Source organism: Lysinibacillus sp. FSL K6-0057, from assembly GCF_038630885.1.
Taxonomy (GTDB): domain Bacteria; phylum Bacillota; class Bacilli; order Bacillales_A; family Planococcaceae; genus Lysinibacillus; species Lysinibacillus fusiformis_F.
Genome location: NZ_CP152047.1, coordinates 2,415,275 through 2,472,945, shown reverse-complemented (window position 1 = coordinate 2,472,945; position 57,671 = coordinate 2,415,275). Strand labels below are relative to the sequence as shown.

General features: G+C 39.8%; 51 protein-coding genes, 1 riboswitch and 1 other annotated feature (2 of these 53 running past the window's edge). Of the genes, 13 read left to right on the top strand and 38 right to left on the bottom strand.

Going from position 1 to position 57,671, the window contains the following annotated elements; translation table 11 throughout:
* The 4 genes in view from MHB40_RS12105 to MHB40_RS12090 are tightly spaced (at most 47 nt apart) and all read right to left on the bottom strand, a layout consistent with a single transcriptional unit that may run on beyond the window.
* Positions 1 to 143 carry the 5' end (the start) of a serine hydrolase gene (locus tag MHB40_RS12105; protein ID WP_342534705.1) on the bottom strand. 1,045 nt of this gene lie to the left of the window's left edge, so only the first 143 of its 1,188 coding nucleotides appear in the window; its start codon is at positions 141 to 143; the stop codon falls past the left edge of the window.
* Positions 144 to 159: 16 nt separating this feature from the next.
* Entirely contained in the window at positions 160 to 1,395 is a 1,236-nt protein-coding gene (locus tag MHB40_RS12100; protein ID WP_342534704.1) for an MFS transporter, read from the bottom strand.
* Positions 1,396 to 1,434: 39 nt separating this feature from the next.
* A complete protein-coding gene (locus MHB40_RS12095; RefSeq protein ID WP_342534703.1) occupies positions 1,435 to 3,012 on the bottom strand; it encodes an AMP-binding protein in 1,578 nt (525 codons plus the stop codon).
* 47 nt (positions 3,013 to 3,059) lie between these two features.
* Positions 3,060 to 4,238, bottom strand: coding sequence for an acyl-CoA dehydrogenase family protein (locus MHB40_RS12090; protein WP_342534702.1), 1,179 nt, complete (start codon positions 4,236 to 4,238; stop codon positions 3,060 to 3,062).
* Positions 4,239 to 4,410: 172 nt separating this feature from the next.
* Between MHB40_RS12090 and MHB40_RS12085 the strand changes: the two genes are divergently transcribed.
* Complete coding sequence (locus tag MHB40_RS12085) at positions 4,411 to 5,319, top strand: LysR family transcriptional regulator (RefSeq protein WP_342534701.1); 909 nt, start codon at positions 4,411 to 4,413, stop codon at positions 5,317 to 5,319.
* 70 nt (positions 5,320 to 5,389) lie between these two features.
* Here the strand turns inward: MHB40_RS12085 and recQ are convergent, their stop codons facing one another.
* The 4 genes from recQ to argS form a co-directional block, all read right to left on the bottom strand.
* On the bottom strand, positions 5,390 to 7,168 hold the full coding sequence (gene recQ / locus MHB40_RS12080) for a DNA helicase RecQ (protein ID WP_342534700.1): 1,779 nt from the start codon (positions 7,166 to 7,168) through the stop codon (positions 5,390 to 5,392).
* Between the two features lie 7 nt (positions 7,169 to 7,175).
* Positions 7,176 to 8,279, bottom strand: a complete 1,104-nt coding sequence (locus MHB40_RS12075; RefSeq protein WP_342534699.1) for a hypothetical protein — start codon at positions 8,277 to 8,279, stop codon at positions 7,176 to 7,178.
* 235 nt (positions 8,280 to 8,514) lie between these two features.
* A complete protein-coding gene (locus tag MHB40_RS12070; protein ID WP_342534698.1) occupies positions 8,515 to 9,708 on the bottom strand; it encodes an MFS transporter in 1,194 nt (397 codons plus the stop codon).
* Between the two features lie 130 nt (positions 9,709 to 9,838).
* Entirely contained in the window at positions 9,839 to 11,512 is a 1,674-nt protein-coding gene (argS, locus tag MHB40_RS12065; protein ID WP_342534697.1) for an arginine--tRNA ligase, read from the bottom strand.
* 44 nt (positions 11,513 to 11,556) lie between these two features.
* Positions 11,557 to 11,776 (bottom strand) — a binding site (T-box leader).
* Between the two features lie 113 nt (positions 11,777 to 11,889).
* Here argS and MHB40_RS12060 point away from each other — a divergent pair.
* Positions 11,890 to 12,189, top strand: a complete 300-nt coding sequence (locus MHB40_RS12060; protein ID WP_131520404.1) for a metalloregulator ArsR/SmtB family transcription factor — start codon at positions 11,890 to 11,892, stop codon at positions 12,187 to 12,189.
* Between the two features lie 124 nt (positions 12,190 to 12,313).
* Positions 12,314 to 13,501: an MFS transporter gene (locus tag MHB40_RS12055; protein ID WP_342534771.1), complete on the top strand. Its 1,188-nt coding sequence runs from the start codon at positions 12,314 to 12,316 to the stop codon at positions 13,499 to 13,501.
* A gap of 18 nt (positions 13,502 to 13,519) precedes the next feature.
* On the opposite strand, the gene MHB40_RS12050 is transcribed toward MHB40_RS12055, so the two are convergent.
* Positions 13,520 to 15,406, bottom strand: a complete 1,887-nt coding sequence (locus MHB40_RS12050; RefSeq protein WP_342534696.1) for an FAD-dependent oxidoreductase — start codon at positions 15,404 to 15,406, stop codon at positions 13,520 to 13,522.
* A gap of 596 nt (positions 15,407 to 16,002) precedes the next feature.
* On the opposite strand from MHB40_RS12050, the gene MHB40_RS12045 reads away from it, so the two are divergent.
* The gene (locus tag MHB40_RS12045) at positions 16,003 to 17,607 is read left to right on the top strand and encodes an ATP-binding cassette domain-containing protein (RefSeq protein ID WP_205443472.1); all 1,605 of its coding nucleotides are present in this window, start codon (positions 16,003 to 16,005) and stop codon (positions 17,605 to 17,607) included.
* A 146-nt stretch (positions 17,608 to 17,753) separates the two neighbouring features.
* Complete coding sequence (locus tag MHB40_RS12040; protein WP_342534695.1) at positions 17,754 to 18,473, top strand: metallophosphoesterase family protein; 720 nt, start codon at positions 17,754 to 17,756, stop codon at positions 18,471 to 18,473.
* A gap of 58 nt (positions 18,474 to 18,531) precedes the next feature.
* Here MHB40_RS12040 and MHB40_RS12035 read toward each other — a convergent pair whose 3' ends face one another.
* From MHB40_RS12035 to MHB40_RS12020, 4 genes are all read right to left on the bottom strand, one after another.
* A complete protein-coding gene (locus MHB40_RS12035) occupies positions 18,532 to 19,278 on the bottom strand; it encodes an amidohydrolase family protein (protein ID WP_342534770.1) in 747 nt (248 codons plus the stop codon).
* A 190-nt stretch (positions 19,279 to 19,468) separates the two neighbouring features.
* On the bottom strand, positions 19,469 to 20,704 hold the full coding sequence (gene fabF / locus MHB40_RS12030; RefSeq protein ID WP_342534694.1) for a beta-ketoacyl-ACP synthase II: 1,236 nt from the start codon (positions 20,702 to 20,704) through the stop codon (positions 19,469 to 19,471).
* A gap of 28 nt (positions 20,705 to 20,732) precedes the next feature.
* Entirely contained in the window at positions 20,733 to 21,290 is a 558-nt protein-coding gene (locus MHB40_RS12025) for a TetR/AcrR family transcriptional regulator (RefSeq protein ID WP_053994831.1), read from the bottom strand.
* A gap of 80 nt (positions 21,291 to 21,370) precedes the next feature.
* Positions 21,371 to 21,841: a DinB family protein gene (locus tag MHB40_RS12020; protein WP_342534693.1), complete on the bottom strand. Its 471-nt coding sequence runs from the start codon at positions 21,839 to 21,841 to the stop codon at positions 21,371 to 21,373.
* A gap of 170 nt (positions 21,842 to 22,011) precedes the next feature.
* Here MHB40_RS12020 and MHB40_RS12015 point away from each other — a divergent pair, with 170 nt between their 5' ends.
* Both MHB40_RS12015 and MHB40_RS12010 read left to right on the top strand, forming a co-directional pair.
* On the top strand, positions 22,012 to 22,650 hold the full coding sequence (locus MHB40_RS12015; RefSeq protein ID WP_053994829.1) for a hypothetical protein: 639 nt from the start codon (positions 22,012 to 22,014) through the stop codon (positions 22,648 to 22,650).
* Between the two features lie 58 nt (positions 22,651 to 22,708).
* Entirely contained in the window at positions 22,709 to 23,521 is an 813-nt protein-coding gene (locus tag MHB40_RS12010; protein ID WP_205443460.1) for a serine protease, read from the top strand.
* Positions 23,522 to 23,575: 54 nt separating this feature from the next.
* Here the strand turns inward: MHB40_RS12010 and MHB40_RS12005 are convergent, their stop codons facing one another.
* The 3 genes from MHB40_RS12005 to MHB40_RS11995 form a co-directional block, all read right to left on the bottom strand.
* Entirely contained in the window at positions 23,576 to 24,067 is a 492-nt protein-coding gene (locus MHB40_RS12005; protein ID WP_342534692.1) for a DUF1232 domain-containing protein, read from the bottom strand.
* Positions 24,068 to 24,669: 602 nt separating this feature from the next.
* Positions 24,670 to 24,870, bottom strand: coding sequence for a cold-shock protein (locus MHB40_RS12000; protein WP_004230088.1), 201 nt, complete (start codon positions 24,868 to 24,870; stop codon positions 24,670 to 24,672).
* 223 nt (positions 24,871 to 25,093) lie between these two features.
* Positions 25,094 to 25,414, bottom strand: a complete 321-nt coding sequence (locus MHB40_RS11995; RefSeq protein ID WP_233732723.1) for a DUF1033 family protein — start codon at positions 25,412 to 25,414, stop codon at positions 25,094 to 25,096.
* A gap of 87 nt (positions 25,415 to 25,501) precedes the next feature.
* Here MHB40_RS11995 and MHB40_RS11990 point away from each other — a divergent pair, with 87 nt between their 5' ends.
* Positions 25,502 to 27,229, top strand: coding sequence for a globin-coupled sensor protein (locus MHB40_RS11990; RefSeq protein ID WP_205443456.1), 1,728 nt, complete (start codon positions 25,502 to 25,504; stop codon positions 27,227 to 27,229).
* A gap of 45 nt (positions 27,230 to 27,274) precedes the next feature.
* Positions 27,275 to 27,556 (top strand): acylphosphatase, encoded by a 282-nt coding sequence (locus tag MHB40_RS11985; RefSeq protein WP_342534691.1) that lies wholly within the window; start codon positions 27,275 to 27,277, stop codon positions 27,554 to 27,556.
* Positions 27,557 to 27,628: 72 nt separating this feature from the next.
* On the opposite strand, the gene MHB40_RS11980 is transcribed toward MHB40_RS11985, so the two are convergent.
* Positions 27,629 to 27,838 carry a hypothetical protein gene (locus MHB40_RS11980; protein WP_205443453.1) on the bottom strand — a complete coding sequence of 70 codons (210 nt, stop codon included), beginning with the start codon at positions 27,836 to 27,838 and terminating at the stop codon, positions 27,629 to 27,631.
* 425 nt (positions 27,839 to 28,263) lie between these two features.
* Here MHB40_RS11980 and MHB40_RS11975 point away from each other — a divergent pair, with 425 nt between their 5' ends.
* Together MHB40_RS11975 and MHB40_RS11970 are read left to right on the top strand one after the other, a co-directional pair.
* The gene (locus MHB40_RS11975; protein WP_004230101.1) at positions 28,264 to 28,914 is read left to right on the top strand and encodes a 5-bromo-4-chloroindolyl phosphate hydrolysis family protein; all 651 of its coding nucleotides are present in this window, start codon (positions 28,264 to 28,266) and stop codon (positions 28,912 to 28,914) included.
* Positions 28,911 to 29,978, top strand: coding sequence for a toxic anion resistance protein (locus MHB40_RS11970; protein WP_205443451.1), 1,068 nt, complete (start codon positions 28,911 to 28,913; stop codon positions 29,976 to 29,978). Before MHB40_RS11975 ends, MHB40_RS11970 begins: the two co-directional genes overlap by 4 nt.
* A gap of 48 nt (positions 29,979 to 30,026) precedes the next feature.
* Here MHB40_RS11970 and MHB40_RS11965 read toward each other — a convergent pair whose 3' ends face one another.
* From MHB40_RS11965 to MHB40_RS11925, 9 genes are all read right to left on the bottom strand, one after another.
* Entirely contained in the window at positions 30,027 to 30,224 is a 198-nt protein-coding gene (locus MHB40_RS11965; protein ID WP_016994029.1) for a DUF6501 family protein, read from the bottom strand.
* A 264-nt stretch (positions 30,225 to 30,488) separates the two neighbouring features.
* On the bottom strand, positions 30,489 to 31,220 hold the full coding sequence (locus tag MHB40_RS11960; protein ID WP_205443450.1) for an amino acid ABC transporter ATP-binding protein: 732 nt from the start codon (positions 31,218 to 31,220) through the stop codon (positions 30,489 to 30,491).
* A 12-nt stretch (positions 31,221 to 31,232) separates the two neighbouring features.
* Complete coding sequence (locus tag MHB40_RS11955) at positions 31,233 to 31,958, bottom strand: amino acid ABC transporter permease (protein WP_205443448.1); 726 nt, start codon at positions 31,956 to 31,958, stop codon at positions 31,233 to 31,235.
* Positions 31,959 to 32,128: 170 nt separating this feature from the next.
* The gene (locus tag MHB40_RS11950) at positions 32,129 to 32,986 is read right to left on the bottom strand and encodes a transporter substrate-binding domain-containing protein (RefSeq protein ID WP_342443633.1); all 858 of its coding nucleotides are present in this window, start codon (positions 32,984 to 32,986) and stop codon (positions 32,129 to 32,131) included.
* A gap of 119 nt (positions 32,987 to 33,105) precedes the next feature.
* Positions 33,106 to 33,292: riboswitch (Lysine riboswitch) on the bottom strand.
* Between the two features lie 341 nt (positions 33,293 to 33,633).
* Positions 33,634 to 34,881 carry a 2-oxoglutarate dehydrogenase complex dihydrolipoyllysine-residue succinyltransferase gene (odhB, locus tag MHB40_RS11945; protein ID WP_342534690.1) on the bottom strand — a complete coding sequence of 416 codons (1,248 nt, stop codon included), beginning with the start codon at positions 34,879 to 34,881 and terminating at the stop codon, positions 33,634 to 33,636.
* Positions 34,882 to 34,972: 91 nt separating this feature from the next.
* Positions 34,973 to 37,798 carry a 2-oxoglutarate dehydrogenase E1 component gene (locus tag MHB40_RS11940; RefSeq protein ID WP_342534689.1) on the bottom strand — a complete coding sequence of 942 codons (2,826 nt, stop codon included), beginning with the start codon at positions 37,796 to 37,798 and terminating at the stop codon, positions 34,973 to 34,975.
* 232 nt (positions 37,799 to 38,030) lie between these two features.
* A complete protein-coding gene (locus MHB40_RS11935) occupies positions 38,031 to 39,416 on the bottom strand; it encodes a HAMP domain-containing histidine kinase (protein ID WP_342534688.1) in 1,386 nt (461 codons plus the stop codon).
* Entirely contained in the window at positions 39,413 to 40,087 is a 675-nt protein-coding gene (locus MHB40_RS11930) for a response regulator transcription factor (protein WP_342534687.1), read from the bottom strand. The genes MHB40_RS11935 and MHB40_RS11930 overlap by 4 nt, the downstream gene beginning before the upstream one ends.
* A gap of 113 nt (positions 40,088 to 40,200) precedes the next feature.
* The gene (locus MHB40_RS11925; protein ID WP_342534686.1) at positions 40,201 to 42,228 is read right to left on the bottom strand and encodes a diguanylate cyclase; all 2,028 of its coding nucleotides are present in this window, start codon (positions 42,226 to 42,228) and stop codon (positions 40,201 to 40,203) included.
* A gap of 542 nt (positions 42,229 to 42,770) precedes the next feature.
* Here MHB40_RS11925 and MHB40_RS11920 point away from each other — a divergent pair.
* Positions 42,771 to 43,319 carry a GNAT family protein gene (locus MHB40_RS11920; RefSeq protein WP_205443437.1) on the top strand — a complete coding sequence of 183 codons (549 nt, stop codon included), beginning with the start codon at positions 42,771 to 42,773 and terminating at the stop codon, positions 43,317 to 43,319.
* Positions 43,320 to 43,400: 81 nt separating this feature from the next.
* Here MHB40_RS11920 and MHB40_RS11915 read toward each other — a convergent pair whose 3' ends face one another.
* Positions 43,401 to 44,477 carry an undecaprenyldiphospho-muramoylpentapeptide beta-N-acetylglucosaminyltransferase gene (locus tag MHB40_RS11915; RefSeq protein ID WP_205443436.1) on the bottom strand — a complete coding sequence of 359 codons (1,077 nt, stop codon included), beginning with the start codon at positions 44,475 to 44,477 and terminating at the stop codon, positions 43,401 to 43,403.
* A gap of 170 nt (positions 44,478 to 44,647) precedes the next feature.
* Between MHB40_RS11915 and MHB40_RS11910 the strand changes: the two genes are divergently transcribed.
* Positions 44,648 to 45,994 (top strand): MATE family efflux transporter, encoded by a 1,347-nt coding sequence (locus MHB40_RS11910; protein WP_342534685.1) that lies wholly within the window; start codon positions 44,648 to 44,650, stop codon positions 45,992 to 45,994.
* A gap of 41 nt (positions 45,995 to 46,035) precedes the next feature.
* Here the strand turns inward: MHB40_RS11910 and MHB40_RS11905 are convergent, their stop codons facing one another.
* The 11 genes from MHB40_RS11905 to MHB40_RS11855 all read right to left on the bottom strand — a co-directional run.
* A complete protein-coding gene (locus MHB40_RS11905; RefSeq protein ID WP_342534684.1) occupies positions 46,036 to 47,112 on the bottom strand; it encodes a Ger(x)C family spore germination protein in 1,077 nt (358 codons plus the stop codon).
* Positions 47,102 to 47,968: a GerAB/ArcD/ProY family transporter gene (locus tag MHB40_RS11900; RefSeq protein ID WP_342534683.1), complete on the bottom strand. Its 867-nt coding sequence runs from the start codon at positions 47,966 to 47,968 to the stop codon at positions 47,102 to 47,104. The genes MHB40_RS11905 and MHB40_RS11900 overlap by 11 nt, the downstream gene beginning before the upstream one ends.
* Positions 47,969 to 47,997: 29 nt before the next feature.
* Positions 47,998 to 48,129: a hypothetical protein gene (locus MHB40_RS11895; protein WP_342534682.1), complete on the bottom strand. Its 132-nt coding sequence runs from the start codon at positions 48,127 to 48,129 to the stop codon at positions 47,998 to 48,000.
* A complete protein-coding gene (locus MHB40_RS11890; protein ID WP_342534681.1) occupies positions 48,126 to 49,559 on the bottom strand; it encodes a spore germination protein in 1,434 nt (477 codons plus the stop codon). Before MHB40_RS11890 ends, MHB40_RS11895 begins: the two co-directional genes overlap by 4 nt.
* 120 nt (positions 49,560 to 49,679) lie before the next feature.
* Positions 49,680 to 52,634, bottom strand: coding sequence for an EAL domain-containing protein (locus MHB40_RS11885; RefSeq protein WP_342534680.1), 2,955 nt, complete (start codon positions 52,632 to 52,634; stop codon positions 49,680 to 49,682).
* 612 nt (positions 52,635 to 53,246) lie between these two features.
* The gene (locus MHB40_RS11880; protein WP_342443625.1) at positions 53,247 to 53,522 is read right to left on the bottom strand and encodes a hypothetical protein; all 276 of its coding nucleotides are present in this window, start codon (positions 53,520 to 53,522) and stop codon (positions 53,247 to 53,249) included.
* Between the two features lie 216 nt (positions 53,523 to 53,738).
* On the bottom strand, positions 53,739 to 54,068 hold the full coding sequence (locus tag MHB40_RS11875) for a hypothetical protein (protein WP_342534679.1): 330 nt from the start codon (positions 54,066 to 54,068) through the stop codon (positions 53,739 to 53,741).
* A gap of 206 nt (positions 54,069 to 54,274) precedes the next feature.
* Entirely contained in the window at positions 54,275 to 54,586 is a 312-nt protein-coding gene (locus tag MHB40_RS11870; protein WP_342534678.1) for a helix-turn-helix domain-containing protein, read from the bottom strand.
* 102 nt (positions 54,587 to 54,688) lie between these two features.
* Complete coding sequence (locus MHB40_RS11865) at positions 54,689 to 55,378, bottom strand: CAP domain-containing protein (protein WP_342534677.1); 690 nt, start codon at positions 55,376 to 55,378, stop codon at positions 54,689 to 54,691.
* Positions 55,379 to 55,809: 431 nt separating this feature from the next.
* The gene (locus MHB40_RS11860; RefSeq protein ID WP_342534676.1) at positions 55,810 to 56,712 is read right to left on the bottom strand and encodes a CobW family GTP-binding protein; all 903 of its coding nucleotides are present in this window, start codon (positions 56,710 to 56,712) and stop codon (positions 55,810 to 55,812) included.
* Positions 56,713 to 56,780: 68 nt separating this feature from the next.
* A protein-coding gene (locus tag MHB40_RS11855) for a S41 family peptidase (protein WP_342534675.1) crosses the window boundary here: on the bottom strand, positions 56,781 to 57,671 show its 3' portion. It continues 624 nt past the right edge of the window; 891 of the gene's 1,515 nt are visible here — the last part of the coding sequence; its start codon lies off the right edge, out of view; the stop codon is at positions 56,781 to 56,783.

Sequence of the window (57,671 nt, the reverse complement as noted above, 5' to 3'; positions counted from 1 at the left end):
CAGATCATTCGGCATGGGCTCAATTCACCTGAATGACAATAGCCCTGCAAATGCTTCTTTGAAGTAAACCAATTATCTTTCGTGATGATATCCTCCTGATTTGGCGGAAAAGCTTGTTTAATCGTTGCGGTTCCATTTTGCATAGACAACGCTCCTTCTTTAAAAAGAATGCCCGATAAGCATATCTTTTTTTGCTTCTTTTACTTTATTTGTAATCGCTAGTGCTGCTACTGCTCCAGCTAATGCAGAAACAATTAAAAACCAACAGACAGCAGTATACGAACCATTAAAAATTGTCAGAATGAACCCGATAACCAGTGGTGAAATCCCTCCTGCAATCTGACCACCGAAGGAAACAAATCCTGTTACAGAACCAGATAACTCCTGATCTGAATACTTAATAATCATTGTATACAAGGCTGTTCCAATAAAAGAGATTGCAATCGCGTTAAACGTCAAATAAACAATCCCAAGCGTGACAGACGATGCGTGAAACATTAAATATAAAAAAACACTCGAAGCTAGTAATCCGCCCATTGCTAGATATTTTTCTCTTCCTACCATATATTTATCTAAGATCAAACCGCTTACATTAAACATGATAAAGGAAGAAATATACGGAATAGCCATTAAGGCACTTGCCGATAACAAATCCAATCCTTGACTAACCAAATAAGAGGGCATCCATGTAATCATTCCCCAATTCACGATATTAGAAAAGAATTTCGTAAAGAGAAATTTCCAAAAATTATTCGTTTTAAACACCATTTTATAATGGATTTTCTTGCTAGCTTGTGCCTCAGCTGCTTTTTGCTTATCATCTGAAGACTTTAAATAAGCCCAAATGGCCCAAGCTATAAAAACGCCTGCAATCCCAATGCTAACAAACATCCATCTCCATCCGAATGAAACCAACAAAAAACCGATCGCTATAGAGCCTATTACACCACCTGCAGTTTGCGCAGATAGAAAGAATGAGCTTGCTCGACCTCGTTCATTTTCTCCAAAGTTATCAGCAATCGAGCGCATGCTAGCTGGAAAAACACTGCCTTCCGCTAACCCAAATAGGAGACGAATGAAGAGGAGTGAAATAAATGACCAGGCAAGGCTTGTCAGAGCTGTAAAAAATGAAAATCCAATGACGGAAACAAACAAGACATTTCGTGCACCATACTTATCGGTAAGCCATCCACCGATCGGATGCATCAGAGCGTAGCTAAAAAAGAAAATACTCAACACTAAACCAGCCTCAAATGAGTTCAGGTCTAAGGCTTTCTGAATAGGAATAATGGCGACGTTCATGGATGTTTTATCAATATGACTTAATAACATCCCTAAAAATAAGAGTATAATAATGATCGATTTACGCTTTTTATCAGCCGCATACACTTGCATTTCACACACTCCTTTTCATTGAATGGGTAAGTCCTCTTTCTAATTCACTAAACGTGCCGCTCCTTCCCAGAAAGGTTTTCTTAGCGCTTTCTTATCAATCTTTCCTACCATTGTTAGTGGTAAAGATGTCTCGAAAATAATCTCCTTTGGCACCATATAGGAAGCGGTACGTTGCTTACAAAACTCGATTAATTCTTCTTTCGTACACGTTTCACCTTCACGTAGCACTGCGACTAAACAAACCGCCTCCCCCCAATCATTGTGCGGGATGCCGATGCAAGCACACATAGCGACCTTCGAATGCTGGTTCACAATTCTTTCTACTTCAGCAGGATACACATTGAAGCCACCCGAAATAATCATATCCTTTTTCCGTTCGACAATATGAAGATAGCCTTGTTCATCGAATTGTCCAATATCACCTGTAAAGAACCAGCCATCCTGAAATGCCTTTGCTGTTAGATCAGGTCTATTGTAATAACCAATGGATACAGAAGGTGTTTTGACTGCAATTTCACCTGGCTGCAATGGTTGAACATCTTGGCCCTTATCGTCGACTAAGCGAATTTGGGTAAGCATACACGGTTTTCCACAGCTCTTTAACACCTCCAAATTGTGCTCATAGGCAAAAAGGTGATCGCTTTTTGTCAATCTGGCAATGACGATACTGCATTCCGTCATGCCATACTGCTGTCTAAAAATAGGACCAAAAATTTCAAACGCTTCTTTCAAACGTTCAGAGGAAATAGGTGATGACCCATAATTGATATTGCGTAATGAGCTGACATCATAGTTTTTTTGCTTGGCCTCATCAATTAGCCGATAAATAATCGTTGGCACAACAAAGGTGCTTGTAATCCGCTCCGTTTGTACAATTTGCATAAATTGTTGTGGATGAAATGCCTTCATGATATAGACATGACATCCAGATGCAAGTGACCTTTGTAGCAACACGCCTGCCGCATGGATAATGGGCGTACAAAACAACACCTTGTCTTGGTCATCATATGGATACTCCATGCAAGAAGCCATCAGGGAGGCCCCAAAACCTCGCTGAGAGTGCATGACTCCTTTTGGCGTTCCAGTTGTGCCACCTGTGTAGGATAGGATGGCTACGTCATCTAATGAGGCATCAGGAAAAACGTGACAGCCTTTTTTATGCTCTATCTCCATACGATAAAATTCTTCCGGGTAGTCAATGCCCAACCCAGGCACACCAACAACAGTAACGGCCTGTTTGCCGATTTCTTGTTGATAGCTTAGAACAGATGCTATATGCTTCTGCGTGGCCATAATGATGACTTGAGGCTCCGCATCTCTTAAAATAAACTCAATTTCCTTCATGCCTAGCTTATCATTTAACGGAACGACCGTAGCTCCACACCGACTGACAGCAAGATTGTAGACAACATTTTCAATACTATTTGGAATGAGAACTGCAACACGCTTTCCGACTTGTACGCCAAGACAACCTAACTGGCTTGCTGCCGCATCAACTTGTTCTCGTAATGTCTTATAAGTAATCGTTTCATTTGTCTCTACACAAGTAAGCGCTGGCTGTCTATCAAATTTATTTAAACTAGTAAATAGAAAAGCTTGAAACGTTATAGCATCCATGTAAACTTCCTCCTTTAGGTAAATAATCGTTTCGAAAGACGATGTATTTATGATTGACTCAGCAATTCTTTAGCTATTATGTTTTTCTGAATTTCAGATGTACCCGTCAAAATTCTAAACATCCGTACATCTCGATACATTTTCTCTACAGGATGTCCTTTCATTAACCCTTGACCACCCAAGATTTGAACTGCCTTGTCTGCCACTCGATTGGCAACCTCAGAGGTATACAGTTTCACCATAGATGCTTGCCCTCTCACGTTTTCACCATGGTCCATACGTTCGATCACATCGTAGAGCATACAACGTGCTGCATAGAGTTCAGTGGCCATTTCCGCTAACATATGTTGAATAGCTTGAAATTCCGCAATTGGTTTACCAAACTGTCTACGCTCTTTGGCATGATCAACTGCTTCATCTAATAGCCGTTGTGCTACCCCAAGGTAGGTAGCTCCCCAAGACGCTCTGTTTTCATTGATTCTGTTAAGCCCCAGCATCAATCCCTTGCCTCGTTGACCGAGAATATTCGTAGCAGGCACTCGGCATTGGTTAAAAATCAGCTCAGCTGTACTATGTTCTCCCGATATAGGCACTTGAATCTTGCCAAGTTCAAAACCTGGTCGTTCCTCTGTCTGTTTCTCTACAATAAAGGCAGTAACGCTTACATTAGTTGGCTCTACCATTTCCTTTGCCAAAACAATTGCCCAGTCAGCATAGGGTGCAGCGCTAATAAAATGCTTTTTCCCATGTAATATGTAGCTATCACCATCCCGTATAGCTGTTGTTTGAATGGCACGGGCATCAGATCCTGCACCAGGCTCTGATAATGCAAAACAACAACCTTCTTGAGCATTAATCACTGGCATGACGTACTTTGTTAATTGGTCTGGCGTAAAAACGTTTATCATCTGACCAATACGTAAAGGTCCACCGATTTCACCCAAAACATGCCCCCATAAAACCGCGCCTGATTTTGCAAGCTCTTCCTTTAAAACGCATAGTCCCTTTAAGCTAAGCGACTGTCCTCCCAACTCCTTTGGTAGATTGATACCATAAAATCCAAGCTCCTTTGATCGCTTTCGAACCCATGTAATTTGCTCCATCGAAATCTTTTGCTCTGCATCCATTTCATGCTCCCGTTCAAACGGTAATAGTTCATTGTCAATAAACGCTCGTAACTTCTGCTTTAACTGATCAAGATAATCAATTGTCCCTGTTGCTTGCATACTGTACTCCTTTCCAACACTCGTTCAATCTCAGAACGAAAACGTTTCCACTTTAAATTTTTAGAATAATAAAAATATTCTTGCTCATTATTTTATATATGGCTGTGAATAAAGTAAAATGGTAAAATATCATAGATACTTGAATATAATTCATATAAAAAGAGGGATGATTGTGCATATAGAGCAATTAAAATACATTGTTGAGGTAGCTAAAACACGATCGATTTCCATCGCAGCACAGAATCTTCATGTTTCACAATCAACGATCAGTAAATCCATTACGAACTTAGAGCAAGAATTACGTATTTCCTTGTTTACACGTTCACGGCTAGGCGCCATACCAACAGCCGAAGGGAAAAATATCATAAAAAAAGCCTATGAAATTGTGATGAAGTTGGAAGAAATACAGGAAGAAGCACAAGAGCAAACCTCCCTCATAAACGGGGAATTGAATATAACGGCTAGCCCTAGCTTCTTTCTGCCCATTTTACTTAAAGCGTTAACAAGCTTTAAAAAAGATTACCCTTCCTTTCGTATCCATATGACCGAAAAAAAGTCACCAACGATTATTGAAGAAGTAATTCAAGGGAAGATCGATATTGGCTTAGCAATGCTTGATGATATAGATTGGAATGCACATGAAGAATTGGTTTTCGAAGCCTTAATAGAGGGCAAAATCATGGTATGTGTCAGCAAGCATTCTCCACTTGCATTTAGTGACTATATCACACCTGAGGAGCTAATCCATGAAACAATCGTCATGTATGATGGGGTAATATGGAAGGATTCTATTACAAAATTTATGCATAAGTATGGCCCTCTTAATATTTTATTTACCACTAACAATACCGAAGTCATCAAAAAAGCTGTTGCAGAGGGCTTAGCCATCACCTTTTTGATGGATATAGCTTTACAGGATGATCATTATGTCACGAATGGAGAGATTGTCCCCATACCCTTAATAAATTTTGAATCCAATAAACGTTCCTTTGGATGGGTACGGTCTAAGAAAAAGCATTTCTCTTTGGCAGCAAAAGAGTTTTTAAAATACCTGAAAGCGAATATCGCCAAATCAGAATAAGAGCGTCTTTAAGATGCTTGCCCAATAAAAAAAGTGCCTAATTCTTTTGAATTAAGCACTTCAATGGAATTTAACTATTCGATGTTGTTTCCAAATAAGATTGGAGCGCATTAAAGAAACGAATGCCGTATTTTTCGAATTTTACTTCACCAATCCCACTAATATGTCGTAGCCCTTCAAGCTCGGATGGTTTTTTATCACAAATTTCACGTAACGTTTTATCCGAAAATACAACAAAGGGCGGTACCTTTTCCTCGTCAGCAATCTCTTTCCGCAGCACACGTAAATGTTCGAATAATGGATCGTTGTCCACCAGCTTCTTCACCGTGACAGCTTCCTTGCGCATGACGTGTCGATTGCCAAGCAGTACTTCCTTGCCTTCTGCTGATACATAAATTGTGGGGAATGTACCGTGCTTCACGGCCAATAAACCCTCTGCAATTAAAAATTCAATAAAGTTGGATACATCCTTTGAGGCATATTTCCCCTTTAAGATGCCGTAGGTCGATAATCGTGCAAAGCCAAACTCAGCTATTTTTTGATTTTTAGAGCCAATTAACACCTGTGCTACCATGGTCTTACCGAATTTTTGGCCCATGCGTACAACACAGGCTAGCACCTTTTGCGCATCCTCCGTCACATCTGTTACTGCTCGTCCATCATTGCAGTTATTACAACGCCCACAAGGCTCCTCCTCCTCTTCCCCAAAATACGATAAAATCGCATTTTGGAGGCAGCCCTCTGTATGGCAGTAATCCACCATTGTTTGAAGTTTGGCTAGCTCCTGGGTAATACGCGCTTCGTCCTGTTTTTGTTCAATAAGAAAACGCTGTGTTTGGACGTCGCCTGAAGCATACAATAAAATACACGCACTTGGCAGACCATCTCGCCCAGCACGACCCGCTTCTTGGTAATAGCTCTCCATATTACGAGGCATCTGATAATGCAACACAAAGCGCACATTACTTTTATCAATACCCATACCAAAAGCATTCGTTGCCACCATGATACGTGCCTCATCTTTTAAAAATCGCTCCTGCTCAGCCATTCGCAAATCCTCTGATAGACCCGCATGATATTTTGCAACGGCTTCACCAGAGCGACTCAGCATATCATAAATCGCATCTACCGCTTTTCGAGTGGCAGCGTAAATGATGCCGACTTCCTGTTGATTTTTTTGTACATAATTTTTTATATAGCGTTCTTTATTTTCGCCAATTAACACGGAAAGCGCCAAATTCTCACGCGAAAAGCCTGTCATGACCGTTGCTCGCTCATCAATCGCTAACAATTGACGAATATCATCACAAACCGCTGGCGTCGCAGTGGCTGTCAGCGCTAAAACAGTGGGCTTTTGTGGCCATAGCGTAAAAAGCTTGTGAATGGAACGATAGCTTGGTCTAAAATCATGCCCCCATTGCGATATACAATGAGCCTCATCAATCGCTAGTAATGGCACAGATAAATACGACAATGCTTGAAGAAACGTAGTACTTTCTAGTCGCTCTGGTGCAATATAGAGGAGCTTTAAATAACCGGCACTAGCAAGTTGCATCGTTTCATCCACTTCCTGTGCCGTTAGCGTACTATTGATATAGGCTGCTGGAATGTTAGCCGTTCGTAAAGCCTCTACCTGATCTTGCATCAGTGAAATCAGAGGTGAAATGACGATGGTTAACCCCTCAAGCATTAACGCTGGAATTTGATAGCAAATGGACTTCCCTCCACCTGTTGGCATGACACAAAGGCTTGATTGCCCTTGTAATGTTTGTTCAATAATTTGTTCTTGTCCTTGGCGAAAGGTTTCATAGCCAAAATGATGCTGTAGCATTTGTCTTGCTTGCTCCATGCAAAATTCACTCCTCATTTGTGAGACCAAGTAGCTTGTACTCGCCCTGTTCATTTTTTTCTAGCTCATACAGCATGTTGGAGTAGGCAAGTGCCTCCTGTCCAGCAGCATTCGTCAGCATATATTCCGTTTTGGCTTGCACGATGAGACACTGTCCTTCTACGCGAATATCCTGAATGTCCGTGTCAGCGAAATGAATTTTGGCTTGTTTGGAAGCATAGTAGGCAACCATACTAGCCAAGGTTTCCTGTATCGCCTCTGTCCCGACAATGGGTTTCATGACACTTGCATCCTGAATTGTCACTGCACCCTTTAAATGCTTGTGAAACGTATCTAAAAATAGCTTAATTTCATCGGTATTATACGCAAATACATTTTCTCCATATTGTTCGATTGCTTGCTGTACAGCTTCTTTATCCCCTTGTTCGATATAGGGATATAAATTTTTCGATTGGGATAGTCGTACACTGGCTGTCATGCCCTCGTCAATCCATTCATCAATGGATGATTGAAATTCCTTTATAGGCAATATGTATGGCTGGGACTCTCCCTGCTGTTGTCGATTAACATAAAGACCGACAATGGCTCCATTTTCAGCCTCCATGACAGGGCTTCCTAGAGGTATGGATTGTTCTGCTTTTATAAAATAGGCCGCTACCTTATCTTGGTATTTTTGAATCGTATAAGGTAAACCATTCACATAAACAGCTAGCTGATTGAGCTCACCTTCATAGAGATTAGGCACTTGCACATCCGCTTGATAGGATACTCGTAACATGGCCATATTATAGGCTGTTGACATGACATGAATAGTTGCTGCTACCAGCTTGTCCTCACCAAATTGAACAAGGGCAGTTGGTTTGGATGCCACCAGTGCGCCATTCGTTAAAATATACAGTTGATCATCCTGTTGCTTGATAATAATACCTGCACCAACACCATGCTCTCCAATCACTTTGACCTCTGGTACAATTTTTTCCTGTTGCTTCGTCACCGCTCCCTCTGTTTGCACGTCTGCCTTTTTATTTTGAAACCAACCTGTACCTATTTGACTGTCACAGCCTGCTACAAGTAAAGCTGTCGCTCCTAAAACGAGCATCTTTTTATACATACCTTCACCAAAACTTTCTATTCAACATTCTCTCTTCTCTATCATAATCAAGGCGTGAGGATGTTTCAAGTTTACATAATATTATTATGAAATTATCAATATTAGAAAAATGCAGCTACTATGCTCAATTCATTTCTTTCTACCTATTAATATTGAGGGAAGACGAAATTTGCTGTGAGAATGGAAGGATATCATACCCTCAAAATAATTTTCACCAAAAAAGACATGTGCAACGTCACACATGTCTCTTACGATGTTTTTTTCTTAGCAGTCCAGTCGTTGCCAAAATGCCAAGCATTAATAGGACAAAGATCAGATACGTCCATGTATGATTACCTGTTAAATCATAGCAAACGCCTATTAGGATGGGGATAATCGCACTTACCATAAAGCCACCTGCTAGCACCATGGATGACCAGCTCGTGGCCTCCTGATCATTTTTGGCTTCATCAAGAGGCAACAATAGACCGATTGGAAATAGTCCACTTAACATAAAGCCAATTAATAAAATAGCCAGCCATAGGTAAATACCCGATGTGAGCCACAGTAGCATAAATCCAATCACGCCAACAAAGCTTAACACTAGCAGCCAGGCCATTCGACTTGGCCATTTTTCCATGAGAATTGGCACCGCCATATTCCCTATCATTTGTACAACGGACATTATGGTCAGCATGGCACTTGCTGCCTCTAATGACAGGCCTTTATCCTGTAGTAGCGGTGTGAGCCATGACATGATCGAGAAAAAGAGCGACGTTTGTAAACCAAAGTACAAGAGGATCACCCAAGCACGTCTAGATGTCCACGGATTACGGGCATGTTCTGTCGCAGTTACTTGTTGCAGCTGCTCGTTGTGCCCGGATGGAATCGCCCATAGCCAGATAACGAGCGCGACTACGGCGAGTATTGACCACATGCCGAGGGCGACTGTCCAGCTATTACCGAACCCCTGATAAAAAGTCACGGTTAAGGCCGCGCTTAAAGTAGCCCCTACGCCAATACCGAATGAATAAATACCGACAACTGTCGTGAAGCGTTCGGGAAACTTTTTCTTAATATAAGCATTTAAAATAGGACCAATCATCGCAATCGCTAAGCCTGCTGCGAAGCTTGTCACGATGAGCAAGAAATAGCTTGCTTGGAAAAAGCGTAGCCCATTGGCGACAACAAGGAGGGTCACTAAAAGGGTGATAGCTGATTTCGTGCCCATTTTTCGCTGTAGCGGGACAGCCAAAGGTGCAAACAAGCCCATACAAAAAACGGGGATGGATGTAAGAAAACTGATGCTTGTAGTCGAGACATGTAACGATGTCATCAGCACATTAAAAAGCGGTCCTATTCCCGTGACGGCTGGTCTCATGTTGAGTGCTACAAAAAATATACTAATGACCACTAGGGTGAGTGAAACGGTCCATTGTTTTTTAGCCATTTATTCGATCCTCTCTACTATTACGCAACATTCATTTATGAAAAACTTGCATCGATTCCTCTATCCTTTTACCATGTTTTCGATGGATGGTCAATGATTGGATCATTTGCTTTTAAATGGCTAATGTTTATTACATATTTTCAGGGGATTCAATACCCAATAAGGCTAAAGACTCTTTTAAGACAATGGCCACACTATGACAAAGTGCGAGACGTGATGCTTGTTGTTCATCATCTGCTAATATTTTGTGCTGTGCATAATATTTATTCAATAAACGTGCCAGTAGTAAGGCATATTTCGCTATTTGGGACGGATCAGCCTGCTCAAAAGCCATAGATACCGCTTTTGGAAACTGCTCCAGTAATAAGATAATCGGCCAAGCCTGCTCACCTAATGGTGTGAATATCATGTCTTGAGAAGGTGCATTTGCTTTGTCTAAAATGGAGCAAATACGCGCATACGTATACTGCACATATGGTCCTGTTTCCCCTTCAAAATTCATCATTTGTTCGATTGAAAATTCAATATCGTTTAGGCGATGGTATTTTAAATCATTAAAAATTACTGCTCCAACGCCCACTTGCTGTGCTACTCGCTCTTTATTTGGAAGATGAGGGTTTTTCTCCTCAATATTACGCTTCGCCGTCGCAATGGCCTCTGCTAGCACATCTGCTAATAACACCACTTTGCCTTTACGAGTCGACATTTTTTTGCCATCCTTCAGCATCATGCCAAATGGGACATGCTGTAGATTCGTTGCCCAAGGATAGCCCATTTTTTCGATGACCTGAAAAAGCTGTTTAAAATGGAGGGACTGCTCATTGCCAACGACATAGAACATCTTTTTGGGCTGGTAGTGCTGTTGACGATACAGGGCGGCTGCTAAATCACGCGTTGCATAAAGTGTGGCCCCATCCGTTTTCGTTATTAAACATGGAGGCATCTCCCCCATCTCTACAACATACGCTCCGTCTGATTCCACAAGGAGCCCTTTGTCTGTTAGCTCTGTCACAACCGGTGTCATTTTGTCATTGTAAAAGGCTTCACCTGTAAAGGCATCAAAATCAATTCCTAACAGCTCATATATTGTTTGAAACTCTACTAATGACACATCTCGGAACCATTGCCACAATGCCAGTGCCTCTGCATCACCGTCCTCCAATGCTTTAAAGGCGGCACGAGCCTGCTCATTCAGTGTTGGATCTTGCTCTGCCTCTTCATGAAATTTCACATAAATCTTTAATAGCTCCTCAATCGGTGACGCTGAAATGGCCTGTTTGTTTCCCCATAGCTGATAAGCAACAATCAGCTTACCAAACTGTGTACCCCAATCCCCTAAATGATTGATACGAATGGCTTGATAGCCATTTTTCTCTACAATATTTGCTAAGGCATTGCCGATGACCGTTGAACGTAAATGTCCCATCGAGAATGGCTTCGCTATATTTGGAGATGAAAAATCCAAGACGACTGCTTCCATCTTTGTTGGCATAGTGCCATATTGTTGCTTGTCGCGCAGAATCTTGCTTAACACCTGTTGCGTCACCTTTTCTTGAGCTAGAAAAATATTGACATAGCCTCCAACAGCTTGCACACGCTGGATACTATCATGGTTTAATTGACTTGCTATATCTGCAGCGATACTTTGTGGAGATTTTTTCCACACTTTTGCTAGAGTAAAGCATGGAAAGGCCACGTCCCCTAGCTCCAAGCTTTTTGGTTTTTCTAATAATGACAATATTTCCTCTCCTGTTATTTGTTGATTTAATGCGACTGCTATACTGTCCGCGATTTGTTTATTCATCTTAATTCTCCTCCTGTCCAAATAAAAAAGCCCTCGCCTCTAAAATTAGAGACGAGAGCATGATAATCCCGTGGTACCACTCTAGTTGCCATGTGACATGACCACTTTCCATTGTTAACGAGGTGACGCCCCGCTATTCTCTACTACTTGTTCGAGAATCTTCTCCAAAGTGCGCTTCATTCATGGTCCCTGCATTAGGCTCACACCATCCCTAACTCGCTTGCCAGTCATCCCATCAATTACTCTCTTTTTCATCGAATTTTTCTATGATTTTTACATATATTACCGGACTTCCTTATTGGCGTCAACCATTTTTACTGTAAAATGACGGTACTTAGCAATTGACATATCGAGATAATTCGATATATTATCGTCATATGGAACCAATTGAAATTTTCAAAGCGTTATCAAACGAGACGAGGCTAAACATCTTACAGTGGCTGAAGGAACCTGAGAAACATTTCCCAAAAGTGAGTATCGAAGGAGGCGTATGTGTTGGTGATATTCAAGAGAAAGCTAAAACTTCTCAATCAACCGTTTCTCACTACTTAAATATGATGCAAAAAGCTGGACTTCTCGAATCTTTTCGTCATGGTCAATGGACATATTATAAATTAAAAGAAGAAACGATTCATCAAATTGCTTCGTTTCTTGTCTCAGATACCCAAAATGATTAATTGGGTTTCTGTTTTAGTTATCATATCGATTATTCACGATAAATAGATACGCTATACTGATTAGGTTTCGCATAATATATCGATTATTCTCGATATATAAATATAAAAGGAGAGTCATTATTTGATGAAAGAAAATACACTTAGTCATAAACATAAAATTTTAGCCTTTACCTTAACATTATTAACTTTTGTCATGGGAACAAGTGAATTTGTCATTGTAGGATTATTAACAGAGGTTTCAACAGATTTAGGCATTACCATTGCCACTGCTGGTTCCTTGGTTTCTGGATTTGCGATTGCCTATGCCATTGGTACACCTATCTTAACCGGTTTTGTTAGTAGATTTGCAAAATATCCACTCATGTTACTGTTCATTGCTATCTTTATACTTGGAAATATAGTAAGTGCCTTAGCTAGCTCATATGGTATTTTAATGGCTTCTAGAGTTGTTACGGCTGTTGTCAGCGGTGTGCTAACAGCATTATCTATGTCTTTAGCAAATGATTGTATGCCAAAGGAAAAAAGATCCTCTATCATCGCCTTACTATTTGCTGGTTTTACCATTGCCAACGTTATGGGTGTACCGCTAGGAACGATGGTGGGTCAATGGAGTAATTGGCATATGACATTCTGGTTAACGGCTCTATTAGGAGGGATTGCCTTTGTCATCAGCCTCTTTGTGCTACCTCGGAATAGTAAAGGAACAAAAGGTTCGCTATCAGACCAATTAAGTTTATTTAAGCAACCTAAAATCATTCTAGCATTCTTCATTCCTGTTTTTACGATTGCTGGAACATACACAATCTATACTTTTATTACGCCAATTTTAGAAAACAAACTTGGGATTGATACGAAATATATCAGTATTGTTCTGTTAATCTATGGTTTTTTTTCGATCTTTAGTAATCTTTTAGCTGGCAAGATCGCTCAACATAACGGTCTTAGTAAATTGCGCTATACATTCATCTTTCAGGCCATTATCTTATTTACCCTCTATTTCACGATGTCCTACACGTGGCTGGGTTTGATGAGTATTATGTTAATGGCTGTCATGCTTTATGCTGTGAATGCAACTGTTCAACTATACTTTATGGATCTAGCAGAAAGGTATTCCCCGTCTGCCAAAGACTTTGCATCCTCATTAACCCCTGTAGCTGTTAATGTGGGCATTGCATTAGGGGCCGCAATTGGAGGGATTGTTGTTGCCACGGGGAGTCTAGACAAACTATCATGGGCTGGTGGAATGTTAGCACTCATAGCTTCCGTGCTAACATATATAAGCTATCAATTGGATCAAAAGGATAGACAATAGAAAAAAAAGAAACATTCCTCAAGAAGAGGAGTGTTTCTTTTCTACATAATGAATAACATCAGCCATAATGGCATACATCTCTTTTAATTTTAGTTCCTTATTGTCAGAGATTTTTTTGGCTACCTGCTCCGTGACCATTCCTTTTTCAACTAATGTATCCCAGCTAGTCGCATTGGATTCACCGATGAGGACATCAGCCAAATACTGAGCTAGCTCATCTCGTTCAATAGCTTCATCGCCTTGATTATAAACTTTATTGATGACAATTTCGAGCTGATCCTTCATGCCTGATGCACTTTCTCCACCAGCACGTAGCATACTCTCTTTTAACATTTTAGCAAACTTTATTTTTGTCGCCTTACTGTCTACTTTTAAGTCATTATCATAGCCACCCACTACAAGGCCATAATTAATGAGCGTTTGAATGGCTTCATCATACCATTCCTCTTGATATGGATAGTCTACAGAAAATGAGTCGACATAGGCACCTTGTTTAGTCAATTGCTCTCGTAACGTAGCGATTAATTTTTTATCCTTGCTCATGTCTCTAAAGGTTACATCATGCTTCTGTGCAAGAGCAGCCGCAGTCCCAGCCGCTTCCCCTGTCACCATCCCTGTAGGAACAATGCGGGCACTACCAGCAGCGAGTGATGAATAACCTGCAGAGCGTCCAACTACCAGTAAGCCATCAATGTCCTTTGGTACTAACGAACGGAAAGGAATGGCATATTGCTTTGGTGCAGCAATCACATAGCCGTAATCATGAGGCGTTTGTGCTTGCACATCGACTGGATAAGAGGCAATCCCAATGCTATCCCACTGATCACTATTTTTCCAAAGGTCAGCCATTGGTAATTGATACTCTGCCCAAATATGTCTCGTTTCTCGTACATAGAGTTCTTCTGGATAGCTAACAATTTCAGCCTTTTCAAACCCAGGGAAGTTTGCTTGTAAATATTTTAGAATATGTAGCGTTTCCTTCTTCCCTGCGACAATGGCCGCTTGTTTTGAAGGTTCGTTCAAGCCATCAATACCAAAAATCTGTAGGGCATTAATGAAATATTCATCATCTACACGTGCTAAATTCAACCCTCGTAACCTTGTGCCCTCTTGCAAAGGCTTGTATTCATCATGCAGCTTTGTAAAGCCCCACATAACGGTCTGATTTAAATTGGCACCGCCAAATACATTGGATTTAGCTGCTTTTTTCACTTCATCCCAATCGACATTTTTTAAATGCAGCATTAAGGTCACAGCCATGCGTTTATCCTTTATGCCAATATCTTCCCCACCTACAAAGAAAGGAACGCCCGACATGGCAGCAAAATCAGCATCCTGTGTGGCATCAATGAATGATTTTCCTGTTACAACATATGTACCGTACTCATTTTTTAATTCCACAGACGTTAATTGTTGTTGTTTGACATTCGCTTTCACGACCTCGGTTTGCACAGATAAGGTTAAGTTAGGCTCTTCATCGATCAGCTTTTTAAAAGCAGCCTTAGCACCTACAATGCCAAAAGCGTCTTTCCCTCTAACAAGCTCATGCCATTCCTTAAATATCCCCTCACTAATCGAGTTGTTATGGCCATCACGAGGAATGTCAAGGAAATTCAGCATACCATATGTAAATAATCCACCTAACTCTTGTCGTTTTTCGACCAGCAATGTTTTCGCACCATTTCGTGCAGCAGCCACCGCCGCAGCCACACCCTCTGGTTCACCACCGATGACGATGACATCATATTCTGCCTCTATATGTTCAATTGGTTCTGGCTTTTTATACTCATCCACTAATTTATTGTATGCCATAGAGTTTGTTATATCTTTAATAAAATAGTAGCTACCAAACCCAAGTAAAACTACTATTACACAAGTGGCTGTCCATAATAAGCCCTTACCCATAATATACCTCCAATTGTTAAAATTTCCATCGATGTGTTTATTTAATCATCATTCCCGCCTCAAGGGCTGAATGTCCTAGTTGAATGCAGGCATATCATTACCGCAAACGAATAATGCTTTTGCTTACAGTATTCTCTATGAAATTATCATCAAGATAAATGAATGAAATCATTTATGAGGATTGTGATGTTTTTTATTCTAACTTTAGCAACATCAATCTAGTATGAATGAAAGAGCAACGAATAGCTGGCATTCAAAACGGGGATGGGCTTGTGGGCACCAGTGATGATTCACTTGACATAAAAAAACAGTCAGAATCATTTTAGACGATACCTTTGTGAAGAAGCAACTAAAATCTCCATGGTAAATGATGTCAAATTTCTATTCTTTTTCAAAAATAGTTAATCACACTACAATATAGACGCCTCACGCTCGCAGAAAGTTACACCAAATTTAATTTTTTATTGTATCTTTATTCAGTTTATGTTTAACAAAAAATGTGGAAAGAACGCCAAACCTTGATTTAATAATGTTTATAGACTATGGAACATATTTCATGCTATACTAGAGCCATTGTGAAAAAAGGAGGAACTTGCATGATTCAAGTTAGTAATGTAGGTCTTCGCTATGGCGATCGTAAACTATTTGAAGACGTAAATATAAAATTCACACCAGGCAATTGCTACGGTTTAATTGGGGCAAATGGTGCTGGTAAATCAACATTTTTAAAAATCCTTTCTGGTGAAATTGAAGCACAGGAAGGGAATGTATCGATGGGCAAGGACGAACGTTTATCCGTCCTGAAACAAAACCACTTCGAATACGATGAGCATACAGTGCTCGACACAGTCATTATGGGGAATAAACGCCTCTATGACGTGAAAACAGAAAAAGATGCTATCTATGCAAAGGAAGACTTCTCAGATGAGGATGGCATGCGTGCTGCAGAGCTAGAAGGTGAATTTGCAGAGCTAAACGGTTGGGAAGCTGAATCAGAAGCGGCTACACTATTAAACGGTTTAGGTATCTCAGATGATCTTCATTACATGCTAATGGGTGATCTTGAAGGTTCTGACAAAGTCAAAGTATTACTTGCACAGGCACTGTTTGGTCAGCCTGATGTGCTATTACTCGATGAGCCTACCAACCACCTTGACTTAAAGGCGATTCAATGGCTGGAAGAGTTCCTCATTAACTTTGAGAATACAGTTATTGTTGTATCCCATGACCGTCACTTCTTAAACAAAGTATGTACACATATTGCGGATTTGGACTTCTCGAAAATCCAATTATATGTAGGGAACTATGATTTCTGGTATGAATCTTCTCAATTAGCGCAAAAAATGGCACAAGACCAAAATTCGAAAAAAGAAGAGAAAATTAAAGAATTACAAGCGTTTATCGCACGTTTCTCTGCGAATGCTTCTAAATCGAAGCAAGCAACATCTCGTAAAAAAATGCTGGATAAAATTGAGCTGGATGATATTAAGCCATCAAGCCGTAAATATCCATTCATCAACTTCCAAATCGGTCGTGAAATCGGTAATGATGTCCTAACAGTAGAAGGCCTAACGGCAAGTAATGAAGGTGAAACATTATTCAAGGACATTCGCTTCTCATTGAACAAAGAAGATAAAATTGTTTTACTTGGTAGCCCTATGGCGAAAACAGCACTTCTTGATATTTTAATGGAAGAAAAAGAAGCAGATGCTGGCACATTTAAATGGGGTGTAACGACATCTCAAAGCTACTTCGAAAACGATCATGACAAGTACTTTGAAGGTTCTGAGAAAACATTAGTGGAATGGCTACGTCAATATTCTCCAGATGATGAAACAGAAAGCTTCCTACGTGGTTTCCTAGGACGTATGTTATTCTCTGGTGAAGAAGTAAAAAAATCCCCTGCTGTTCTATCAGGGGGCGAAAAAGTACGTTGTATGCTATCCAAAATGATGCTTGCGACAGCAAACGTTATTTTATTAGATGAACCAACGAACCACCTTGACCTTGAATCTATTCAAGCATTGAACGAAGGCTTAATTCGTTTCAAAGGCGCGATGATTTTCACATCACATGACCATCAGTTCATTCAAACAATCGCTAACCGTGTCATCGAAATCCGTGAAGACGGCTCGATTTTAGATAAGCAATTAACATATGATGAATTTTTAGAGTGGAAAGATAGCCAAGGCTTAAGCTAAGCTTTACAAAAATCCTCTACCCCATGTTGGTAGAGGGTTTTTTTGTTTGCTAAATATGTATGTCTTTTTGCGTTTATCTGGTTTTTAAAGGATTATAAGGATTTTTATAGAATAAAGAAGTATAGCACTGATGAGGGGGAAGCTTCATGAAGAAAATTGCAATTATTTCAGATATTCATGGCAATAAAACGGCATTAGAGGCCGTGTTAAACGACATTCGCTTAAGAAAGATTGACAGAATTTTTTGTTTAGGTGATCTAATCGGCAAAGGCCCTCAAGGATCTGCATGTATAGAGCTTATCCAACAGAACTGCGAACAAGTCGTTCGAGGCAATTGGGACGTATTTATTCAATCCCCTACTGACAATGATTATCTTCAATGGTTGAAAGATCGATTAACAGCAAAAGATTATCAGTACCTCGGATCCCTCCCCTTCCATATTGACCTTGAGTTAAATGGGCAGCTCATTAGATTTTTCCATGCATCTCCAAGAAGTGAATTTGAACGTATTTTACCGAGTCATCCACTTGAAAAGCGTTTATCTATGTTTGAAAATAATGAAGTAACCAATTCAATCCATTACAAGAAACGCCCTGATATTGTGTTTTATGGCGATATCCATACAACTTTTTTACATACATATAAACAAGGAATTCTTTGTAATGTGGGGAGTGTCGGTAATTCACTTGACCTAACTTCCGCTTCCTATGCGATCCTAGATGGAACCTATTCAAACAATGCCATCCAATTCATTAGAGTACCATATGACCGAGAGGCTGAGCTAATGATCGCAAAAGAGCTGGGTATGCCCCAATTAGATCAATATTATAATGAAATTATGTTTGCCAACTATCGAAATGCTTAGTACCGTCACAATCAAAAAAGAATCCATTTTAATGCCAAAATGGATTCTTTTTTGGTATTCAACGCTGGAAATACCATTGCAGCGCATTCTTATAAAGAATTTTATCAGCAGCCTGTTGATCAAATAGCTGTTGAATCAATTCCACATCCCCATCATGAAAAGGTCGTTTGGCTCTTGTGGACGGCAGATCTGTTCCAAACATGAGCGCATCTGGATTGACGTTATAAATCGCTTGTAACGCATGCTTCACATCTAGCTCCACACGACCAAAGCCAGTCGCCTTGACACGTACCCCCCTATCTACCACCTTTAATAAATGTGGCAGCCCTTCTTCCGACAACCCTAAATGATCAATGGAGATGGCTGGTAAAGCTTCAATGGTGGCGGCTATCTCTGGTAATTCCTTCGCATCGATATAGAGCTCACTATGCCAGCCCACCAAATCATAAACCCTTCGTGCAAATGTATCTAGCTGCGATAAATCCTCTGAGCCACCTCGTTTACTATTAAAGCGTAATGCCCTTACCCCATTGTTATGTAAATGAACAATTTCATCATCCGTAACTGAATAAGGTAATTGCGTTACCCCACAAAATGCGGGACCCAGCTGTTTCAATGCTTTTAATAAATAGGCTTGGTCAAATCCTTGAAAAGACCCTGATACAATGGCACCCCCTGCTATGTGGAGATTCACTGTATCCTTTTGATAATCCTCTACTACATAGCTCGGTGGTGTATATCCTTGATTTTCAATAATCGGAAAATCAAAGTCAATAATATGAAAATGGGCATCAAAAATTCTCATCATCCATCCCCCTTTTCCCTTGAATTTACCATATCATAAACATAAGTAATAGTACGAATTTCTAGTTATTTATCATAAGAAAAACTTATTGATTTACGCTCCTCCTTCTCTTAGCAAGATGATCGAACAAACGTAAAAAATGGTATGAACATCCAATTTCATACCATCCCTTTATCAACAATCTACTGCTTTATTCCTCATACTTTTTAAAGGCTAGCACAGCATTATGACCACCAAAGCCGAATCCATTGGATAAAGCGAAGTGAATGGATTGATGAAGCGCCTCATTTGGAACATAATTTAAATCACACTCGGGATCTGGCTTTTCATAATTGATCGTTGGTGGAATGATGCCATCCATTATACTTTTCAATGTAATAATGGCTTCGATTCCACCAGCTGCTCCAAAGAGATGCCCTGTCATTGATTTTGTGGAGCTGACCTTTAAGTGATAGGCATGGTCACCAAAAACGCTTTTAATAGCCTTCGTTTCAGATTTATCTCCCTCCGGTGTGCTTGTGCCGTGTGCGTTGATATAATCGACAGCTGATTCATTGATTTCGCCCATTTTCAATGCGAGCTTCATGGCATTGGCAGCGCCCGTAAAATCAGGTGCTGTAATGTGATGAGCATCGGTTGTGACACCATAGCCAACAATCTCACCAAGAATCGTAGCACCCCTTTGTTTGGCGTGTTCATATTCCTCTAGGAACACGATGCCAGACCCTTCAGACATAACAAAGCCATCTCGCTCGCTATCGAATGGTCGACTAGCCTTTGTTGGCGCATCATTTCTTGTGGACATGGCTTTCATACGAGAGAATCCTGCAAAGCTAAGTGGATTGATGGGTGCCTCCGCTCCACCTGCTAAAATACCATCCGCATAGCCATGTCGAATCGCTAGGAATGCTTCTCCAATGGCCTGGTTTCCTGTCGCACAGGCCGAAACAGGTGAAAAGCTTGGCCCTTTAAAGCCCGTTTTAATCGCTAGAATCCCAGCAGCCATATTGCTAATCATCATCGGTACCATAAACGGGGACACCTTTCTTGGCCCATTATCGAGCATAGCCTGATGATTTTCTAAAATCGTCTCAATGCCCCCGATGCCTGAGCCAATGTATACGCCTAAACGCTCTTTATCCACCTGCTCCATATTTAAATTGGCTTGCGTCAGGGCTTGTTGGGAAGCGGCAACAGCATATTGTACAAATAAATCATACTTACTGATTTCTTTTTTATCCATATACTGCGTTGCATCGAAATCCGTGATCGTCCCAGCGATTTGCGTATTAATGCCGCTAAATGCCTCCCCTTGAATGTTTTGAATCCCTGATTGTCCTGCTTTTATATTCTCCCATAAGGCTGATACCGAATTACCTAACGGGGAAACAACACCATATCCAGTAACTACGACTCTTCGTACCATGTACATCGCTCCTTTTTGTTTTCGTTTTTTATTTTAACAATTCCTGTAATTGCGCCAGCATTTTGAGAAAGAATGCTTCTCCTAAAACGCGTTTGTATTGTAATGCCCCTTTCGTACTTGAAATAAGGAATACAGCTAGTGCCTCCAAATCATTAGTGGCTTGGAGTGCGCCCTGTTGTTTAGCATCTTTCAGTAGCTCTACAAAAACATCGATTTCCATTTGGCTAAGCTGCTGAAGCTTTTCTTGCATCGGTTGCGGTAATTCTTGATAGTCTGCCTGTAAAGCTGAGATAGGGCAAACACCATCTTGCTCAAGGAATTTTACTCGCTGCATAATAAAGGCAAAAGGCTTTTCCTCAGCTGGCATAGTGGACTCCTTAATCAGTGTATAAGCCCCCACTAACCCTTGTTGAATTCTTTCGCAAACAGCGATCCCTAAATCTCCCTTCTTCTCAAAATGATAATGAATACTTGCCTTCGTAACGCCAAGCTCCTTTGCTAAATGCTCATAACTAAATGATGTGAAACCTTTTTCCTGAATATTCTTCAATGTTAATTCTATAATTTGCATTTTTCTATTTGTCATGGCTTTATACTAACTTACTAGTAGGTAAGTGTCAATTTAAAAAAGGCAGCAGATAAACGATATATCTGCCGCTTGCATGGTTATTGCATTTCCTTTGTTGGTCCCATCACACCAGGTACTGGTAAGCCTGCTTGACGTAGCAGGACCGTCATTTGTCCACGATGATGTGTTTGATGGTCGATTAATACACGTAATAAAGCCCCTTTTGGCATGGGCGCCGTAAAGCCATTTACTACCTCTAGTAAATCGTCATTCGAAAGCTTAGCCACTCCCTCTTTAATACCATTTGCAACGCTTTCATAGGCTGTCACGATCTCAGCTGCAGTCGTTGGTACAGGATCTTCTTGACGAATCATTGGTACTTTTAACCCTGCTAGATAGCTAAAATAACCAGCCGCCCCAACTAAATGCCAACCTAACCAGCCAAGTGTACTATGACCCTCTACAATACTTTGCGCTAGCTTGTCATCTGTTAAAGCCTGTAATACTTGCAGTGTTCCCTTCGATGCATTTGACCATTCTTGTAAAAAATCATCTACTTGTCTATACATATCTTTGCCCCCCATTTTTAACTTCATTTCTATCATAGTTAATTTTCCATTCTGTTACAAGTTTCTAGTATGCAGTTTACATAATATTATTATTAGATAAAAACCTCATTTCATTCGTATAACGCCCTCCATTCACGTATAATGAAAGAAAATAGCGAAGGAGTGTGCTTATGAGATACCATGTTCTCGTACTTTCTCTTGCATTTCTACTTGCTGGCTGTCGTGAAGAAGTCAAAGAAGAGCCTGTGCCATCGCCAACACCACCTGTGGAGGACAAGCAATCAGATGAACAAGATCAAACGTCACTTCTATCCTATTTTCCACCTGATGGATCCGTCGCCTCTTTTCAAGGGGAAGGAAATGAGTTTGCCAGCTTCACACTAAAAACAACCTATCTCGATACACAGCATATCGCACAAATAGAGGATAATGGTGGTGTGACACTATTAAAAATCTATCGTATAACCGATGCAAGCATTGATCTTGTCTATCGAGAACCCGTTGACAGCAATCCAAGCATGCCAAGTGCAGCAGCGGCAGCTTCTTACCCTGTACTGGAAACCATACTTCAAAAGCCATTACAAGTCGGGATGAGCTTTCAAGGTTGGACCATTGAATCAACGACCGCCACTGTCGATACAGGCACAACGGTCTATCAAGATGTCATCCAGCTAAGCCGCTCTAAAGATCAAATGACGACAATCAAATATTTTGCAAAAGATATTGGCCTAATCCGCACAGAGGATACGATGGAAACAGAGCAAGATGAGCCATTTGTTGTGACATCAACCTTGCAAAAAATAGAATAATTGAATGAAAACAGGCGTCCTGCTTGGGCGTCTGTTTTTTAGCAAAGGGGGGCCATAGATGAGTGAAATACATAATGCAACACCAAAGCAAGAAGACTTAACGGAAGAAGAATTTATTGAGCTTGTACTCGAGGAACAGCAAAAAGCATTGGCACAGGAGCGAGAAGAACGCATTCATGGAAAAAAGCAAAAAAAACAAAAGCCTCTTGTACGCTGGATTGTGTGGGGCATGGCAATGGTGCTGTTTTTCAATACGTTCGCCCTGATTTTTCAAATTTATTCCATACCCGCACTTGAATTTATCAAGGTTTCAACGAGACTCTCAGCACAAGAGGATATACAAACCTATAAAAAGGCAGTCGTTGAAATTTCGACAGGCTCCAGTAAAGGCACTGGTTTTGCCATCTCTCCTGATGGTCTAATTGTCACCAATGCCCATGTAGTAGAAAATGCCACAACATTATCTGTCGTCTTTCCAGATGAGGGGTTGATGGAGGCAACATTAATCGAGAGCTATCCAGCCGTAGATTTAGCCTTAGTACAAGTGGAAGCCGAGCAGCTCCCCTATCTCCCTCTTGCAGAAGAGCCACCTTACTCGGCTAATGAACATGTCTATTTTATTGGAAATCCACTTGCTTTTACGGGCATTGCTAATGAGGGGACATTGCTAGAATCCATTCAATTAGAGGATTGGCAGGAGCCTGTGATGATGCTAAAAGCACCTGTTTATCGTGGGAATAGTGGAAGCCCTGTCATCGATCAAAAGGGCGAGGTTATTGGGGTGATCTTTGCAACGATGAAATATGAGCCCATTGGACGTGTCGGCCTGTTTGTACCTGTACAACAGCTCCGGAATTTATTAAAAAAATGAACCTGCTTATCACAGGTTTATTTTTTTAGGGCATTATGGGTTTACATAATATTATTATTTATCTTTACTCTCTTGCTTCACAAACTGAGCAATTGGCGATTTCACAGGAATTTTACTGACAACCTCATCACTCACTTCAGCCACCTTTTGCAGCATATGCAAAAGCTTGTCATCTCCTGTCCAATGCTTTTCTACTACATCTGGCCCCAATTTATTGATGATCGTATTTACCACAAAAGTTGCTAGCACCACATCATCTAAATAGCCACCAAAGCCCAGCAGTCCTTCTGGCATTAGATCCATCGGCAACACAAAATACGCAATGGATGCCCCAATTAACGCACGACTCTTCTTATCCACACCCGCATCCGTTACGGTTTTAATTAATAAATGAAATAAATCAGGCACAAACATTAAATACGGTGTAAATTTATTACTTTTGCCCTTTTTCGATCCAAGAAACGCTACTAATTTTGTACGTAGTTTCTGATAAAAATCTTGCTGCTCCTGTTCATCAGGCAATTTTTCTTCATTCTTCAAATTCATCTGCCTCCTTCTATGCTAACTATTCAGTATTTTAGCGGGACTACTCGCTTCTATTACAGCTATCCCTCATTCTTGCAGTTCTAACCACTACTTTTATAGCGCTATCCTTCACTTTCGCAAGGCTATCCGCTTCTTTTACAGCTATCCCTCATTCTTACAGTTCTAACCACTACTTTTATAGCGCTATCCCTCACTTTCGCAAGGCTATCCGCTACTTTTACAGCTATCCCTCATTCCTACATTTCTAACCACTACTTTTATAGCGCTATCCTTCACTTTCGTAGTTCTAACCGCTTCTTTTGTAAAGCTATCCCTCACTTTCGCAAGGCTATCCGCTACTTCTACAGCGATCCCTCATTCTTACAGTTCTAACCGCTTCTTTTGTAGCGCTATCCTTCACTTTTGCAAGCTTATCCGCTACTTTTACAGCGATCCCTCATTCTTGCAGTTCTAACCGCTACTTTATCGCTGCTATCCGCCACTACTATATATTTAACCTAAAATAGGATTTGTAATCCTTAAACTTTTAAATGATACAAAAAAGACATCCTATTTGCATAGGATGCCTTGGGTTTAACGAAAGTAGTTTTAATTACTGAGAATTAAAGTTTAGTTACGTTAGCAGCTTGTGGTCCGCGGTTGCCATCTACAACTTCGAATTCCACTTTTTGACCTTCGTCAAGAGTTTTGAAACCTTCGCCTTGGATAGCTGAGAAGTGTACGAATACGTCGTTTTCACCTTCAACTTCGATGAATCCAAAACCTTTTTCTGAGTTAAACCATTTTACTGTACCTTGTTTCATTTAAGAAAACCTCCAAAAAATAAAAGTGAACAATATGTAATTTCTTCAGCGAATGAAAAAAATTCACATATTACAAAGAGTACCGAACTAACGCGATCACTTTTTGTAATATGTGAATTCATGTTACCGGTGAAGCAATTAAATTGTTAACTTAAGTATAACTGCCATTCATAATTTTGTCAAATAAAGAAAAAATGTTTTTTTACTTTATTTCAAAATTATTTTACTTCTCCTCTATTTTACACGCAATTATTCCATGATATACTTGTGCATCATCATCGCAAGCCTCACAATAAAAGCTTTCATCCTCAGACCAAAAGGCCCAATACTGCTCTTCCTTCGTCGCCTCATTATCATAAGAGGAGCGGAAATGTGCTAATTTTTGCTGTAATGCACGTTCAAAGAGCTCCTTCGTATCAAATGTATCTTCTGTTTGAATATAAGCTTCCCAGCCTTCAAATTTCCACCAAGGCTCATAGTCCGCTTTCATGTAAATAATTGTATACATATTTGCCCATTCCTTGCTGTCATAAGATAGTTTCATTTTAGCAAACACAACTGAAATGTCTATTAAAACCACCTGAATTATGCTATTATTACCTTATTATACATACTTTTTGGAGGTATTTTTATGTTTTCAAGCATTCGACCTAAAGCAGAGCTAGAAGAGCTACTAAAACGTGGTACAGATTTACATGCAACAGGCCGATTTCACAAAACTCTGGCATTCAACCATTTCTCTTCACAGGATGAAGAGCACTTAAAGGCACTCTATCAAAAGCTCAAAGATATTACCCCTTCCATGAATGCCATTTTTCATCATTATTTAAGCGAGATATCCCCTACCTCTCAATTAACCATTAGTGAAGAAAATATTAATCAATATTTAACACAGTTTTTCTTAGGAACACGTGATGATCATTATGTAGACGAAACTGTCAAATTTTTCAATCTATTTCGCAAGCATCAATACGAGCCTGGTAAATTAATTGTTGTATTCAACCAATTTGCCTTCTACATTACTACATATATTTTATACAATTTTGGTATCAAGCCGAATAAAGCATTTCAATATATGAAATCATTCCAATCCGCTGTCAATGTCGATCAAGAGTTATTGGTGGAGGTGTTGACGGAGCGTATTATTGAAAATGTGGTAGGAGAAGTATCCTCTTTAATGGATGTCAATGCCAAAATTATGTACATGAAGGATTTAGTTTTTAGCCTAGATAAGCAAAATGAAGAAATCCAATCCTCTACAGCTGCTACAGAACAGATCGCTGCTTCTATCAATGAGGTTGCGCGCATGTCTTCTCACATATCTGAGAAAACAACCGAATCTGTTGACCATGCAACGAAAGGGAAAAACGCAATTGAGCATGCCTTATCGGAAATCTTTAAAACTGAAGAAACATTTACTTCCATTGTAGAATCATTTTCAGAATTGCAAAAACGGGTAAATGATATTGAGCAGGTTGTCACATTAATCAATCAAATCGCCGATCAAACCAACCTCCTCGCACTGAATGCCTCCATTGAAGCTGCGCGTGCTGGTGAACATGGGAAAGGCTTTGCGGTTGTTGCACAGGAAGTAAGAAAGCTTGCTGAAAACACGGTATCTGCGCTAAGTGAAGTATCTGCGAATGTCCATCATTTAAAGAGTTATTCCAATGATGTATCTAACTCGATTACTGATACTACAGCCATTATTAAAGAAGCAACCGTTGAAGCAAAAGATTCGTTACCATTATTAAATGCCATTGTTCAGGCGATTGAAGGTATTAATTTAGATGTGACAAATACGGCAGCCATTTCCCAGGAGCAAGCAGCCGCAATTGATGAAGTCTCAGCAAGAATGATCGAAATTTCAAGCTTACAAGAAGATATTCGTGATTATAGTCATAATACATCTAGCGATATTCATTTATTAGGGAAAGAAATTAACCGTTTCCGTAATGATCTCATTGCTAACAATAATGTTCAGCTTTCATCCATTGCCCTATTACAATTATCGAAGGCGGATCATATTTTATGGAAATGGCGCATTTATAACATGTTCCTTGGCCTAGAAAACGTTGATCCAAGCGATGTTTCTTCGCATCGAGACTGTCGACTTGGCAAATGGTACACAGCACCTCGTACAGTCGAACGTTTTGGTCATTTACAGGACTATCATGAGTTAGATGGCTATCACTTACGTGTCCATGAATCAGCGAAGCTTGCCGCTGAAGCCCATAAAGCGGGTCATATCGAGCAAGCCGATGTGCATCTAAAAGAGGTCGATGAGGCATCTAAGCATGTGCTTTATTACATTAATAACTTAATTGCCTATTTAGAAAAAGAACGTGTCATGCAATAAAAGGAGAGGTTCATCCCTCTCCCTCATTAAGTAGGAGGTATTCCCTTGAACAAACGAGCAAGTATAAAATTTTTTGGTGATGTCTATGGCACAGGCTATCGTTTCTTCATCAAGCAAAAAGCGATTGAATTAGGGTTAAAAGGATACTGTCGGTTGAATGACGCAGAGCAAATTGAAGTGGAAGTGGAGGGCTCAGAAAAGGCACTCAATGAATTCCTCCTTTTTGTCCAAAAAGGCGTTAGCCCCCAAGCCGATTCCAATTCATTTTCATTAGAACTATCCGACGATTTAAAAGGCTATATACGTATGGAGTCAGACATTGTTTAATGTCTGGCTTTTTAAATGTCTTTAAAAACACATTTAAAAAGTCATGCTCGTAGGAACATGACCTCATGATTATTATTTGATTTTTATTTTCTGAATCGCAGCAACAAATATCGATTCGTCCGTGATTTTCACATATTGATTTTTAGATTCCTTCATATACCCTTCTTTGTTTAAATACGCTTTTAACTTTGATTTTTTCTCAAAGACTTTTTCTTTCACTTTTTGCTCACTTACTTGATCATCAATGTTTTTAGTAATAGACACCAGAAAAATTTTCGACATGATCTATCCCCCTTTGTATCAGTTACGAATTTACTTGGAAAAAGTTTCATACAAGGCCTTCACTACTTTATTCTTTTGGATGAAGGCGCTCTTCTTAGATAATAAACCGCTCATCTCGATGCCGAAGCCGCTCATGGATCTCACTTAACCGCTCTCTCGAGGATCAATACCGCTCTCAATTTGAGTAATACCGCTCTCTCTGAGGCAGAAACCGCTCTTGAATTGAAAAAAAGCGATCTAAATGACTCCTTAAGAGGACAAAATCGACTAATTCATCGAAACAACTCACTTATTCTATGTATTATCATTGAGAAAGTTCACAAATAGCAGTAAAATTTATGTAAGGGATTAATTTTCAATGAAACTTTATGTCGATTATTTCGTATAAGAAGATAGACATATTGAAAAGCAAGGAGGATGAAACAATGCTTAGTGTCGGACAGTTTTTCTCTAGACATAGTGCCAGCTTTCTTATTTCGCTCACGACTGTTTCTATCGCAGCAATTGCGGCAAATCCTGGATTCTTCCTTGGTGGTTTACTGTTTGCGGGTTCCTATGCGACGAGTACAGCGTTGCTGAAACATAGACAAAAAAAGAAAGTCATGCAAATAGCAGGCATCACAAAAGAAGAATTCAAACACATTGAAACACAAGTATTAACAGCTAATAAGCATATTCAAACATTGAGTCAAAACTATTTACGTGTACGTTCTGTTTCTGCTTTTAAACAACTACTTGAAATGACGCGTATCTCAAAAAATATCGTCAAAATCGTCAAGACAGACCCACGTAAATTTTATAATGTGGAACCATTTTTCTATGCACACCTACCTTCTGCTGTGGAATTAACGGATAAATATACGATGCTTTCCAAGCAGCCAGTGAAGGATAAGGAAATTCAATTGACCTTATCCAAAACACGTGAAACCCTGACTGATTTGAATGATACGATTCAAATTGATTTAAAGGATGCGCTTGCTAATGATATCGATCATCTGCAAATGGAGATTGAATTCGCAAATCGTTCCAATCTTAGACGTAGAGAACAATTGGACTGGCGAGGCGATGATAAATGACAGCAAACGAACACGCATTTCAACTAAATACCATACCAGGGCTTTCTCCACTAGTCCAATCCTATTTAGAAACAACTCCACAAAACGAGGCGATGGCGACTTATGAAACGCTATCGCCTCTTGCGCAAAGTCGTGCATTACTGTATGCCAGTCAAATCAAGTTGACTGATTTTGAATCATTGCTGTCCCTTGGGCAAGATTCACAGCGAGCTCTGTCTCAATTTGCCGACCGCATGCTTGCTCAAGTAAAGCAAAAGGACGTCACAAAAATTGGTCAAATGCTCGATTCTTTAATGCAGACGTTAGATCGAGTAGACCCGACCGCTTTGGAACCGAAGAAGCAAACCTTTTTCAAAAAAATCTTTGGCAAAACCGAGCCTACTGTAAAGCAAACGCTAACAGAATTTGAACGTATTAGTATACAGGTGGAACGTATTGGTGTTCAGCTGGAACGTGCACAGCTTCAGCTGATAAAGGATGTTGAAAACTTAGAGGCGCTATATGCCCATAATCGAGGTTTTTTTGAGGAATTGGCAACAGCCATTGCCGCAGGACAAATGAAGAAGCAGCAAGCCATTGAGGTAGAGCTACCTGCACAAATAACAAGTGTCCAAGCAACCAAGCAGCCACTTGCGATCCAGCAATTAAATGACTTCGCCGCTCAAATTGAAAGACTGGATCAACGTATTTACGATTTACAAGTATCACAGCAAGTCGCCCTGCAAACAGCTCCTCAAATCCGTATGATTCAGCAGGCCAATCAAACGTTAGCAGAAAAAATCGAGTTTTCTATCGTTACCTTGATTCCACTCTGGAAAAACCAACTGGCGATGATGCTGTCCATGCATATGGATCATCATTATGCACGTTTAGAGGAACGATTATCACAGGCCCATGATCGCTTCTCTAGTCCCTCGTTTGAACAGCAAGTTTCGAAATTTAAAGAAACACAGCAAGAGCTGCAAACAGCGATTAAAGATGTATTTGCCCTGCATACGGCAACTGAACAAGAGAAACAACAGCTACAGGATGTGGCGGGTGCTAGCAGCTATCGGCGAGATTAACAAAAAAATGGGTGGCTCAGTAAAAGTTCTGAACCACCCTGTTTGTTTTTATTCAAAATAATCTTTATAGTAGCCACCGACATTACCTGTATTGTCGATGATAAAAATGAACTCTTCTGTTTCATTTTTCACTTCATATTCTTTCCCTACTGTTAATACGTTGGATACTAAGTATTTTGATGCATTTGTATGTTTGCAAGTAACTGTTCGTAATGTTGGCGCATCTTTCCATTTTAAATGTAACATATTCTCTCTACCTCTCTTTACTAGCAAAAGCTAATGTCTATTGCTTATTCTATAATATTTTTGGTCTTTTGTGGAGAAAAAAGAAATACTATACCTATTCTATCCAAAAAAAATGAAAATTTGAGGTGTTATGATGAGTTTTGGTGGTGTTCCGCAATGGTTTTTTATCATTGCTGTAGCATTCGCAATCTGCTTTGTGCTTTATGCAGAATGGAATTCTAGAAAATAAGTGAGTCCAACTGGTTGGACTCACCTTTTTTGTGCTTATTTTAAAGTACGCTTTAAAAATTCCTTCGTACGTTCATGTAATGGATTAACTAACACTTGTGCTGGAGGTCCTTCTTCGACAATTACGCCTTTATCCATAAAGACAACACGATCTGCCACTTCTTTGGCAAATTCCATCTCATGTGTCACGATGAGCATCGTATTGCCCTCATCTGCTAGCTGACGCATGACCTTTAATACCTCACCTACCATTTCTGGGTCTAATGCGGATGTTGGCTCATCAAATAGCATTACATCTGGATTCATCGATAAGGCGCGAGCGATGGCCACACGCTGCTTTTGTCCGCCTGAAAGCTGACGCGGCTTGGCATTCACATATTGATCCATGCCAACGATTTTCAAATATTTAAGCGCCGTTTCTTCTGCTTCTTTTTTCGAACGTTTTAACACTTTGACTTGGCCCACTGTGCAATTACTTATGACGTTGTGGTTGTTAAATAAATTGAACTGCTGGAACACCATGCCTAGATGTGTACGATATTCTTGAATATTGTGCTTTTCATCTAAGATGTCTTCCCCTTTATAAATAATTTGACCGCCACTTGGTGTTTCTAATAAATTAATGCAACGAAGCAGTGTGGATTTACCAGAGCCAGAGGAGCCAATTAAACAAACTACCTCCCCTTTTTCCACTTGGAAATTCACATCTTTTAACACTTGGTTACGTCCAAATGATTTACTTAAATGTTCGATTTTAATGACTGCCATTTGTGCGTCCCCCTATACGGCTTCTTTTTGTTCTTTTTGATAGGCATCAGGTCCATCTAGACGTTTTTCAACGTAAAGAAGAATGCGTGATGCGGTAAATGTCATGATGAAATAAAGAATACATGCAACAAAGAATGATTCGAAATAGCGGAAGTTGTTACCTGAAATTGATTTAGTTTGGAAGAATAATTCCGTTACCCCAATGACATTTAAAACGGCTGTATCTTTAATATTCATAATTAATTGGTTACCAGTCGCTGGTAAGACGTTACGCGCTACTTGTGGTAAGACAACGTGAATCATAATTTGGAAGTGATTCATACCAATTGCTGATGCTGCCTCGTATTGACCATTATCAATCGATACAATACCACCACGAACAATTTCTGCCATGTATGCCCCTGTATTGAGGGAAACGACTAAAATACCTGCTGTAATAAAGTGCATATCGATACCGAATGCGATATCTAATCCGTAGTAGACAACCATAGCCTGTACAATCATTGGTGTACCACGGAAAAATTCAACATAGCATGTCAGTATAAAATTAATGAGCTTTAAGCTATAAAATTTCACACCTTTTTTACGAACTGGAATCGTATGCATAATTCCGATGAAAAATCCGATAAATGCACCAATAATTGTACTAATACTCGAAATCAGTAACGTATAATACGCACCTCGTAAAAACATTTGCCAGTTGTTTTCAATAATTGAAAGTATCCATTCAAGACTCATGATGTTCCTCCTAACAATGTCATCTTGCTTGCTTATTTCTTTTGTGTCCTAGCTCTTTCTACCATTCTATGTTTTGTCACGCTAGGACATTATCATTATGTAGAGAGGTTCTCATTTTGATAATGATGAAATGATCATGCACGGACTAGCAACTAGCCCGTGCCTTGTCATTATTGTGCTGCTGGTTGTTGCGAAATAGCTTCTTCCATAATCGCTTGACGATCGTCTTCCGAAATGCCTTTTAGAACTTCATTGATTTTTTCACGATTTGCGTCGTCCTTACGTAAGCCTACAGCAATTGAAGTATTTGATGGATCTGTATCAAAGCCTTCTTCAAATGCTACATATGTGAACTTATCGTTGGCAGCAGCAGCAGAAATACCCTCTGGACGTTCAGCTACATAGCCATCAATTTTACCTGCTTCTAAAGCCACACGCATTGCTGGGAAGCTTTCCATTGCCGTTTGTTTTTCTACGCCTTTGATTTGATCAATCACTGTGTAGTTTGATGTATTTAATTGTGATGTAATTTTAGCACCTGAGAAATCTTGAATCGATTTTGCATCTTCATATTTGCTACCTTTTTTAATAACCATCACAAAATCAGAAGTGTAATAGTTTTCTGTAAAATCAATTGTTTTCTTACGTTCTTCTGTTGGTGACATACCTGCGATAATCGCATCAATTTTGTTCGATTGTAGCGCTGGCACTAATCCGTCCCACTCCATTTTAACTATGACTAACTCTTTGCCTAAACCTTCAGCGATTTTCTTCGCCATTTGTACATCATAGCCACCTGCATACTCTGCATTATCCGCTATTTTCACAGCGCCATTCGCATCATCTTGCTGTGTCCAGTTGAACGGTGGGTAGCCAGCCTCCATTCCAATTCGGAATTCACCGCCGCCTTCTTCTTTGTCAGCTCCAGCATCACCTGAACCGCCCTCTTTTTTGTCACTTGTGCCACATGCAGCTAGCACAATTGCCGTCATGATAGAGATCATTACTAACAACCATTTTCTTTTCATGAAAAACTCCCCTTTTCTGTAAAAAAATAAGACAACTGTACTAAAAAAGACCTAAGTATATTGAACTTAGGTCTTACCTTTTATGACAGTTGCCCAAATCCTCACTATAATTTCCATGTTTCCGAGATAGCACAACCTAGTAAATCTGGAAATCCATTTACTAGGACAGTCCTGCACTTATTCACTGCAGACCCAGTATAAAAGTACGAGCTCCTTTTATACTTCGGCGATATTTCCTTCTTCATTGCGTCTTCGCTTGCTTGTACTCTACAATGAACTAATAAATACCGCGCCTCTACCTCACTGGTAAATATTCGTGAGGTTTGTTTATTTAATTGATATTTAGATACTACTATAAAACTAATATGTTCGTCAAGACAGTTTTAACATTTTTCTGACTAATGACAATATTAGGGTATTGTGCGTTCCCTATCCATTTTAAATCGTTGAGCTTTCATCGATATTTCCGAAAATTACAACAAATTTTTATTAGAGCGTATATGCTCTCTGTGAGAAAAGTTGTGTTTATTTCTTTTGGCTCCTCTAAACGATATAACATTCGTACTCTTTCAAAAATAGAATCGGTCAAAACCTTTCGTCATGCACAAAAAAACCCTGCTGAACATTGTTCGCAGGGTTTAATGGCATTATGAATTTAATAATAAATCTTCAGGATTTTCGATTAATTCTTTAACTGTTTTTAAGAATCCTACAGAATCTTTTCCATCGATGATACGGTGATCGTAAGAAAGTGCTACATACATCATTGGACGGATTTGAACTTCACCATTTACGCCAACTGGACGGTTAACAATTGAGTGCATACCTAAAATACCAGCTTGCGTACCGTTCATAATTGGTGTTGACATTAATGAACCGAATACACCACCGTTTGTGATTGTGAATGATCCACCAGCCATGTCATTTAGGCCTAATTTTTTATCACGAGCTTTTGTCGCTAAGTTAGCGATATCTTTTTCGATTTCAGCGAAGTTTTTGCTATTTGCATCGCGTACAACTGGTACGACTAAACCTTCTTCAGTTGATACAGCAATACCGATATCAAAGAAGTTATTTAAATGAATTTCATCGCCAGAGATTTGAGCGTTTACGTATGGATATTTTTTTAGTGCTGCAACAACAGCTTTTGTAAAGAATGACATGAAACCAAGTTTGATGTCGTTTGCTTTCACAAACTCTTCTTGTTTACGTTTACGAAGTGCCATGATGTTTGTCATGTCAATTTCGTTGAATGTTGTTAACATTGCTGTTGATTGTTTCACTTCTAATAAACGTTTTGCAATTGTTTGACGACGACGGCTCATTTTTTCAATTGTTACACGGTCAGAATTAGCCGCTGGTGTGAATACTACTGGGCCACCTGAAGTTGCTACTGATGTAGGTGCTGCTACTGGTGCTACAGCTGGTGCTGTACCATGTGCTGCTACATCTTGTACACGTACGCGTCCTTGTGGATCTACTGGAGATACCGCTGCAAGGTCAATACCTTTTTCACGTGCAAGACGACGTGCTGCTGGCGATGCAACTACACGTTCACCAGAAGTTTCTTCTACTACTGGAGCCGCTGCAACTGGTGCAGGTGCTGCTTGTGGCGCTGCCGGAGCTGGAGCTGCTTCAGTTGGTGCTGCTGCTGCGCCTTCGCCTGCTTCTACTACTGCGATAACTTGACCAACTAGTACAGTATCGCCTTCTTCAGCTAAAATTTGTGTTAATACACCTGCTTCTTCAGAAATGATCTCAGCGTTTACTTTATCTGTTTCAAGTTCAACGATGAATTCACCTTTTTCAACGCGATCGCCCACTTTTTTTACCCACTGTGCGATACTACCTTCTGTAATCGATTCTGCTAATTCAGGGACTTTAATTTCAGCCACTTTCATTTCCTCCTTTGATTAACGTGCATGACGCACATAGAAGGGCTACTGCTTAAGGGCAAGTAGCCCAGTTTCAAAAATTGATATGTGATTATTTAACCTTTACTGACTCAGCAACCGCTTCTTCAATAAGAGCTGCTTGTGCTGCTTTATGAGAATCTGCATCTCCTTCAGAAGTTGAGCTCATTGCAGGACGACCTACATAGCGAAGCTTTTTACCTTCTGAAAGTGCATATAATGTTTCTAGTGCATAATTCCATGAGCCTTGGTTTTTAGGTTCTTCTTGTACCCAAACGATCTCTTTCGCATTAGGATACTTAGCAATGATACCAGCAACTTGCTCTTTTGGGAATGGGTAAAGTTGTTCTACACGGATAATGTGTAGGTGATCGAAGCCTTCGCCGTCTTTCACGCGCTCTGCTATGTCGATCATCACTTTACCTGTACCTAAAACGATGCGCTCTACAGCTTCTGGTTTAGCGCCTAAGCCTGGTTGTTCAATCACTTCTTGGAATGAACCATTTGCTAATTGCTCAGCATTCGCCGCAGCTAATGGGTGACGTAATAATGATTTTGGTGATACGACTACAAGTGGACGTACCCCTTCTGTACCTAATAATGCTGCTTGACGGCGTAATAAGTGGTAGTAGTTTCCTGCATTTGAACAGTTCGCTACAAACCAGTTATTTTCAGCTGACATTTGTAAATAGCGTTCCATACGGCTTGAAGAGTGCTCTGGACCTTGACCTTCATAACCATGAGGTAATAGGATAACGAGGCCAGATTTTTGACCCCATTTAGAGCGTGCCCCTGAAATAAAGTTATCAAACATCACTTGTGCCATATTCGCAAAGTCACCGAATTGTGCTTCCCATACTGTTAGTACATGGCTGTTTTCTAGATTGTAACCGTACTCAAAGCCTACTACCCCAGCTTCAGTCAGTGGAGAGTTGTATACTGTAAAGGATGCGTTCGCACCAGAAATATGGTGTAGTGGTGTGAAGACATTGCCGTTGTTTTTATCATGTAGTACTAAGTGACGTTGAGAGAATGTACCACGTTGAGCATCTTGACCTGTAAAACGTACTGGTGTACCGTCTTGGATAATCGTTGCATACGCTAACGTTTCCGCATGGCCCCAGTCAATTTTTGCAGATGCATAAGCATCACGACGTTTTTCTAAAATTTTACCAAGCTTTTTCTGTGGCTCGAAGTTTTCTTCAAACACTAAAAGCTCTTCATTGATTTTTTCTAAACGCTCCGCACCAACTGCCGTATCAATTTGTGGGAATTCTACTTTTAATTCTTCTGGCATTTCTAAATGATGATGATCATCTTTATCTGCCATTTCTTTGACATGGTCATAGGCTGCTTGCATTTCTGCATAGATCGCTGTATCTAGTGCCGCTACATCCTCATTAGATACAAGACCTTCTGCCACTAATTGTGCACCATATAATGCACGCACTGTTTCATGTTTAGATACTAATTTATATGTTTCTGGGTTTGTCACTGTTGGATCATCTGTTTCGTTATGACCATGACGACGGTAACCTACTAAGTCCACAATGATGTCTTTGCCAAATGTTTGACGGTAGTTCGCTGCAAAACGACCAACTTGTGCTACTGCCTCTGGGCTATCTGCATTGACATGGACTACTGGCACTTCATAGCCTTTTGCTGGGTCAGAAGAGTATACAGAAGAACGAGAATCATAATGTTCTGTTGTGAAACCGATCATATTGTTTGCGATAATGTGGATTGTTCCACCTGTTGTAAAGCCTTCAGTTTTAGCGAAGTTTAACACTTCCGTTACAATCCCTTGACCTGGGAACGCAGCGTCACCGTGCACAAGAATGCCTAAGCCTTTTGTACGATCGAAGGCAGGTTGCCCTGGTTTAGACGTATCATCTTGTGTGGCACGAGTAGCACCAAGTACGACTGGATTGCCCACTTCTAAGTGAGATGGGTTGTAAGCCAATTTCACATTCACACCAGATTCACGGTTGTAAGAAGCACCCATGTGGTATTTCACATCACCTGTCCAACCTTTTGTAATTTCAAGGCGGCCATGCTCTGGCATAAATAAATCATTGGAAACATGTGCAAAGTCAGAGAACATCATGTCATAAGGTTTATTTAAAATGTGTGTTAAAACGTTTAAGCGACCACGGTGTGCCATACCAATACGTACGTTTTTCACATTTTTCGCTTCTGCCGTTTTAATGATTTCATCAAATAGAACGATTTGCGTATCTAAGCCCTCACCAGAGAAACGCTTTTGCCCTACAAATGTTTTATGAATAAATTTCTCGAAATTTTCAACGCGAGTTAAACGATCTAATAAGGCTTTCTTCTCATCAGCAGATAATGCTTGTTTGAATGAGCCTGTTTCGATTTGCGCTTGAATCCAATCACGTTCTTCAGTAGCTACTACGTGACCATATTCAAATGCTACTTTATCTGTATAAATAGCTTTTAAATATTCGATTGCATCCTTACCATTTTTCACGTTTGCTGGCACATCTTTGAAGAAGATTGCTGCAGGAATTTCAGCTAAATCTGCAGCGCTTAAGTTGAACGCGCTTTCTTCAATTTGAGCTGTTTGTAGTTCACGGTTTTTCAGAGGATAAATATCTGCCGCTAAATGACCGCGTGAACGAATTGCATCTGCTAGTTTTACAGCGGCTAACACTTTTTTGTAATCGCCAGCAGGAGCCGCTGCTGTATGACTAGCTACAGCTACTTCACCTTCTACTACTACTGGTGCACCAAATTGTTGGAATAAAGAAACTAACTCCGGTTCTACTTCTTCAGGAGACTGTAAGAATAAGTCGTATTGCTCCATCACATATCCTAAGTTAGGACCAGAGAAAGCTGACCATGGAGAACTTACAGTTGTAACGTTGTTCGACATGAAAAATGACCTCCAAATTTTGCCTTTCGGCAGTTCCATTAATTAAATTGCAATTAATTATATAATATTTAGCCGTTCTTTAAAAGAATGTTTCACACTACTTTTCCATATTTTAAAGAACGTTTTTTCCATCTCAATCTTACTACTCTTCACAAAAAATACAACTCTTTTTAGCAAATTAAGCAATTTTTTTCGCAAAGGATAGAATAATGAAATAAAGCATGTATTTTTCTTAATATTTTAGCGGGATTTTCAGCAAGAAAACGGTTCCAATATTAACCTCACTCTTGACTTCTACCGTTGCATTGTATTTTTCAAGTAACATCTTCGAAATACTAAGCCCTAAGCCCGTTCCACCAATTTGACGATTTCTTGCTTCGTCCACTCGATAAAAACGATCAAAGATAAACGGAATATCCTCTTCTGCTATTCCTATACCATTATCAGCAATTTCTAAACATGCATAATTTCCAGCAACAGAAATAGAAATTTGTATCTCAGGAATTTTTTCACAATAACGAATGGCATTCTCTATTATATTACGAACAATTTGACTTAGTGCATTTTCGGAGATAAATAACAGACCTATTTCACCATGCTTCGACAGCAAAATTCGCGCTTGTGGATGAACAAGCTTGAGCTCATCCATCACTGCTTGAATGACCACTAGTGCATTTGCCTCACTTGTCTCATCTTTTTCCTCACGCCGTGCAAGCTCTAATAATTCCTCAATCATTTTGCGCATACGAGCAATTTCTGTTAAGGAGGTATCAATGGATTCTTCTAATATGGCGGGATCATGTTTGCCCCATCTTTTTAAAAGAGAAAGATGTCCTTCAATTGCTTGGATCGGCGTACGTAGCTCATGGGAAGCATCGGCGACAAATTGCTGCTGCTGGGTAAATGAAATTTGCAGCTCATTCATCATGGCATTGTACATTTTCAGTAAATCACCAATTTCGTCATGTGATGTATAGGTTAGCTGTATAGGCTCATTAAACCCTTGATCCATCACCGTTTTCATGGATGCACGCAATTCATGTAATGGCTTCATTAAATAGTTCGCCAAATAATAGCCAATAGAGCCTGATAACACTAATGCGCCTAATCCTGCTATCAGCATGGCGGTCAATAGATAGTGCATGAGTGATTGAAAACTAGTTAAAGGATGAATCACTTGAATATAGCCTTGGAAAAAGCCCATCCGTATCGGTTCATTGATGACCAACACATCCTGCTTATCAATGGTCATCTCAAAAATCTCTTGCAGCGAGCTAAGTGGTGCAGCAGCAGAGGTATCATTGATTCGTAAAATATCCACCCCATCAGCATTAAATATTCGGACTGTTTCATCGCGATCCGCAATCGATTTGAGCAAGCCCGTATTTTGCTGAATTTGCTGAATGGTAATTGTAGGACCCTGTGATTCTAAAAAAGAGATGATATCCTTACTTGTCCGATTGACCTTACTCTCCTCATCGTTTAATAACCATGTATGCAGAGAAAGATAGACGACTACACAAATAATTGTAAAGCTAATAAAGATGACACTGCTTGAGGTCAGCATCCACTTTTTCTGCAAGGATTGCTGACGTAAATAATCTTTTAACTTATTCATTCTCGCATCACATACCCAACACCGCGAACGGTTTCAATATAATCGTTCATCGCACCAGGGAGCTTTGTCCGTAAATGTCTGATATAAACATCTACCACATTGGTCTCAATATCCGTATCATAGCCCCAAACGGATGTTAAAATATGCTCTCGCGTACAGACTCTATTTTTGTGCTCGATTAATAGTTTCAGTAAGTCATATTCTGTCTTTGTTAGGTCAAGTTTATTCCCCTGAACGAAAACTTCATAGGCTGCTACATCTATTTCAATATCCCGTAAGCATAAAGAGTCACTGCTTGTCTGCTCTGGTGTGACACGACGTAAAATCGTCCGTATTCTTGCCAGCAGCTCTTCAATTGCAAAAGGCTTGACGATATAGTCATCTGCCCCTGCATCGAGGCCCGCTACACGATCCATCACAGCATCTCGTGCCGTTAATAAAATAATGGGCACCTGTGATTGTGTTCGAATACGACGGCAAATCTCAATCCCATTAATGCTCGGTAACATGACATCCAGTAACAGTACATCAAAATTTTCAGAGGTTGCCATAGCCAAACCTTCACGACCATCAAAGGCAGTTTTCACTTCATAGCCTTCATGCTGTAATTCAAGTTCGACAAAACGAGCAATATGCTTCTCATCTTCTACCAACAATATCTTCTTAGACATCGTATCACCTTCTATTCCAAAATAACGATGTAGGATTTTTATCCCTATACTGTTATAGCATAACATCAAATAAAAAGTCTGTCTCACAAGGAAATCCTTGTGGACAGACTTTTTTAGTGTATGTCGGAAATGGAGAGGTTGTTTTTCCCCAATTCTTTTGATTTATATAATGCTTGGTCAGCTAAATCCATTAGCTCATCCAAAGATTGGGCATGGTCTGGGTAATAGGCAATGCCAATAGAGGCTGTTGGTGTAAAAAGATGGTCCTCTATCATCCAGCCTTCTGCTAATTCATCACGGATGCGACGAATAATATGCATAATTTGATGATGTCTTTTTTCTTGCTCTCTCGTTAAGCCTGTTAAGATGACAATAAATTCATCGCCACCTATTCGAATAACCATATCATGGCTTCGGACGGTTTTGTTCAAGCAACTGCCAAATCGCTGAATAAACGCATCGCCTGTGTCATGACCAAAGCCATCATTTACTTCTTTAAAATCATCGCCATCTATATAGAGCATCGCCACACTAGTCTGATTTTCATTTGCTTCAGCCAGGATTTTTGGAAACTCCTTTTGTAAATAGCGCCGATTGGGTAGCTGTGTTAAAGCATCATGATAGGCTAGATACAGCAAATCATTTTCCCTTTCTTTGCGATGGGTAATTTCACGAGACACCATCATAATTTGCGAAACCTTTTCACGCTCAGGATCATGCACAACCGTGACATTCCCCTCCGTCCAAATCGGTGTCCCATCCTTCGCCTTCAGCAATAGCTCGAACTGTGAATCAGTTTGTCCTGTATAATTATTCAAGAATGTCTGCCATTCGCCCTTACTTTCCCGATCAATAATGTCACTGTAAAATTGTCCTTGTAGCTCTACATTTTCATAGCCCAAATAAATACCATAGGAAGGTGAAGCATAAATAATGATGCCATCTTCATTTGTAATCACAATTAAATCGTTTGTATTTTCCGTAATGAGTCGGAATGTACGTTCAATATTTTTTAATTCTGTGAACATTCTTTTCTTATCGGTAATATCATAGTTAATGGTTAAAATTTGTTCAATTTGACCAAACTCATTTTTTAATAGTACGATGGTTGCTTCTACCCAATAATCGACATGATATTTTGTTCGATAGCAAAGCTCTCCACGCCAAATCCCCACCGTATCCAGCTTACTTTCGATTATTGGTAAAAGGTTTTGCCCACGGAACCGAGGTTCAATTAACGCGTAGGGCTGACCGATTAACTCCTCAGCCGTGTAGCCAGAAGCCTGTAAAAACATATCACTCACTTCAGTGATGTTGCACTCATGATCTAATACAGCAATGGCCGTAGCTGAATTTAATGCAGATTTAAATACTTCTAGCCCATGAGACTTCGAGCGTAGTTCTGCTTTTTGTAAAGTAAATTGTGTAAAATCTTGCATAACAAGAAATATGGCAAAGGAATTATCGTCCTGCATCACCGGTGATAACGACAGCAAATACATGCGTTCCTGCTGGTCCAATGTATGCAATTTAATAAACTTTTCACCAACATTTTCTCCTCGTGCAGCTTTTTGTAAACAAACTTGAATTTGTTCCACTTCTTCTTTTGGAATAATCGGTAAATCCACAAACATTTTTTGTTTGACCGTTTCATTATCTAGTTGAAAATCTTCCATAAAGCTTGAATTCACTTCGTATACTATGCCCTCAGCCGATAAAATGACCGTAGAGAAAAAGGCATGATCAAACATGGACCGCATAAATAAAAATTTATCTTCAATACTGCGGTCATAAAGTATTTCCTTCGTAATGGCTAATATATAGTCTTCATTCTTATATTTTAACGGTCTGACGGATGTTTCATATTTACGAACCTCCGACTGAACATATGCATAATCTACATAGTCAACCTGTTTATGTTCTCTAATTGCCTCATGATAATTTTTCTGAATGATCGAAAAATTACGCTTTGAGGTAACGGCCGAAATCATTTTGCCAATCGCCTCATTCGATAACAGATCTCGAGCTGCTTGATTTAAGCGAATATATTGATAATCGTCCCCAACTTTTTTCACGAGAAAAGCAAAATCCTTGCCAATAAATAATGAATTAAAGAAATCTTCGCTTAAAATATACTCCATGCTGTCACCTCCAGAAAAGCCATTGCCATCATGATAGAAATGTTCATATGTATGTTTCATTAGATCAAAATTAATACTACTATTATAACATAAAAATAAAAAATTACCTTTCTAGAATCATAAAAATTATATCCTTTTTAGGATAATTTTTGGTATATTACCTATTCTAGCAAGTCTCTATTCCTACTAAAGGATTAGATAAATGATTAATATTAGATAAAATTGATAGGATAGGCTTAATGCTAAAAAACAACAATATTATTGATAATCTCATTTCTTTTGTCAGAATTTACTGACTATTAAACTCAAATTTTGTTTTTTTACGAGCAAAATGATTGCATCAAACAGATTATATGTTATATTATATTTAAAAAACTAGCCTTTTTTCGGTATGGTCGAAATCAGTAAGACAGCGGGAGATTATGGAATATCATAGTTATAACGTCTAGTTCTTTGGGTTTTAATTCCAGTACGAATTTTAGTTTTCTTCTTTATGCTTCAACGGAATTGTTTTAACTACCCTAGTAAAGGAGGCGTTTCGTATGCTTAAACATCGAGACCTGCATGAATGTACAGAGCTTTATGAGCTATTATCACACCCTTCTGTATTCCCTTTTGTCCGTCAAAAAGCCACATCTGCTGATGAATATTGGTTTATGACAAAACAACTGATTGAAGAGGAAGCGAGAGGACTCGCTATCTCGAGGACCATAACTGATGATTGGGGTCAACCAATCGGCACCATTAGTATTCACGATGTGGAGGACGGTGCAGGCTTTCTAGGAACGTGGATTGGACTCCCTTACCAAGGTAAAGGTTATAATCAAAAAGCAAAAATGTTATTTTTGAACGAATTATTTTTTGACTATAATTTCCACACGGTATTTCTCCGTATACGAGTTGAAAATTTAAAATCACAGCGTGCTGCTTTAAAGCTACCTTATGTAGTGAACGCCAATGAAAGTCACCCAACATTATTAGCACAGGTCAATAGTGGTGAGGCACAATTTGATTTATTTAAAATTCCAAAAGATTTATTCTACCTAACAACGGCACATCAAATGCAAGAAGGCGAAGAGCAAGCAATGTAGTGTGCGATATAGATAAAAGAGAAGCTATAAGGTGTTGTCATTTTGACCTGCCTCATAGCTTCTTTTCTTTTCAAATAGCACTTATTTTTTGTAGCGTAAAATTAAGGACGCCATTTCATCTGGTGTTTTTGGTTTTTGCGTTTTTGCCATTGTCTCTACCATTGCCACTTTACGCTCTGTTAGTGTATGAACAGACTTCATAAAAGATTCCTTTGTCAACTCTTCTTCCTGTAACACTTCTGCATAACCTTGTTTTTTAAACAAGTTGGCATTTAAAATTTGATCCCCACGGCTTTTTTGCGCAGAGAGAGGTACTAATAGCATCGGCTTGTGAAGCGCTAAAAATTCAAAGATGGAGTTAGAGCCTGCTCGTGACACAATAAAATCTGCAGCATGCAATAAATCAGGTAACTCCGTTGTCACATACTCAAATTGCTTGTAGCCTGGCATCGCCTCTAGTGCTTGGTCATAGTTTCCCTTTCCACATAAATGAATGATGTGAAATTGCTTTAGAAGCTCTGGTAAGTTTTTACGCAACGCCTCATTTAGGACAACAGAGCCCAAACTTCCACCCATCACAAGCAATACAGGCTTCAATGTGGAGAAGCCGCAGAAAGATAGCCCCCTTGCTCTTTCCCCCTCAAATAACTCAGGACGAATAATGGAGCCTGTGCAAGTCGCCTTTTCTTGCGGTAGATGCTTTAGTGTTTCTTCAAAAATCGTGAATACATGAGAAGCAAAAGGCAAGGCTATTTTGTTGGCAAGGCCAGGTGTTACATCGGACTCATGGATGACGACTGGCACACCTGCCAATTTCGCTGCCATTACAACGGGTACAGAGACAAACCCTCCTTTTGAAAAGATAACATGTGGCTTCACTTTTTTAATAATACGAAAAGCCTGCATCATTCCAGCAAGCACCTTAAACGGATCTGTAAAATTTTTCATCGAGAAATAACGACGCAATTTACCACTCGCAATGCCATAAAACGGAACATTGGGGAACGCCTCGCCAATTAATTCTTTTTCAATACCCTGCTCAGAGCCAATATAGTGGACATCATAACCAAGTTCAAGTAAAGACGGGAGTATCGCTTGGTTTAACGATACATGGCCAGCTGTCCCACCACCGGTTAAAATGATTGTTTGTTGTTTCACACAAATTCTCCTATTCCTTAAAACCATTGTAGTTAGCACTACTTTTTGTTTACAGTGTTCTATTTTACTATATGCGGAGGAAAAGATATAGATGAAGCATGAAAATTTCAGCTTTTCTCTCTTTACATATGCTATACTTGTTCATTATGTTCATGAAGGAAGTAGAAAATATGTATCAAACATCCACAATTAAGGAAAAATACGCGCTACTCTTAAAAATGATTGTCCCTATTTTAGTGACACAGGTAGCCATTTATCTTATTTCATTTTTTGATATTTTAATGTCCAGTCGCTATGGGTCGGTTGATTTAGCAGGTGTCTCGATTGGTTCCTCCATTTGGATGCCGATTTATACAGGACTATCAGGTATACTTCTTGCAATTACCCCCATTGTCTCACAGCTTGTCGGAGCCAAAAAAGAGATGGATGCAAAAAAGGCAGTCCAACAAGGCATTTATGTTGCGATACTGCTGGCAGTCCTTATTTTTACAGGACTCTTCTTTGGCATCGATTGGATACTTAGCAAGATGAACTTAGAATCTGCTGTACATACCATTGCAAAAGGCTATATCTATTCGATGTGTGCTGGTCTTTTGCCACTCTTCTTATTTTTTGTTATGCGTTGTTTTATCGATGCCCTTGGCCAGACACGTGTCACAATGATCATTACCTTAATGACGACGCCGATCAATATCGTGCTGAACTATATCTTTATTTTCGGCAAATTCGGTGCACCTGAGCTTGGTGGCATCGGGGCTGGTGTAGCTACAGCGATTACATACTGGCTAATATTCCTGATTACTGTATGGATTATCGCCAAACGAGTACCGTTCGAACGTTTCCGTCTGTTTCATGATTGGCCTAAGCTTGAATGGCTTCGATGGAAGGAAATTTTATTGATTGGTGTACCGATCGGCATTTCCCTATTTGCAGAAACGAGTATTTTTTCTGCCGTTACCATGATGATGAGTAATTTTAGCACAGAAATTATCGCAGCCCATCAGATTGCCATCAATTTCACCTCCCTGTTATACATGGTGCCGCTCAGTATTTCTATGGGCGTCACGATATTAGTAGGTTTTGAGATTGGGGCTGGTCGCATGCGAGATGCTCGTATGTATAGTTATCTATGTGTCGGCACTGCCATTTTATTTAGCTTTATTTCTGCTTGCATCTTATTTATCTTACGTGAGCCTGTAGCCCATATGTATACGACTGATCAGATGGTTCTTGAGTATGCTGTACAATTTTTAGTCTATGCAGCCATTTTCCAGCTATCTGATGCGATTCAAGCACCTGTACAAGGGGCATTAAGAGGCTATAAGGATGTCATGATCACATTTATCATGGCCATTATCTCTTACTGGGTGATTGGCTTGCCAGTTGGGTATACCCTTGCTACGCATACAGATTTCGGCCCGTTTGGCTATTGGATTGGACTTGTGGCAGGTTTAACAATGGGCGCGATTACCCTATTAATCCGCCTGCTGATTGTTCAAAAAAGAGTCACAGTCTAACGACAAAAATCGCTTTTCTCCAACTTGAGAAAGGCGATTTTTTAACGTAAAACACCTGTACGAATGATTTTCACTTGAACAGACGGCACTAGCTGTAAGGAAGCATATTCAGCATGCCAGTCTTCTTTGAATATTTTCGGGTGATAAGCGCGAATATAGCGACCAATTCCTAATGTATCAGACTTTTGATTCTGAAGAATACGAATAACCTCCTCAAACTCAGCCTGCACATGCTCTTGAATCATTTGTTGAACATCCTTAAAAATCGGGTCTTTATATAAATGATCTTGGGCGAATTCTTCGATTTCCACCTCGACTTGGTAATCCATCGTTATTCTTCTTAGTTCCTCATTCACTGTCCATTTACGCTTTATATGGATGACATTTGCTGTAATCGGCATTTCTTTCCCGTCATGCTTCCACATATAGCTCATACGTGCTTGTTTGTTCGATTGATTCATTAGGATAAGCATGATGAGCGATTGTTTTGGTGTTAATACTGTGCCTGTAAACGTTTGACCTGAAAACAAGGCTAATCCAGCCACCACAGCATGTTGTTTATCCTCACTTAGCTGGAAATAAGGAAGTACAATATCAACAGTCTGTTCAAATAGCATAGAGCCAATCGTCTGTAAATCTAATTTCGGAAAAAATGTATTTTCCTCTGTGCTTTCGATAAAGCGTTCATAATAGGAGCCTGCACTTCCTGCTAAATCCTTTGTTAAGTCAATATATGGTTTGACATCCCCTTCTGTTATCGCCACTTTAATAGAAATCGGATTTTTAGGATCACGAAAATATATGTCCAAGACATCATAAATGGGTTTCCTCACCGTATAATCGGCTATTAGGATGGTTGATAGCTCCGATAAATCCAGTGTTTGCTCAACTTTCAAATTGGCATTCGTGCGCACCTCTCTCGGTGAAATCCCGACCGCTTCAATCACTTCATTTTGCTGAGTTGTTGTATTCGGATAGGCATAATAACCTTTATAATCCCCAACATATCCTTCCACACCAACGAGCGTCACAACAGAAGCGTTTTTATAAAGGCGTTCATCCCAACAGCCAGCCACTAGTACTATAGATAAGATGATGATACTCCCTTTACGAAACACGTTTTCCCCTCCATTTATTCCAACACATAATGATCATTGGTAGTAGAAAAGTAAACACTAGTAATACATAGTGTAAAGAATTTTTGATAAACTCAATTTGTTGAAATTGCATTACAAAGAGCGGTAGAATCGCTAGTAAAAGATGGTAAATGACAATACTCCGTTTCGGGTGCTTCCTCTTTTTAGAAAAATATAGCACGCGAAAGGACAGACCAAAAATCATGACCGTGACAATAGACCACGATAGCCAAATATAGACGAAGAAAATATCAAGTCTTTTAACAAATGTCACTTCCTGTGATTTTAAAATATACATGATTGGCTCTGGGATCAGTTTAATTTCCTCTAGAGCAAAGAACATTTGCGTAAAAAGCACGGAAATCATATAAAATACAAAAAGGACCAATTGGTAGATGAATAAAGGCCGACCTTTCACTTGTGTATCTCGTTTTAGAAAAGGTCGATAAATAAGGTACATTTCAATTCCAAAAAAAGCATAGGTACTATGAATCAAACCCGCCATGATTAGTTTCGTATTGTGCCATTCAACGGGAAAAAGATTACTCCACGTTAAATCTGGAACAGCAAGCATTAAAAAGATCACGAAGAGGAAAATGATAGGTATGAGCATGACACCAATGTTGATGACCGTTTCTGGTCTTACAAGATTAGCATACAAGGACAGCCCTACAATCATCCCAACTACAAGCCATTCAGGTGTTTGTGGTAAGACCCATGTGGCTAAAACATACCCCATATAGGCAATCAATACAGCGTTTAAAACTAGCCAATAGATTTGATAGACCCAGCGAAAAAATCCATTTAAATAGAAATACGGATAATACTGTTCAAACAAGCATAACAGGCCATAATGAATGACACTCGCTAAAAAAAAACAACCCAAGCACTGTGTTGACTGTAAATGATTAATGGTGTTTGGAAGGCAATGTAGACAACACCTGTTTGAATAATAAATAGTAGTAAAAAAAATTGCGCCTTGGATAAAGAAAAATTCATGGTGTATCCTCATTTTTTAGCTGTTCATCGTTCGGCGGTTGAAAGGAAGTGACTTGGACTGTTGGTTTAATGAATGGCCAGCGTAAAAAAATCTTAAACACCGCTTTCGGCTGAAAAGGTACGATGGGTGAAAAATATGGCTGTTTGATAGATGTTAAACTGATAAGATGAATGAGTAAAATAACAATCCCCACGACAATCCCTAAAAACCCAAACAATGAGGCGAGTACCATAAACGGAAAACGTAGCATACGTATCGTACTATTCAATTCAACAGATGGCACAACATAGCTTGAAATAGCCGTTAGGGCGACGACAATGATCATTAAATTCGACACTAACCCCGCACTAACGATGGCATCTCCTATTACTAAACCCCCGACGATTCCAATCGTTTGCCCAACCGATTGTGGCAAGCGAATACTCGATTCTCGAATGAGCTCCATAATAATCTCCAGTATGAGAGCTTCGATTAGTGGTCGATAAGGAATATCGTTGACATCATTTTTCACTTGATTACTTAATTCTAAGGGCAGTACCTCAAAGTGAAAGCTAATCACTGCTATATAAAAAGCTGGTAAAAAAACCGCCGTTATAAACGACAGCAAACGGACTATTTTATAAAAGGTACCAACGACAACCCGACCATTGTAGTCATCGGGTGTTTGGTAGAAAGAGAAAAACGTCACAGGACCAATTAAGGCAGAAGGGGAAATATCGGTCATGATCACAACCTTGCCCTCCACTAGATTAGCTACCACGCGATCTGGATGCTCTGTATTTAACAATTGAGGAAATGGCGATAGCACCGAATCCTCTAAAGCATCACTTAATTGACCAATACTATAAAAATAATCGATTTGAATCGCTGCAATTCGCTTTTCAATCTCCTGTAAGGTCTCAGGCTGTATAACCCCATCCATATATAGATAATAGGCTTTTGTTTTGGTTTGATGACCAATCGAGAAAGATTTTACGACAAGGGCAGGATTATTCACTCGCCTTCTTATCAAGGCTAAATTGGTATCCGCACGCTCAATTAGCCCCTCATGGGAGCCACGAAGAATATGTTCGTTAATCGGCTCTTCGAGATTTCGACGTACCTCATTAATGATGTTGAGTGTCAGCATCTCACCCGTGTCAGGCAAAATCACGAGTGTTTCACCTTGGCAAACTCGTTCAATCGCTTGTGGCAAGGAAAAATCTTGCAATGTCGTAAGTAAGGTTTCACTCCAAAAAGGTTTTTCTGTATCTAAACGTGCATAAATCGTATCCAGTATTTTTTGAACTTCTTTCGCATCAACTAGAGAAGCGTAAAAGCATAAAATAGCCGTATTCCCTTCATGCCAATCTATTTGTCTGATGGTCAAATCCGAGGAATGGTAGAATGCCTTTTGCAGGCTTTTCATCATATACTTCACTTTATCCATAAAACGCCTCCTCTACTGGAGAGTATAAGCATTTTTCTTCTATTTCAAACGCGGAGCTAGCGGGATACAATGCCATGAAAAAAGATGCCCTTAAGAACAAATGGGCATCTTCATGATGTGCTATTTTTTAAAATAAGCTTCGATATCCTCATACATAAAGGGTGTTCCCTCTATTTTTTCATGGTTATTATGCAAGGTTGTCATTCGATTGATGATCGGGGCTAATTTCCCTTCATCCTCCTGCGTCAAATTGAAGGCGACCCCATAAGAGTAAATTTGATATTTTTCTTCTAAAGTCCATCTAAATGTACCCTCTAAGTTAAATGATTGATTCATCAAAATAAAGCTAAATTTAAACTTCATCGTTTGATTAACTGGTAGCTTTAAAGAAGAGCGAATCTTCATGCCTCCTAAGCTAATATTTTCGATGATGATAGGGGTATAACCGATATTAATTTTTTGCTCATTCATTTCGATAATCGTCATGAAGCCCTTCACATAGGCTGGGAATTGGAAGCGGTAATATTTGCGTCTCTCCACCACGGGTTTTTTATGAGCAATGGCTTTTGGCGGTGTTAAAACGCCTTGTGCCAGCATTTTTTCAAAGGCTTTTGCAGGGACCGCCTTCGCATAGATGCTGCCTTGCACATAATCACATTCTTGTTGCTTTAAAAAGATAAATTGCTCGTAATTTTCGACCCCTTTTGCCACTACCTGAATACCGAGCATTTTTGCTAAATAAATCGTTGTGGAAATCAGTCCATTTTCAATCGGACGATCATGACGAATTTCACGAATAAACGCTTCATAGATATGGAGTGTCGTTGGTTGGAATGTTCGCAATGATTCTAAGGATGAGTAGCCTGTCCCAAAATCACCAATGGCAATTTTGACACCGATTTCTTGCAGTTCCTTTAAAACAGTCATCACACTTGTACTATTTTTTAAGATGGTACTTTCGGTAATCTCGAACTGTAAATAATGCGCGTCAATCGAATTGATCTGTAATTGCTCTTGTACAAACTGAATAAAGCCCTTTTTCATCAAACGAATCGGTGATATATTAATGCTAATTGTTCGCAACACATGTCCTTGCTGTTTCCAGTGCTGTAACAAAGTACATGCTTTTTTAATCACCCAATCTGTAATGATATGAATCATATGGTTTTCTTCCGCTAATGGAATAAATTCACCAGGTGATACAAGGCCCCATTCTTTATGATGCCAACGGATTAACGCCTCTGCCCCATAAATAATCCCCTTTTGCGGTTCTACCAATGGTTGAAAATATAACTCAAATTCCTCATTTAACATTGCTTGTCGCATATCGCGATCTAACACGTAATGCTTATAGGAAGTAATATCTTCGGTAAAGGCATAAATATGAAAGCGATTCCTTCCCTGCTGTTGCGCGTAGCACAAAGCGGAGTACGCATTTTCTAACAAGATGTTTCTCGTTAAGCCTTCCTCTGGATAAAAAGCAATACCAATGCTAGCAGATAGGTGCAGGCGATAGTCATTAATGGAAAGAGGTGTTTCAAAAGTTTTCAGCAAACGGCTAGCCAACGCGTAAATATGCTGCTTGCTCACATATTTTTTAATGACAATGATAAAATGCTGATTGTCTAGGCGTGCCATGTAACTATGATCATCGGTTAGCGTTGAAAAATAGTTGGTCACCGTTCGAAGAAGCTCATCACCAATTTTTGTACCGAGCGCATTATTTAATACATGAAAGCGATTAATGGAAATATATAATAGCGCGAAGGGTTCGCCAGCTACGCATAAGGTATCGACTTTATCATGCAAGCTCAACCGATTCGGTAAACCAGTTAATTCATCAAAATACACTAAATAATTCAACTTCTTTTCCCGTTCGATCTCCTTCGTAATATCGGTTACTAAGCCGAAAATATGGTTCACCTCGCCCTCCTCATCTAGTCTTGGCACAATTTGTTCCAGTAACCACTTGGTCTGGTTATCACTTGTGAGTATACGATAAATCACTTGATAGCTCTTGCCTGAAGCGAGATGATCCGTATACGCTAATACTTCCTCACGATGAGCAGGATGAATCATATTAATCCATACTTCTGAGTCTTCGTAAAGCTTGGCTAACGGAATCCCTAAAATGTCCTCTAGTCCTTTAGAGGCGAACAGCATATTTCCCCTAATGGAATCTCGCATCCAAATCCCTGCATCTAAATTGTCAAAGATAGAATGGTAATTGGCTAGTGTGTCATTTAACGTTTGCTCAAGTAGTTTGAAAGCCGTTTCATCTTTGACAACCCCTATCATCTTAAAGGGCTTGTCATCCTTCCATATCACTTCGGCAGCCGCTTGTAAAAAACGCAGGTCATTGGTTTTACCGTGATAAATTCGAAAGTCATTGTCAAAATTAGTCCCTTTCCGTGCATGATTAAATGCATCGTAGGTCCTTTCATAATCATCTGGATGAATGAACTGGAACGCGCGATCAATGCCATCATTATCTGAACGCTCAAAGCCAAAGATATGATAAAAATTATCCGAGCAATACAGTTTGTCATGCTGAATAAAGTACTCCCAGCTCCCAACTGCCGCAATATGCTGGGCGTAATTTAAATGCTTCTCATGGAGCATTAACTGATGCTTCATGGCTGAATAAGTGGACATATCTTCAATGATTAAATAGAGCCCCTCCGCCTGATTATCATCATTTTTGATTGGTATAAACGTCAGCACGAGGCTTAGATTTTGTCCTTGATGCTGTAGCCTTTCAATATCAATTTTGACCGACTTTCCTCGTAATGTTCGATTGAACGCTCTTTTTAACCGTTTATAATCTGCCTCGGTCAGAATTTTCTTAAAATCCTCTGCATGACTAGGTCGATATTGTAATAGTTGATAGAGTGCCTCTTGATTCACATAAATAATTTCACCATCTGCCGAAAACACAATCATCATATCGGGGTGATACTTGGCAAAGGACATGGCATATGAAAACAAACGATGGTCTTGAGCTGTAGCCAGCGCAATCGTATGCGTACTTTCTTCTTTTGTAAAAAATTGCTTTAATAGATTCGGCTTTTTCATCCATCTCACCTCTCCCTACTTTTTACCCACTACTTATTTATCAATTCCCCCAAAATACATTTTAAAAACTATTATTTTAAAAAGAGAAATAAAAATTTCACCGACCTTTTTCCGCTGGGGAGGCACTCCTTCTATGGAGGGTGACTATTTTTGATTGGAGGGCGCTCTTTTTTGATTGGAAGACGCTCCTTTTTGAGGTAGAAGCGCTCTTTTCATCAGGATTCACGCTCCTTTTTCAAAGGGAAGCGCTCTTTTCATTAAGATTCCCGTTCCTTTTCGAGGTAGAAGCGCTCCTTCTATTAGGATAGACGCTCCTTTTCTAGGCGGAAGCGCTCTTTCTATCAGGATAGACGCTCCTTTTTGAGGTAGAAGCGCTCTTTTCATCAGGATTCACGCTCCTTTTTCAAAGGGAAGCGCTCTTTTCATTAAGATTCCCGTTCCTTTTCGAGGTAGAAGCGCTCCTTCTATTAGGATAGACGCTCCTTTTCTAGGCGGAAGCGCTCCTTCCATCAGGTTAGACGCTCCTTTTCTAGGTGGAAGCGCTCTTTTCATTAGGATTCACGCTCCTTTTCGAAGGGGAAGCGCTCTTTTTATTTGGATACACGCTCCTTTTTAATGGGGAAGCGCTCCTTCTATCAGGTTAGACGCTCCTTTTTGAGGTAGAAGCGCTCTTTTCATCAGGATAACCGCTCCTTTTCGAAGGGGAAGCGCTCCTTCTATCAGGATAACCGCTCCTTTTTGAGGTAGAATCGCTCTTTTTATCAGGATAGACGCTCCTTTTCTAGGCGGAAGCGCTCCTTCTATCAGGATAACCGCTCCTTTTCTAGGAGAAAGCGCTCTTTTCATCAGGATAGACGCTCCTTTTCTAGGTGGAAGCGCTCTTTTCATTAGGATTCACGCTCCTTTTCGAAGGGGAAGCGCTCTTTTTATTTGGATACACGCTCCTTTTCGAGGTAGAAGCGCTCCTTCTATTAGGATAGACGCTCCTTTTCTAGGCGGAAGCGCTCCTTCCATCAGGTTAGACGCTCTTTTTCGAGGAGAAAGCGCTCTTTTTATCTGGATTCACGCTCCTTTTCAAAGGAAAAGCGCTCTTTTCATTAGGATTCACGCTCCTTTTCGAAGGGGAAGCGCTCCTTCTATCCGGATATCCACTCCTTTTTGAGGTAGAAGCGCTCTTTTCATTAAGATTCCCGCTCCTTTTCTAGGCGGAAGCGCTCTTTTTATCTGGATTCCCGCTCCTTTTTCAGGAGGAAGCGCTCTTTTCATTAGGATTCCCGCTCCTTTTTCAGGGGGAAGCGCTCTTTTTATTTGGATTCCCGCTCCTTTTCTAGGGAGAAGCGCTCTTTTTATCTGGATAGACGCTCCTTTTTGAGGTAGAAGCGCTCCTTCTATCCGGATAGACGCTCCTTTTTCAGAGGGAACCGCTCTTTTCATCAGGATTCACGCTCCTTTTCGAAGGGGAAGCGCTCCTTCTATCCGGATAGACGCTCCTTTTTCAGAGGGAACCGCTCCTTCTATTTGGATTCCCGCTCCTTTTCAAAGAAAAAGCGCTCTTTTTATTAAGATACGCGCACTTCTTTATCATCAAGGGCACGCTTTTTTATAGTGATTCCGCAAAGCTCCTTTTACAGTATTTTTCCTTAGGGTACAACGATTAATTCCATATCCAGTAGCCATCGATCCATGGCTTGCTTCGGATAATAGACTTTCTTCCCTACCTTCACATGAGGGATTTCGCTTATGTAACTATTTGATCCATCTGGGATTTCTGTTAATTTTAGCACTTCCACTACACGAATCCCTAAATAATCCGCGGCCTCTTCTTGTGATAATAGCTGGTGTTGCACGGGTTCTTTTGGTTGCTCCCTTACACTAGTAGCGATGAGCCAGCTTCCTATCACAAAAGAGATGGCCAATGAGAAAATCGCGATGGCTATGCTATATTGTTTCAATTTTATCTCCCCTTTCTCATCAAATTTTACCATTAATTCAATAAAAAAAGATGCCCTATAAGCCTTTACAGACTTGTAGAGCATCTTTCTATTAATAAATGATTATTTTTGGATAAATTGTTGGGTCCAGTAGTTACCTGTTTTTACGTAACCTACACCGATGTGCGTAAATTTACCGTTTAAAATGTTTGCACGGTGTCCTGGTGAGTCCATCCACGCTTGTACTACTTCTTGTGGAGAACGTTGACCTTGAGCAATGTTTTCACCTGCACCTTTATATGCGATGCCTAAAGCTTTCATACGATCAAATGGTGAACCAAATGTTGGGCTCGTATGTGAGAAATATTTGTTTGTTTGCATATCTTGTGATTTTTCACGAGCTGCAGCCATTAATTTCGCATCCGTTTGAAGTGGTGATAAACCAGCTTTTGTACGCTCAGCGTTTGTTAATTTTACTACTTCTTGTTCAAATGCGTTCACATCTGAAGTTGTTGTTGATGGTGTTGAAGTAGTTGGTGGTGTTGCTGGCTTTTCGTTTTGTGATGATTGATTATTATTTGGCTTTGTTGGTGTTGTATTATTTGTTGTTGGCGTCTCTTTAGATGGTGTAGATGCCTGTGGAAGTTTGACTGTCCACTTATGATTGTTGTTTGACCATTTATAATAATAAACTTTACAGTTCGTTGATTGCTGTACGGAATTCCCCTCTGTTGTATTTGCAGCAGCAGAAGCTATTTGAATTGGAGCTGCTAAAAGAAATGTTGCACAAATTGCTGTTAGTGTTTTTTTCATGTTTGCAATTCCTCCTTGTCTGCCACTAATCGTAAGGGATGATTTTCATTAAAATCTTACCAACATTTGCTAACAACGCCAACGAAGAAGAAAATGCGCGGAAAATCACGTTTTTTTCGCGCTATTTTTTAGCAGGTTTAACCAATCTATGAAATACTTACGTTTGAAAGAGGGTTGACACCCCTCTTAAACTAGTAGATATTTTCGAAAACATGAATAAAAAACGCATGTTTTATGCACTCGGTTTTTAACCTCTTTTTTTCATTGCTATCGTTGAATCGTCCTAGAGACAGCTAGTGTCGTAGCCTATTGCCAATCTTATATTACAGTTATGTTACAAGAACGTTACATTTCATTTACATAAAAATAAAACAACCTGCGTAAAACTACACAGGTTGTACATGGCAGAAATTCATAGGTTGCTTTCTTCTTCAATTTACCCCAATAACAGGTAATGCACCAACATTCTCTCCAATAATAACAAGTTTTGCTGGCATTTTTATATATTCTGGGAGCCATTGAACCATTCCATAAGCATATTGGAACAACATTGGGTTTTTGATGCCCTTAATCGGTACATAGCCTTTCATACGATAGATCGTTTCGGGTAATGCACGCACCCAATCCTCAAACTGCTCCTGTGTAAATTCCTGATCTGTGAAATCCACTAAGCGGGAACCTAGCTGCATTGAGGCTATCGGCGCTTTGACAATGGCTGTTTTATCAATTTGTGTCATTGCCTTTAAGCCTTCTAATAGGCTGAGCGGTACGCGTCCATTTGTTGTTTGCAAAATAAAAGCATGTGGGTTCAAGCCCTGCAGTTCATAGACGACCTGCCCTTGCTCTGCCTCTGTTAATAAATCGGTTTTATTTGCTAATAAGAGGTGTGCGTGGCGAATTTGCTCCATAAATAAAGAGCGCACTTGTGGTGTTAATGTATCACGGTGTAGCCAGAGCTTAGAATCAGCCACGGTGATAATGCCTTTGATATTGAGCTGATCTGCAAATAGCGGTGAAAAAACAGCATCCAATGCTTCTACAGGATGTGCTGCGCCTGTTGTTTCGATAATGAGCACATCAAAATCACTATCTAATAGAAGAGATTGAATTTGTGCCTCCGTTTTTTCAGCACCAGAACAGCAAATACAGCCCTCTAGCATCTCCTTGAGCGGGATATCCTTCTCCACTGCCTGTGAGTCAAATGGCAGCTTCCCTAGCTCATTCATAATAACAGCAGGCTTGTATTTCTTTTCTTTTAGCTGGCGAATGACATCTGTCAGCATGGATGTTTTGCCACTCCCTAAAAAGCCACTAAATAGGTACACATCTTTCATTCTAGTTCCTCCTATAAAAAAAGCTGTCGCAGATGCCGTGAAAGACGACTGCTGCGACAGCTACACTGTTAGTTTGTTGTTTCCTCCGTTTTTTCAGCTGTTCCTACAAGGAGCTCTTTCGCTTTTAATAACTGAGGATCATCGGCTTTCATTTTCGCACGTATAGCATCCATTAATGCATACGTTGTATTGCCTGTTAATATACCTGTTTCTTCAAGGTTACTCGCTGCTTGTAGTTCTTCTACTGCATGCGCTGTATTGTCATCGAAGATTCCATCTACTTCACCAGGCTCATACCCTAGCACTTGAAGCATCTCCTCTGCTGCTTTCACAGAGTCAGATTGTAGGCCTGTCTTCATTTCTAAAGAGGCGTTCAAGTATGGTAAAGAGGCATACGATGGATAACCAACTTTAACATCAGGCTCGATGCCTTTTTCATTAATCCAGTTGCCGTTTGGCGTTAACCATTTACCTGTTGTAAATTTCAGATTCGAGCCGTCTTTTAATGGTGTTACATTTTGGACAGTCCCTTTACCGAAGGATGTTTCACCTACAACTTTGGCACCGACTGATTCTTTTAATGCTCCTGCTAAAATCTCAGAGGCAGAGGCACTACCACTATCGACAAGTACTGTAATTGGTAGGTTATATTTTTTACCTGCAATGGCATTTGTAATTTGAGGCTCTGCATCTTTTTCTTGTACCTGCACAATCGCTTTTCCTTCTGGTACAAAGAAATTAGAAATATCGACAGCAGCCGTTAAATAGCCACCAGGATTTTGACGTAGATCTAAGACAATGCCCTTCATTCCTTTGCCTTCATACTCAGCAAGGATTTTTTCAAGCTCTTTGGTTGTTTGTTCACTAAATGATGTAATTTGAATATGGGCAATATTGCCATCAAGCATTTCACCATAAACGGTTTCTACTGGGATATCGTCACGAACAATCGTCATGTG

Bases quoted from the DNA above. Each gene is read 5' to 3' on its own strand.
- MHB40_RS12005 (WP_342534692.1), bottom strand. From the start codon at position 24,067: ATGAATTTGAAGAATGAAGAAAAATTGCCTGATGAACAGGAGCAGCAA.
- MHB40_RS12045 (WP_205443472.1), top strand. From the start codon at position 16,003: ATGATTCAAGTTAGTAATGTAGGTCTTCGCTATGGCGATCGTAAACTA.
- MHB40_RS11895 (WP_342534682.1), bottom strand. From the start codon at position 48,129: ATGAATTTTTCTTTATCCAAGGCGCAATTTTTTTTACTACTATTTATT.
- MHB40_RS11920 (WP_205443437.1), top strand. From the start codon at position 42,771: ATGCTTAAACATCGAGACCTGCATGAATGTACAGAGCTTTATGAGCTA.
- MHB40_RS11950 (WP_342443633.1), bottom strand. From the start codon at position 32,986: ATGAAAAGAAAATGGTTGTTAGTAATGATCTCTATCATGACGGCAATT.
- MHB40_RS12015 (WP_053994829.1), top strand. From the start codon at position 22,012: ATGAGATACCATGTTCTCGTACTTTCTCTTGCATTTCTACTTGCTGGC.
- MHB40_RS12025 (WP_053994831.1), bottom strand. From the start codon at position 21,290: ATGACAAATAGAAAAATGCAAATTATAGAATTAACATTGAAGAATATT.
- MHB40_RS11940 (WP_342534689.1), bottom strand. From the start codon at position 37,798: ATGTCGAACAACGTTACAACTGTAAGTTCTCCATGGTCAGCTTTCTCT.
- MHB40_RS12055 (WP_342534771.1), top strand. From the start codon at position 12,314: ATGAAAGAAAATACACTTAGTCATAAACATAAAATTTTAGCCTTTACC.
- MHB40_RS12090 (WP_342534702.1), bottom strand. From the start codon at position 4,238: ATGCAAGCAACAGGGACAATTGATTATCTTGATCAGTTAAAGCAGAAG.
- MHB40_RS12095 (WP_342534703.1), bottom strand. From the start codon at position 3,012: ATGGATGCTATAACGTTTCAAGCTTTTCTATTTACTAGTTTAAATAAA.
- MHB40_RS11875 (WP_342534679.1), bottom strand. From the start codon at position 54,068: ATGAAAAGAGCGGTTCCCTCTGAAAAAGGAGCGTCTATCCGGATAGAA.
- MHB40_RS12060 (WP_131520404.1), top strand. From the start codon at position 11,890: ATGGAACCAATTGAAATTTTCAAAGCGTTATCAAACGAGACGAGGCTA.
- MHB40_RS11880 (WP_342443625.1), bottom strand. From the start codon at position 53,522: ATGAAAAGAGCGCTTCCACCTAGAAAAGGAGCGTCTATCCTGATGAAA.
- MHB40_RS11975 (WP_004230101.1), top strand. From the start codon at position 28,264: ATGCTTAGTGTCGGACAGTTTTTCTCTAGACATAGTGCCAGCTTTCTT.
- MHB40_RS12050 (WP_342534696.1), bottom strand. From the start codon at position 15,406: ATGGGTAAGGGCTTATTATGGACAGCCACTTGTGTAATAGTAGTTTTA.
- MHB40_RS12100 (WP_342534704.1), bottom strand. From the start codon at position 1,395: ATGCAAGTGTATGCGGCTGATAAAAAGCGTAAATCGATCATTATTATA.
- fabF (WP_342534694.1), bottom strand. From the start codon at position 20,704: ATGGTACGAAGAGTCGTAGTTACTGGATATGGTGTTGTTTCCCCGTTA.
- MHB40_RS12010 (WP_205443460.1), top strand. From the start codon at position 22,709: ATGAGTGAAATACATAATGCAACACCAAAGCAAGAAGACTTAACGGAA.
- MHB40_RS12035 (WP_342534770.1), bottom strand. From the start codon at position 19,278: ATGAGAATTTTTGATGCCCATTTTCATATTATTGACTTTGATTTTCCG.
- recQ (WP_342534700.1), bottom strand. From the start codon at position 7,168: ATGGAGCAAGCAAGACAAATGCTACAGCATCATTTTGGCTATGAAACC.
- MHB40_RS12075 (WP_342534699.1), bottom strand. From the start codon at position 8,279: ATGTATAAAAAGATGCTCGTTTTAGGAGCGACAGCTTTACTTGTAGCA.
- MHB40_RS11980 (WP_205443453.1), bottom strand. From the start codon at position 27,838: ATGTCGAAAATTTTTCTGGTGTCTATTACTAAAAACATTGATGATCAA.
- MHB40_RS12040 (WP_342534695.1), top strand. From the start codon at position 17,754: ATGAAGAAAATTGCAATTATTTCAGATATTCATGGCAATAAAACGGCA.
- MHB40_RS11995 (WP_233732723.1), bottom strand. From the start codon at position 25,414: ATGAAACTATCTTATGACAGCAAGGAATGGGCAAATATGTATACAATT.
- MHB40_RS11930 (WP_342534687.1), bottom strand. From the start codon at position 40,087: ATGTCTAAGAAGATATTGTTGGTAGAAGATGAGAAGCATATTGCTCGT.
- MHB40_RS12070 (WP_342534698.1), bottom strand. From the start codon at position 9,708: ATGGCTAAAAAACAATGGACCGTTTCACTCACCCTAGTGGTCATTAGT.
- MHB40_RS12020 (WP_342534693.1), bottom strand. From the start codon at position 21,841: ATGTATAGACAAGTAGATGATTTTTTACAAGAATGGTCAAATGCATCG.
- argS (WP_342534697.1), bottom strand. From the start codon at position 11,512: ATGAATAAACAAATCGCGGACAGTATAGCAGTCGCATTAAATCAACAA.
- MHB40_RS11885 (WP_342534680.1), bottom strand. From the start codon at position 52,634: ATGAAAAAGCCGAATCTATTAAAGCAATTTTTTACAAAAGAAGAAAGT.
- MHB40_RS11925 (WP_342534686.1), bottom strand. From the start codon at position 42,228: ATGGAGTATATTTTAAGCGAAGATTTCTTTAATTCATTATTTATTGGC.
- MHB40_RS11965 (WP_016994029.1), bottom strand. From the start codon at position 30,224: ATGTTACATTTAAAATGGAAAGATGCGCCAACATTACGAACAGTTACT.
- MHB40_RS11970 (WP_205443451.1), top strand. From the start codon at position 28,911: ATGACAGCAAACGAACACGCATTTCAACTAAATACCATACCAGGGCTT.
- MHB40_RS11865 (WP_342534677.1), bottom strand. From the start codon at position 55,378: ATGAAAAAAACACTAACAGCAATTTGTGCAACATTTCTTTTAGCAGCT.
- MHB40_RS11955 (WP_205443448.1), bottom strand. From the start codon at position 31,958: ATGAGTCTTGAATGGATACTTTCAATTATTGAAAACAACTGGCAAATG.
- MHB40_RS11890 (WP_342534681.1), bottom strand. From the start codon at position 49,559: ATGGATAAAGTGAAGTATATGATGAAAAGCCTGCAAAAGGCATTCTAC.
- MHB40_RS12000 (WP_004230088.1), bottom strand. From the start codon at position 24,870: ATGAAACAAGGTACAGTAAAATGGTTTAACTCAGAAAAAGGTTTTGGA.
- MHB40_RS11990 (WP_205443456.1), top strand. From the start codon at position 25,502: ATGTTTTCAAGCATTCGACCTAAAGCAGAGCTAGAAGAGCTACTAAAA.
- MHB40_RS11860 (WP_342534676.1), bottom strand. From the start codon at position 56,712: ATGAAAGATGTGTACCTATTTAGTGGCTTTTTAGGGAGTGGCAAAACA.
- MHB40_RS11910 (WP_342534685.1), top strand. From the start codon at position 44,648: ATGTATCAAACATCCACAATTAAGGAAAAATACGCGCTACTCTTAAAA.
- MHB40_RS11935 (WP_342534688.1), bottom strand. From the start codon at position 39,416: ATGAATAAGTTAAAAGATTATTTACGTCAGCAATCCTTGCAGAAAAAG.
- MHB40_RS11960 (WP_205443450.1), bottom strand. From the start codon at position 31,220: ATGGCAGTCATTAAAATCGAACATTTAAGTAAATCATTTGGACGTAAC.